The 57,671-nt window shown below is 58.6% G+C and carries 48 protein-coding genes and 1 riboswitch (2 of these 49 only partly in view); of the genes, 30 read left to right on the top strand and 18 right to left on the bottom strand.

Annotation, left to right across the window (positions count from 1 at the left end):
- The 5 genes from QE432_RS11785 to QE432_RS11805 form a co-directional block, all read left to right on the top strand.
- Nucleotides 1-915, top strand: partial view of a phosphoribosylaminoimidazolesuccinocarboxamide synthase gene (locus QE432_RS11785; protein WP_113048317.1) — the 3' portion only. Its footprint begins 36 nt before the window's first position; 915 of the gene's 951 nt are visible here — the last part of the coding sequence; its start codon lies beyond the left edge, outside the window; the stop codon is at nucleotides 913-915.
- Nucleotides 916-917: 2 nt separating this feature from the next.
- Nucleotides 918-1,577, top strand: coding sequence for a TetR family transcriptional regulator (locus tag QE432_RS11790; RefSeq protein ID WP_013636828.1), 660 nt, complete (start codon nucleotides 918-920; stop codon nucleotides 1,575-1,577).
- A gap of 198 nt (nucleotides 1,578-1,775) precedes the next feature.
- Entirely contained in the window at nucleotides 1,776-2,978 is a 1,203-nt protein-coding gene (locus tag QE432_RS11795) for an efflux RND transporter periplasmic adaptor subunit (protein WP_111796508.1), read from the top strand.
- Between the two features lie 53 nt (nucleotides 2,979-3,031).
- A complete protein-coding gene (locus QE432_RS11800) occupies nucleotides 3,032-6,121 on the top strand; it encodes an efflux RND transporter permease subunit (RefSeq protein ID WP_003516853.1) in 3,090 nt (1,029 codons plus the stop codon).
- A gap of 149 nt (nucleotides 6,122-6,270) precedes the next feature.
- On the top strand, nucleotides 6,271-7,713 hold the full coding sequence (locus QE432_RS11805; protein ID WP_306624352.1) for an efflux transporter outer membrane subunit: 1,443 nt from the start codon (nucleotides 6,271-6,273) through the stop codon (nucleotides 7,711-7,713).
- 112 nt (nucleotides 7,714-7,825) lie between these two features.
- On the opposite strand, the gene efp is transcribed toward QE432_RS11805, so the two are convergent.
- Complete coding sequence (gene efp / locus QE432_RS11810) at nucleotides 7,826-8,395, bottom strand: elongation factor P (protein WP_003516849.1); 570 nt, start codon at nucleotides 8,393-8,395, stop codon at nucleotides 7,826-7,828.
- Nucleotides 8,396-8,645: 250 nt separating this feature from the next.
- On the opposite strand from efp, the gene epmA reads away from it, so the two are divergent.
- The 3 genes from epmA (at nucleotide 8,646) to QE432_RS11825 (ending at nucleotide 11,338) form a co-directional block, all read left to right on the top strand.
- The gene (gene epmA, locus QE432_RS11815) at nucleotides 8,646-9,710 is read left to right on the top strand and encodes an EF-P lysine aminoacylase EpmA (RefSeq protein WP_113291877.1); all 1,065 of its coding nucleotides are present in this window, start codon (nucleotides 8,646-8,648) and stop codon (nucleotides 9,708-9,710) included.
- Entirely contained in the window at nucleotides 9,707-10,771 is a 1,065-nt protein-coding gene (locus QE432_RS11820) for a lysine-2,3-aminomutase-like protein (RefSeq protein ID WP_113291876.1), read from the top strand. Before epmA ends, QE432_RS11820 begins: the two co-directional genes overlap by 4 nt.
- Before the next feature lie 378 nt (nucleotides 10,772-11,149).
- Nucleotides 11,150-11,338, top strand: a complete 189-nt coding sequence (locus QE432_RS11825) for a hypothetical protein (protein ID WP_003516843.1) — start codon at nucleotides 11,150-11,152, stop codon at nucleotides 11,336-11,338.
- Nucleotides 11,339-11,647: 309 nt separating this feature from the next.
- On the opposite strand, the gene QE432_RS11830 is transcribed toward QE432_RS11825, so the two are convergent.
- Together QE432_RS11830 and QE432_RS11835 are read right to left on the bottom strand one after the other, a co-directional pair.
- The gene (locus QE432_RS11830; protein WP_003516842.1) at nucleotides 11,648-11,884 is read right to left on the bottom strand and encodes an Lrp/AsnC ligand binding domain-containing protein; all 237 of its coding nucleotides are present in this window, start codon (nucleotides 11,882-11,884) and stop codon (nucleotides 11,648-11,650) included.
- A gap of 116 nt (nucleotides 11,885-12,000) precedes the next feature.
- Nucleotides 12,001-12,912: a LysR family transcriptional regulator gene (locus tag QE432_RS11835; RefSeq protein WP_111782615.1), complete on the bottom strand. Its 912-nt coding sequence runs from the start codon at nucleotides 12,910-12,912 to the stop codon at nucleotides 12,001-12,003.
- A gap of 130 nt (nucleotides 12,913-13,042) precedes the next feature.
- Between QE432_RS11835 and QE432_RS11840 the strand changes: the two genes are divergently transcribed.
- From QE432_RS11840 to modC, 4 genes are all read left to right on the top strand, one after another.
- Nucleotides 13,043-14,326, top strand: coding sequence for an NAD(P)/FAD-dependent oxidoreductase (locus tag QE432_RS11840; protein ID WP_111782614.1), 1,284 nt, complete (start codon nucleotides 13,043-13,045; stop codon nucleotides 14,324-14,326).
- 131 nt (nucleotides 14,327-14,457) lie between these two features.
- Nucleotides 14,458-15,249, top strand: coding sequence for a molybdate ABC transporter substrate-binding protein (gene modA, locus QE432_RS11845; RefSeq protein WP_306624360.1), 792 nt, complete (start codon nucleotides 14,458-14,460; stop codon nucleotides 15,247-15,249).
- A 56-nt stretch (nucleotides 15,250-15,305) separates the two neighbouring features.
- Nucleotides 15,306-16,013, top strand: a complete 708-nt coding sequence (modB, locus tag QE432_RS11850; RefSeq protein WP_306624362.1) for a molybdate ABC transporter permease subunit — start codon at nucleotides 15,306-15,308, stop codon at nucleotides 16,011-16,013.
- Nucleotides 16,010-17,086: a molybdenum ABC transporter ATP-binding protein gene (modC, locus tag QE432_RS11855; protein WP_306624364.1), complete on the top strand. Its 1,077-nt coding sequence runs from the start codon at nucleotides 16,010-16,012 to the stop codon at nucleotides 17,084-17,086. Before modB ends, modC begins: the two co-directional genes overlap by 4 nt.
- Here modC and QE432_RS11860 read toward each other — a convergent pair.
- From QE432_RS11860 to thiC, 6 genes are all read right to left on the bottom strand, one after another.
- Nucleotides 17,055-17,453, bottom strand: a complete 399-nt coding sequence (locus QE432_RS11860) for a winged helix-turn-helix domain-containing protein (RefSeq protein ID WP_306624366.1) — start codon at nucleotides 17,451-17,453, stop codon at nucleotides 17,055-17,057. The two genes, modC and QE432_RS11860, sit on opposite strands and share 32 nt — an antisense overlap.
- A 3-nt stretch (nucleotides 17,454-17,456) precedes the next feature.
- Nucleotides 17,457-18,461 (bottom strand): P1 family peptidase, encoded by a 1,005-nt coding sequence (locus QE432_RS11865; protein ID WP_306624368.1) that lies wholly within the window; start codon nucleotides 18,459-18,461, stop codon nucleotides 17,457-17,459.
- 61 nt (nucleotides 18,462-18,522) lie between these two features.
- Nucleotides 18,523-19,296: a thiazole synthase gene (locus QE432_RS11870; RefSeq protein ID WP_306624370.1), complete on the bottom strand. Its 774-nt coding sequence runs from the start codon at nucleotides 19,294-19,296 to the stop codon at nucleotides 18,523-18,525.
- 4 nt (nucleotides 19,297-19,300) lie between these two features.
- Nucleotides 19,301-19,498, bottom strand: a complete 198-nt coding sequence (gene thiS / locus QE432_RS11875) for a sulfur carrier protein ThiS (RefSeq protein ID WP_097100895.1) — start codon at nucleotides 19,496-19,498, stop codon at nucleotides 19,301-19,303.
- Nucleotides 19,467-20,471, bottom strand: coding sequence for a glycine oxidase ThiO (thiO, locus tag QE432_RS11880; protein WP_111799104.1), 1,005 nt, complete (start codon nucleotides 20,469-20,471; stop codon nucleotides 19,467-19,469). The genes thiS and thiO overlap by 32 nt, the downstream gene beginning before the upstream one ends.
- Before the next feature lies 1 nt (nucleotide 20,472).
- Nucleotides 20,473-22,296, bottom strand: a complete 1,824-nt coding sequence (thiC, locus tag QE432_RS11885; protein ID WP_306624374.1) for a phosphomethylpyrimidine synthase ThiC — start codon at nucleotides 22,294-22,296, stop codon at nucleotides 20,473-20,475.
- Nucleotides 22,297-22,390: 94 nt separating this feature from the next.
- Nucleotides 22,391-22,502, bottom strand: a riboswitch (TPP riboswitch).
- Between the two features lie 180 nt (nucleotides 22,503-22,682).
- On the opposite strand from thiC, the gene QE432_RS11890 reads away from it, so the two are divergent.
- Genes QE432_RS11890 through QE432_RS11910 form a run of 5 tightly spaced genes read left to right on the top strand, consistent with a single transcriptional unit; the run spans nucleotide 22,683 to nucleotide 28,471 of the window.
- On the top strand, nucleotides 22,683-22,934 hold the full coding sequence (locus tag QE432_RS11890) for an acyl carrier protein (RefSeq protein ID WP_003492279.1): 252 nt from the start codon (nucleotides 22,683-22,685) through the stop codon (nucleotides 22,932-22,934).
- The gene (locus QE432_RS11895) at nucleotides 22,934-24,115 is read left to right on the top strand and encodes an acyl-CoA dehydrogenase family protein (RefSeq protein WP_112290047.1); all 1,182 of its coding nucleotides are present in this window, start codon (nucleotides 22,934-22,936) and stop codon (nucleotides 24,113-24,115) included. Before QE432_RS11890 ends, QE432_RS11895 begins: the two co-directional genes overlap by 1 nt.
- A gap of 4 nt (nucleotides 24,116-24,119) precedes the next feature.
- Nucleotides 24,120-25,028 (top strand): amino acid--[acyl-carrier-protein] ligase, encoded by a 909-nt coding sequence (locus QE432_RS11900; protein WP_003516814.1) that lies wholly within the window; start codon nucleotides 24,120-24,122, stop codon nucleotides 25,026-25,028.
- A 6-nt stretch (nucleotides 25,029-25,034) separates the two neighbouring features.
- A complete protein-coding gene (locus tag QE432_RS11905) occupies nucleotides 25,035-26,018 on the top strand; it encodes a DUF1839 family protein (protein WP_065703423.1) in 984 nt (327 codons plus the stop codon).
- Entirely contained in the window at nucleotides 26,015-28,471 is a 2,457-nt protein-coding gene (locus QE432_RS11910; protein WP_306624376.1) for a glycoside hydrolase family 2 protein, read from the top strand. The genes QE432_RS11905 and QE432_RS11910 overlap by 4 nt, the downstream gene beginning before the upstream one ends.
- Here the strand turns inward: QE432_RS11910 and QE432_RS11915 are convergent.
- Nucleotides 28,442-30,259 (bottom strand): serine aminopeptidase domain-containing protein, encoded by a 1,818-nt coding sequence (locus tag QE432_RS11915; RefSeq protein ID WP_113157552.1) that lies wholly within the window; start codon nucleotides 30,257-30,259, stop codon nucleotides 28,442-28,444. The genes QE432_RS11910 and QE432_RS11915 overlap by 30 nt on opposite strands.
- 346 nt (nucleotides 30,260-30,605) lie before the next feature.
- Between QE432_RS11915 and QE432_RS11920 the strand changes: the two genes are divergently transcribed.
- From QE432_RS11920 to QE432_RS11935, 4 genes are all read left to right on the top strand, one after another.
- Nucleotides 30,606-33,323 (top strand): ABC transporter ATP-binding protein, encoded by a 2,718-nt coding sequence (locus tag QE432_RS11920; RefSeq protein ID WP_003516808.1) that lies wholly within the window; start codon nucleotides 30,606-30,608, stop codon nucleotides 33,321-33,323.
- Nucleotides 33,324-33,366: 43 nt separating this feature from the next.
- Nucleotides 33,367-33,822 (top strand): cyclic nucleotide-binding domain-containing protein, encoded by a 456-nt coding sequence (locus tag QE432_RS11925; RefSeq protein WP_003516807.1) that lies wholly within the window; start codon nucleotides 33,367-33,369, stop codon nucleotides 33,820-33,822.
- 188 nt (nucleotides 33,823-34,010) lie between these two features.
- Nucleotides 34,011-34,871, top strand: a complete 861-nt coding sequence (locus QE432_RS11930; RefSeq protein ID WP_019566087.1) for an MBL fold metallo-hydrolase — start codon at nucleotides 34,011-34,013, stop codon at nucleotides 34,869-34,871.
- Between the two features lie 209 nt (nucleotides 34,872-35,080).
- Nucleotides 35,081-36,775, top strand: coding sequence for an adenylate/guanylate cyclase domain-containing protein (locus tag QE432_RS11935; RefSeq protein ID WP_003516805.1), 1,695 nt, complete (start codon nucleotides 35,081-35,083; stop codon nucleotides 36,773-36,775).
- Between the two features lie 37 nt (nucleotides 36,776-36,812).
- Here QE432_RS11935 and QE432_RS11940 read toward each other — a convergent pair whose 3' ends face one another.
- Both QE432_RS11940 and QE432_RS11945 read right to left on the bottom strand, forming a co-directional pair.
- A complete protein-coding gene (locus QE432_RS11940) occupies nucleotides 36,813-37,295 on the bottom strand; it encodes a class I SAM-dependent methyltransferase (protein ID WP_003516804.1) in 483 nt (160 codons plus the stop codon).
- Between the two features lie 79 nt (nucleotides 37,296-37,374).
- Nucleotides 37,375-38,715 carry a nucleotide sugar dehydrogenase gene (locus tag QE432_RS11945; RefSeq protein WP_306624378.1) on the bottom strand — a complete coding sequence of 447 codons (1,341 nt, stop codon included), beginning with the start codon at nucleotides 38,713-38,715 and terminating at the stop codon, nucleotides 37,375-37,377.
- Between the two features lie 127 nt (nucleotides 38,716-38,842).
- Between QE432_RS11945 and QE432_RS11950 the strand changes: the two genes are divergently transcribed.
- Complete coding sequence (locus tag QE432_RS11950) at nucleotides 38,843-39,940, top strand: glycosyltransferase family 4 protein (protein ID WP_306624380.1); 1,098 nt, start codon at nucleotides 38,843-38,845, stop codon at nucleotides 39,938-39,940.
- Nucleotides 39,937-40,680 carry a polysaccharide deacetylase family protein gene (locus tag QE432_RS11955; RefSeq protein WP_306624382.1) on the top strand — a complete coding sequence of 248 codons (744 nt, stop codon included), beginning with the start codon at nucleotides 39,937-39,939 and terminating at the stop codon, nucleotides 40,678-40,680. Before QE432_RS11950 ends, QE432_RS11955 begins: the two co-directional genes overlap by 4 nt.
- Here QE432_RS11955 and QE432_RS11960 read toward each other — a convergent pair.
- Nucleotides 40,672-41,634 carry a glycosyltransferase family 32 protein gene (locus tag QE432_RS11960; protein WP_306624384.1) on the bottom strand — a complete coding sequence of 321 codons (963 nt, stop codon included), beginning with the start codon at nucleotides 41,632-41,634 and terminating at the stop codon, nucleotides 40,672-40,674. The two genes, QE432_RS11955 and QE432_RS11960, sit on opposite strands and share 9 nt — an antisense overlap.
- 213 nt (nucleotides 41,635-41,847) lie before the next feature.
- Between QE432_RS11960 and QE432_RS11965 the strand changes: the two genes are divergently transcribed.
- From QE432_RS11965 to QE432_RS11995, 7 genes are all read left to right on the top strand, one after another.
- Nucleotides 41,848-43,740 carry an ABC transporter ATP-binding protein gene (locus tag QE432_RS11965; protein ID WP_112496313.1) on the top strand — a complete coding sequence of 631 codons (1,893 nt, stop codon included), beginning with the start codon at nucleotides 41,848-41,850 and terminating at the stop codon, nucleotides 43,738-43,740.
- Nucleotides 43,737-45,638: an ABC transporter substrate-binding protein gene (locus QE432_RS11970; RefSeq protein WP_013636857.1), complete on the top strand. Its 1,902-nt coding sequence runs from the start codon at nucleotides 43,737-43,739 to the stop codon at nucleotides 45,636-45,638. The genes QE432_RS11965 and QE432_RS11970 overlap by 4 nt, the downstream gene beginning before the upstream one ends.
- Nucleotide 45,639: 1 nt before the next feature.
- Complete coding sequence (locus QE432_RS11975) at nucleotides 45,640-46,638, top strand: ABC transporter permease (RefSeq protein WP_003516797.1); 999 nt, start codon at nucleotides 45,640-45,642, stop codon at nucleotides 46,636-46,638.
- Nucleotides 46,635-47,810, top strand: coding sequence for an ABC transporter permease (locus QE432_RS11980; protein ID WP_019566080.1), 1,176 nt, complete (start codon nucleotides 46,635-46,637; stop codon nucleotides 47,808-47,810). The genes QE432_RS11975 and QE432_RS11980 overlap by 4 nt, the downstream gene beginning before the upstream one ends.
- A 72-nt stretch (nucleotides 47,811-47,882) precedes the next feature.
- A complete protein-coding gene (locus tag QE432_RS11985) occupies nucleotides 47,883-49,091 on the top strand; it encodes a glycosyltransferase family protein (RefSeq protein WP_003516795.1) in 1,209 nt (402 codons plus the stop codon).
- A 43-nt stretch (nucleotides 49,092-49,134) separates the two neighbouring features.
- Complete coding sequence (locus QE432_RS11990) at nucleotides 49,135-50,382, top strand: glycosyltransferase family 4 protein (RefSeq protein WP_306624389.1); 1,248 nt, start codon at nucleotides 49,135-49,137, stop codon at nucleotides 50,380-50,382.
- Nucleotides 50,379-51,530 (top strand): glycosyltransferase family protein, encoded by a 1,152-nt coding sequence (locus tag QE432_RS11995; RefSeq protein ID WP_111796528.1) that lies wholly within the window; start codon nucleotides 50,379-50,381, stop codon nucleotides 51,528-51,530. Before QE432_RS11990 ends, QE432_RS11995 begins: the two co-directional genes overlap by 4 nt.
- Here QE432_RS11995 and QE432_RS12000 read toward each other — a convergent pair.
- From QE432_RS12000 to QE432_RS12020, 5 genes are all read right to left on the bottom strand, one after another.
- Nucleotides 51,496-52,236, bottom strand: a complete 741-nt coding sequence (locus tag QE432_RS12000) for a copper homeostasis protein CutC (RefSeq protein ID WP_065663008.1) — start codon at nucleotides 52,234-52,236, stop codon at nucleotides 51,496-51,498. The genes QE432_RS11995 and QE432_RS12000 overlap by 35 nt on opposite strands.
- Nucleotides 52,237-52,315: 79 nt before the next feature.
- On the bottom strand, nucleotides 52,316-53,521 hold the full coding sequence (locus QE432_RS12005; protein WP_097100908.1) for an MFS transporter: 1,206 nt from the start codon (nucleotides 53,519-53,521) through the stop codon (nucleotides 52,316-52,318).
- A 63-nt stretch (nucleotides 53,522-53,584) separates the two neighbouring features.
- The gene (locus QE432_RS12010) at nucleotides 53,585-55,018 is read right to left on the bottom strand and encodes a M81 family metallopeptidase (protein ID WP_306624391.1); all 1,434 of its coding nucleotides are present in this window, start codon (nucleotides 55,016-55,018) and stop codon (nucleotides 53,585-53,587) included.
- Between the two features lie 12 nt (nucleotides 55,019-55,030).
- Nucleotides 55,031-56,950, bottom strand: coding sequence for a beta-N-acetylhexosaminidase (locus QE432_RS12015; RefSeq protein WP_306624393.1), 1,920 nt, complete (start codon nucleotides 56,948-56,950; stop codon nucleotides 55,031-55,033).
- Between the two features lie 42 nt (nucleotides 56,951-56,992).
- A protein-coding gene (locus QE432_RS12020) for an SDR family oxidoreductase (RefSeq protein ID WP_003516784.1) crosses the window boundary here: on the bottom strand, nucleotides 56,993-57,671 show its 3' portion. Its footprint extends 104 nt past the window's final position; the window shows 679 of its 783 coding nt (coding positions 105-783); its start codon lies beyond the right edge, outside the window — the gene reads right to left on this strand; the stop codon is at nucleotides 56,993-56,995.

The following is a 57,671-nucleotide window of genomic DNA, read 5'->3' on the forward strand; positions in this document are numbered from 1 at the left end:
CCGAATTACTACCGTGGCAAGGTGCGTGAAAATTACGATCTGCCCGACGGCAACCGCATTATCATATCAACCGATCGCCTCAGCGCATTCGACCGCATCCTCACCTGTGTTCCTTATAAGGGGCAGGTATTGACCCAGACGGCACGCTACTGGTTCGAGCAGACGAAGGATATCTGCCCCAACCACGTGGTCAGCTATCCCGATCCGAATGTCGTCATCGGCAAGAGGCTTGAAATATTGCCGGTCGAAGTGGTGGTTCGCGGTTATCTAGCCGGCACCACCGGCACATCGATCCTGACCCTTTATAAGAAAGGCCAGAGACAGATGTACGGCATGAGCCTGCCGGACGGGATGAAGGACAACCAGATCTTGCCCGAGCCGGTGATCACGCCGACGAGCAAGGCCTTCGATGGTGGTCACGACGAGCCGTTGACGCCGGCCGAGATAGTGGAGAAGAAACTTCTGACGCAGGAGCAATGGGACACGCTTTCCCGTTATGCGCTCGCACTGTTCAAGCGCGGAAAGGAGATTGCCGCAAAGCAGGGCCTCATCCTCGTCGATACGAAATACGAATTCGGCACCGATGAAAACGGCACGATCATTCTGGCCGACGAAATCCACACGCCTGACAGCAGCCGCTACTGGATGGCTGAAACCTATGAAGAGAGCTTCCGCAACGGCGCACGGCCGGCAAGCTTCGACAAGGATTTCGTGAGAGCCTGGGTTGCCGAACGCTGCGATCCCTATAAGGACGACGTTCCGGAAATTCCGCAGGAACTCGTATTGCAGACGTCAAGGGTATATATTGATGCATACGAACGCATCACCGGACAAAGCTTCGTTCCCGACGATAGCGGTGAGACGCCGCTGGCAAGAGTACGCCGGAACCTGGAGCAATTTTTCCCCGGAGTCTGACCTTGAGCAAAACGATCGAACAGGCGAGAAAGGGTGACAGGAAGAACGACGTTCCTGTCAAGCGCCGGCCTCGCCGTTCCGCCGAAGAGACGCGGCGGGACATTCTTGCCAAAGCCGAAGAACTTTTTCGCGAGCGCGGGTTCAATGCAGTGGCGATTGCCGATATCGCCGCAGCACTCGGCATGTCGCCCGCGAACGTCTTCAAGAACTTCAATTCGAAGAATGCGCTCGTCGATGCCATCGGGTTTGAGCAGATCGGTGCCTTCGAGCGGGAAATCCACCCGCTCGATAAAAGTCATGCACCAGTTTCAAGGCTGCGCCATCTCGCCCGCACCCTGATGGAACAACACCATCAGAACCTCAACGACAATCCCTATATATTCGAAATGATCCTGATGACGGCCAAGCAGGACATGAAGTGCGGTGACTATTACAAATCCGTCATCGCAAACCTGGTGGCCGACATTATTCGCGATGGCGTGGATAAGGGAATTTACGCCCCCGCCGACATACCGCCTCTGGCGGAAACCGTTCTCCACGCACTCGCGAGCGTCATCCATCCCGTCCTCATCGCACGGGAAGATATCGGCAATTTAGCAACACGTTGCGATCAACTGGTTGATTTAATCGAGGCAGGATTGCGCAATCCGCTTGCTAAGTGACGATTCTCAACTTACGTCACCTTCTCGCAATTGCTTGCGAAGCGTGAAAGCCTGCGCTTCTATGCGAATGGCGGTCCGAGCAGATTGAACGAAGAAGGTCCCCATAGGGCCTTCACCCATCGTCCCTGCACCCGGACCAGCATCCGCCGAGCGACACTGCGCTTATAGTTGAATGCGACCGATACGCAGGGAAGAACAATGAGCCGACGTATTTTACCCCTATTTGCTTCTCTGTGCATGACCGCAGTTCTCGCGGGATGCAGCGATGGCGGCGAAAGCAGCCAGACCGCCGGCCAGGGCGCCGCGCGTCCCCCGTCTCCGGTCAGCATCATTGTGATGAAGACGAGCGAATATCCCCTGACCACCGTTCTTCCCGGCCGCGCAAGCGCGTTCCAGACGGCGGAAATCCGCCCGCGCGTCACCGGCATCATCCGCGACATTCCCTTCAAGGAAGGCAGCGAGGTCAAGCAGGGTGACATTCTCTACCAGATTGAAGACAACACCTATCTGGCAGAAGTGGCACAGGCCAAGGCAAGCGTGGCGAAAGCCGAAGCAAGCGTTCCGAGCGCCCAGGCGAACCTTGCCCGCTACGAGCGGCTGGTCAACAGCGGCGCAACGCAGATCGAATATGAAAACGCCAAGGTGACGCTGCTTCAGGCCGAAGCCGACGTGGCCCAGGCCAAGGCTGCGCTGGAAACGGCTGAGATCAATCTCGATCTCACCAAGGTCCGCGCGCCTTTCGATGGCATCACCAGCGCTACCGCTTTCAGCATCGGCAACGTGGTGACGGCAAACCAGACGACGGCTTTGACGACGCTGCGCCGCATCGATCCGATCTACATCGATCTGATGGAATCCAGCATCAATCTTCTGCGTCTGAAAAAGGCGATCTCTTCGGGCCAGCTCGGCGGCGATACCAAGGAAACCGGCATTCACCTGACGCTGGAAGACGGCACCGAATACAAGCATGACGGCAAGATCGACATGTCGGACATGGCGGTGAGCGAAACCACGGGCACCTTCTCCATCCGTGCTCTCTTCGATAACCCGGACGATCTTCTGCTTCCCGGCACCTATGTTCGCGCAACGCTGACCATCGGTAAGGAAACGGGTTTCCGCATCCCGCAGCGCGCAGCGAGCCGGAACGCCAATGGCGAACTGACCGCAAAATTTGTCACCGCGGAAAACAAGGTGGAAACGCGCACCTTCCCGTCCAGCCAGCAGTCGGGCAATGCCTGGCTGGTGACGGAAAACGTCAAGGATGGCGACAAGCTCATCGTTGACGGCTTCCAGTGGATTGCCGACAGCGCGACGGTCGCGCCCGTGGAAGTGACCATCGACGATCGCGGTATCGTCGTTCTGCCGCAGCAAGCTCCGCCTGCCGCCGCCCCCTCGAAATAAACATGAGCACGAAACCCTCGGTCGAAGCTCGTAAAAGGTAAGGCAGGACTGCCATGGCCCATTTCTTTATCAGGCGCCCCGTTTTTGCATGGGTTATCGCCATCGTCATCATGCTGGGCGGCGCTCTGGCAATTGTGACGCTCTCCATCTCGCAATATCCCGATATTGCCCCAACGACGGTCCGCGTCAGCGCAACCTATAACGGCGCTAGCGCGGAGACGGTCGAAAAATCGGTGACGACCATCATTGAGGACGGCATGACCGGCCTCGACGACCTCACCTATATGACCTCGTCTTCCTCGACAGGCAGCGCCGAAGTGACGCTGACCTTCGGCAACAGCATCCTGCCTGACATCGCGCAGGTTCAGGTGCAGAACAAGCTGCAGCTCGTGCAGTCGCAATTGCCCGACACCGTGCAGCAGCGCGGTATTCAGGTCAGCCGCTCCACATCGAGCATTCTGATGGTGGGTGCGCTGATATCGACGGACGGCAAGCGCAATTCGGCCGATCTCGGCGACGTGTTCTCCTCGCGCGTTGAAGACCAGATCAAGCGCCTTGAAGGCGTGGGCAGCATCAACGTCTTCGGTTCCGAATATGCGATGCGCATCTGGCTCGACCCGTTCAAGCTCAACAAATACCAGCTGACCACGGCTGACGTCACCGGCGCCATCGAAAGCCAGAACACCCAGGTTTCGGTCGGCTCCCTCGGTGCCGTTCCCGCCGTCCAGGGCCAGCAGCTCAATGTGACGGTGACGGCGCAGAGCCAGCTCACCACCGTCGCCGATTTCGAATCGGTCATATTGAAGGTTGAGAAGGACGGCGCAACCGTTCGCCTGAGCGACGTGGCCCGCATCGAAATCGGCCAGGAAACCTATGGCGGTGATTCCCGCTCGAACGGCCGTCCTTCCGCCGGTTTCGCGGTCAACCTCGCCACGGGCGCCAACGCGCTCGATACTGCAGCACGTGTCAAGTCCGCACTTACCGCCGTTGAGGGCTCGCTGCCTGCAGGCGTCTCGATCGAATATCCCTACGACACGACACCCTTCGTGAAGCTGTCGATCGAGAAAGTGGTGCATACGCTGATCGAGGCGATCATCCTCGTCTTCGTCGTGCTGCTGGTCTTCCTGCAAAACCTGCGCGCCACCTTCATTCCGATGATCGCCGTGCCCGTCGTGCTCCTCGGCACGTTCGGCATCCTCGCAGTCACCGGATATTCTATCAACACGCTGACCATGTTCGCCATGGTTCTGGCGATCGGCCTTCTCGTGGATGACGCCATCGTCGTTGTTGAAAACGTCGAGCGCATCATGTCGGAAGAGGGCCTGTCGCCGGTCGAGGCGACGGAAAAATCGATGGGCGAGATAACAGGCGCCATCATCGGCATCGCGCTCGTCCTGACCGCCGTGTTTATTCCCATGGCCTTCTTTGGCGGATCGACTGGTATCATCTATCGCCAGTTCTCGATCACGATCGTTTCGGCCATGCTGCTTTCGGCGGTGGTCGCCATCGTTCTGACGCCGGCGCTGTGCGCCACAATGCTGAAGCCCATCGACCATACCAAAAAGCAGCGTGGACCGGGTGCCTGGTTCAACCGCGGCTTCGGCAAGACGACGGACGGCTATGTCTCGTCGATCGGCTATCTGCTGAAGCGGCCCCTGCGCGTGACGATTCTTTTCCTGATCGTCGTCGGCGGCTGCGCCTGGTTCTTCACCAAACTGCCAAGCTCCTTCCTCCCACAGGAAGATCAGGGCGTGCTGCTGACGATCATCCAGACACCGACCGGTTCGAACATCGAACGCACCAACGAGGTGGTAAAACAGGTCGAAAGCTACTTCCGTGAAAAAGAAGCAGCCAATGTCGAATCGGTTTTCGGCGTGCTTGGATTCAGCTTCAGCGGTTCGGGTCAGAACAACGCGATCGTCTTCACCAAGCTTAAGGACTTTTCCGAGCGAACCGCACCCGATCAACACGCCGCCGCCATTGTGCAGCGGGCAATGGGTACGTTCTTCGGCTTCCGCGATGCACAGGTATTCCCGCTTTTGCCGCCGGCAATTCAGGGCATGGGCACGTCGAGCGGTTTCTCCATGTATCTCGTGGATAGCGGCCGCAACGGCACCGACGCTCTGACCGCAACCTCCAAGGACCTGATTGCGCTTGCAACAAGCAATCCAAAGATCAGCTCTCTGCGAAGCGACAGTCAGGACAACGAAACGCAGATGAAGATCATTCTCGATCAGGAAAAGATGGGGGCCATGGGCGTCGATCTTTCCTCCGTGAACCTGATGCTGTCGACGATCTTTGCCGGCCGGGATGTCAACGACTTCACCCTGAACGGTGAGCTCAAGCCGGTCTATGTTCAGGGCGATGCACCCTATCGCATGCAGCCGGACGACCTGAAGTTCTGGTATGCCCGCAACACCAGCGGCGAAATGGTACCTTTCTCCTCCTTCAGCGAGGTGAAGTGGATCAACGCGCCGCCGTCACTGGCACGCTACAACGGTACGGGCGCGATTTCGCTTGAAGGCACCGCCGGCGCAGGCGTTGCTTCCGGCGAAGCCATGGACGAGATGGAACGTCTGACGGCAAGCATGCCAGGCGGTTACACCGTGGCATGGCAGGGCATCTCCTATCAGGAACGCCTTTCCGGCTCGCAGGCGCCCATGCTGTACGCGCTGTCGGTTCTCATCGTGTTCCTTTGCCTGGCTGCCCTTTATGAAAGCTGGTCGATCCCGTTCTCGGTTATTCTGGCTGTCCCGGTGGGTGTCCTCGGCGCTTTGACTGCGGCCCATTTCTTCGGCCAGACGAACGACGTCTACTTCAAGGTGGGCCTGCTGACGACCATCGGCCTTGCCGCGAAAAACGCGATCCTGATCGTTGAATTCGCCAAGGAGAGGCAGGAGCACGGGTTAAGTCTGGTGGAAGCGGCACTGGAGGCGGCGAAGCTGCGCCTGCGTCCGATCATCATGACGTCGCTCGCCTTCATCCTCGGCGTCGTGCCTCTCGCGATCGCAACCGGAGCGGGTTCCGCTGCACAAAATGCAATCGGTATCGGGGTGCTGGGTGGTATGCTTTCTGCAACACTGCTCGGAATTTTCTTCGTTCCGTCCTTTTTCGTCATCATTCGTCGCCTTTCAAGGCGTTAACAAAACAAAAATGGGCTGTGCCAACCGTTAATACGCTGCTAGAAATATGGCCGATTTGGCAAACGCACGTTTCTAGGGCATATCGACCGCGCAGCCCATTTGTCAGCAAGCCGCGCTTGGTAAGCCAACCAGAGAATTGGGAAAATTATATGCTGTCTATTCGCGCTACTATTCCCCTGACAATGCTACTGCTTTCGGGCTGCGTTGTCGGACCCGACCACAAGACGCCGGAAATTCAATTGCCGGGAAAGTTCGCGGAAGCCGGAAAAACCAGTAATGGCGACATCAGCAGCGTTGCATGGTGGACGGCCTTTAACGACAACCGCCTGAACGGTTACGTCTCCACCGGCCTTGCGCAGAACCTCACCGTGATGCAGGCAATCGAGCGCATCAATCAGGCGCAGGCCCAGGTGATCGTGGACGGCGCCGGCGGCCTGCCGAGCCTGACAGGCAGTGGCAGCCACACGACCAGCGAGACCAAGGGCAGCTACCGTGACGTTCCCGTCACCAACGTGTCCAACGGCAGCCTTAGCATTTCCTGGTTCCTCGACCTTTTCGGTCGCTATCGCCGGGCAACGGAAAGCGCCGATGCGTCGCTTGACGCCGCGTACTCCACCGTCGACGTTCAGCGCCTGACGCTGATTTCCTCAGTCGCCGCGGCCTATATCGACGTGCGCTATTATCAGGAGCGCCTGGCGATTGCCCGCCAGAACCTGAGTTCACGCCGCGAAACGCTAGATCTGACGAAGCTGCAGCTCGAAGCGGGTGCGGCCTCGCGTCTCGATGTCGTCCAGTCCGAAGGTCTGGTCAATTCAACGCTGTCGCAGATACCCGGCCTCGAAACCAGCTTCCGCAAGTCAGCCCACCGCATCGCGACCCTGCTCGGCATGCCGGCCTCGTCGCTCATCACCGAGCTGCAGAAGGGCGCACGCCAGCCTGTTGCGCGCGCTGTTCCCCGCACCGGCATCCCGGCCGACCTGATCCGCAACCGTCCGGACATCCGCGTCGCTGAACGCAATCTCGCCGCTGCGGTCGCCACGATCGGTGTAACCGAGGCACAGCTTTATCCAAGCATCGAGCTTGGTGGCGCGATCACCCCGAGCTACAATTTCCTGAGTGGCGGCGGCAGGGGAACGGCCAATAGCTGGTCCTTCGGTCCGAGCCTCACTCTCCCGATCCTCGATGGTGGCAGACTGCGCGCCAATGTCGACATCGCGAACTCGCAAGCACGCGAGCAATATCTCGTCTGGAAGGCAACCGTTCTCAACGCGGTTGAAGAAGTCGAAAACGCCCTGGCCGCCATCAATCGCGACCAGCGTACCGTCGACGCGCTGAGAAAGACTGTCTCATCCTACCAGGAAGCGCTGCAGCTCTCGACAGCCAGCTATCGTGACGGTGCGTCGTCTCTGCTCGACGTTCTGGATGCCCAGCGGTCGGTCTCCGATGCGCAGGCAAACCTTGCAACGGCGATCCAGACGACCGCGCAGGATTATGTATCGCTCAACGTGGCTCTCGGCGGCGGTTATGCCGTTGGCCAGCCTGTCCCGAAGAAGTCCGCTGGCCCAACCGTGGTCGCTGCAAAGGGCATGTAAGAAACGCCTCAAGGCAAATGAAAAGCCCGCGTCGAGACGCGGGCTTTTTTTGTATTCCAGACACAAAAAAGCACCGGTCGCCCGGTGCTTTTTGTTTAACCTGCCGTCAGGCTCAGTTCTTGGCGCGCTCGACGTAGGAATTGTCTTCCGTCGCGATGACCACGCGGATACCGGCGTCGATGTGCGGCGGCACCATGGTGCGGATGCCGTTGGAAAGAATTGCCGGCTTGTAGGAAGAAGAAGCCGTCTGGCCCTTCACAACCGGTTCCGTTTCGACGATTTCCAGCGTGACGTGGCGCGGCAGTTCGACAGCCAGCGGATTGCCTTCGTGAATGGAAAGAACGCAGGTCATGCCTTCCTGCAGATAGGCCTTCTGGTCGCCCATCGTCTCGACATCGACAACGACCTGATCGTAGTTTGCCGGGTTCATGAAGTGGAAGCCTTCGCCATCTTCATAAAGGAACTGGAAGTTCAGGTCTTCGACGAAAGCACGCTCAACCTGTTCGGTCGTGCGCCAGCGCTCGGAGACCTTCACGCCGTCAACGATGCGGCGCATGTCAACCTGCGTGACCGGCGTGCCCTTGCCCGGGTGAAAGTTCTGCGCGGTGAGAACAACGTAGAGCTTGCCGTCCACGTCGAGAACATTGCCCTTGCGGACGGATGAGGCGATAACCTTGACCATATGACTTCCTTGTAACTCGATGAAATGCGTCGTAAAGGACTGCGCGATAGCACCGGCCCGGCAGACGTTTTGTCTTTTTTCTGGGGCGCAACTACCTTAAATCCGCGCGAATTGCCAGCCTTCTACAGCAATTCGCGGAAGAGTGCCTAGCGGTTTTCCGCCCGGAATTGCTTTAAATGATGCGATCAGGCGTTTTGCGGGCCGTTTATCCGTAACAAGGCCAGCAGGTAAGACGGAAAAGAAAAAAGAGATGGGCTCAAGCAACGAGACAATGTCGCCCTGGTGGACGCCCGACGTCCATGCCGACCGCCGCGCCTTTCTGCTTGGACGCAACGCGATCCAGTCGGAATTTCGCAGCTATTTCGCGCGCGCGGACTTTCTAGAGGTCGACACCGCCACATTGCAGATTTCTCCTGGCAACGAGGCACATCTGCATGCCTTCGCCACCCAGGGACTGACGCCGGCCGGCGACGCCGCTCCGCTCTATCTCCACACCTCGCCCGAATTCGCCTGCAAGAAATTGCTCGCGGCCGGTGAAGAACGCATTTTCTGTTTCGCCCATGTTTATCGAAACCGGGAAAGAGGCCCCCTGCACCACCCAGAATTCACGATGCTGGAATGGTATAGGGTAGGAGAAACCTACGAGATCCTGATGAAGGACAGCGCCAATCTTCTGGCGCTGGCGGCGGAAACCGCCAAAACAAACAATTTCACCTATCGTGGCCGCAGCGTCGATCCGTTCCTCGAACCGGAACGTCTGAGCGTCGCGGAAGCCTTCGATCGCTATGCGGGAATTGATCTTCTGGCGACGATTGACCGAAACGGCGAGACGGATAGCCAGCACCTTGCCGCGAGCCTCACCAATGCCGGAATTCGTGTGGCTAAGGACGACACCTGGGCGGATATGTTCAGCCGCGTTATCGTGGAGCGGGTGGAACCAGAACTGGGCTTCGGCCGCGCCACCATTCTCGATGAATACCCCACAAGCGAGGCTGCGCTTGCCCGCAAATCGCCTGGGGATGCGCGGGTGGCGGAACGGTTCGAGCTTTATGCGTGTGGCGTGGAACTTGCCAATGCCTTTGGCGAATTGACCGACGCTACTGAGCAGAGACGGCGTTTCGAAATGGAGATGGTTGAGAAGCAGCGGGTTTACGGCGAGACCTATCCTTTGGACGAGGATTTTCTGGCGGCGCTGGCGATCATGCCGCCGGCAAGCGGCATAGCACTCGGTTTCGACCGACTAGTGATGCTGGCAACCGGCGCGCCCCGAATCGATCTGGTCATGTGGGCACCCGTCGCGGAATACGGACGATGACAAGGCTTGAAACCATCAAGACACCCGAAGCACTTGTTGAGGCGGGGTTGATCAAGACCGAGGCGCTCGAGGACGTGCGCGCGGTGACGCAGCGTTACGCGTTAGCCATCACAGCGACAATGGCCGATCTGATGGACAGCGGCGATCCGCAGGACCCCATCGCGCGGCAATTCGTGCCGGACCTAGCCGAACTCGTCCACCTTCCCGAAGAACGGGACGATCCGATCGGCGACGGTGCACATAGTCCCGTCCATGGCATCGTCCACCGTTATCCGGACCGGGTGCTTTTGAAGGCGGTGCATGTCTGCCCCGTCTATTGCCGTTTCTGTTTCCGCCGCGAAATGGTCGGGCCGCAAGGCAACGGCATGATGAGCCCGGAAGAGCTGGACGCCGCATTCGACTATATAAAAGCCAACCCGGCCATCTGGGAGGTCATCCTCACCGGCGGCGATCCGCTGGTGCTCTCGGCGCGGCGATTGTCCGACCTGATGACGCGGCTGAAAGACGTACCGCACGTCAAGATCGTTCGCTTCCACACCCGTGTACCGGTCGTCGATCCCGAACGAATCGACGGGCCGCTGATCGAGGCATTGAAGGCTAGCGGCAAAACCACCTATGTGGCCCTGCACGCCAACCACGCACGCGAACTTGGGCAAGCAGCCAGAAGTGCTTGCGCGCGGCTGATCGATGCCGGCATCGCCATGGTCAGCCAGACCGTGCTTTTGAAGGGCATCAACGATGATTCGGCAATTCTCGCCGAACTGATGCGCGCCTTTGTCGAGAACCGTATCAAGCCTTACTACCTGCACCACCCCGACCTAGCGCCCGGCACCAGCCATTTCCGGCTGACGATAGAAGAAGGTCAGCGAATCGTTTCCGCCTTGCGCGGGCATGTCTCCGGTCTTTGCCAGCCGACCTACGTTCTCGACATTCCGGGCGGTCACGGCAAGGCCACGATCGGCCCGAATGCGGCCGAAAAAACCCGCGATGGCTGCTACTCCGTCTCGGACTTCAACGGAAACGATCATATTTACCCGCCGCCTGCATCCGGCGACGATTAAAAAAAGCATAAAAAGCCCGCCGTGCCGGGCTTTTCAAAGCGGCGTCGAACGAAAACAAAAATTTCACATTTCCGCCCCCCTCCTGTCATCATAAAGAAAAATATTCTACCTATAACAATCAGCATTGATTTTAATGGTGGTCTGGATTATCAGTGTGGAACTGGAGAGCGAGTCTCCTGATTCCGGATCAACACCAATACAGGGAGTGTGTCATGTCAAAATATATTCGCATCAACGCAATCCTTGGTCTTGAGTCCTGGAATGCTGGATTTAAATCCACGTGTTCCCGCTGCTGTCGAATGTGACCTGACGGTCTCAATTTTCTGAAAATCAGTTCGACAACATGCTGTGTTAATGAGCCACAGCGGGAGTATACCTATGCAAAAGCAAGTTATTGAATTCGCTGGCGAACCCGTCGGCATCGTCATACCGGACAACGACCGGCTGAAGTTCATCGCGGTGAAGTTCCACGTCCACGACCTGGACGAACAGAAGTTCGACAGCGCCGACGATGTGCGGATTGCAATTCGCAATCTCGTGCGCAGCCGGAACCTGGCCGCGGCCTGATGCGGGAAACCCATCACCCGCTCACGGACCTTTCAAAACCAAAGCGCGCCCAATATCGGATCCAGAATACCGGGTCGATGGCGCGCTTTTCTATTGCCTGACAATTCGTCCACTGGTCTGTCATAAACCACGACGGGGTGTATCAATACGCCCTGCACTAAGGTGAAATAGCTTTTTCAAATCCGGATTGGAGTGCAAAAGCCACGCGCTCCTAGAGCTCCCACCTCTCCTCGTTTCTGTGCTTGTCAGAGGAACCCAGCCAGCCCAGATCCCAGGGCTGAAAAGACTCTCTCGCCGCCCAGACGCGCGTCAGAACGCGGTAAAGGTCAGTGTCGTCAACGAGCGGACGATGCCTGGAATATTGACGATGTTCTGGTTGATGAACTTGCCGATATCCTCTTCCTGCGGAAGATAGATCTTCAGCATCAGATCATATTCGCCGCTGGTGGAATAAAGCTCGGAAACCAGCTCCGTTTTATAGATGGCATCGGCGACATCATAGGTCTTGCCGGGCTCGCATTGAAGCTGGACAAAAATGGGCTTCACGGACATCTCCCGTATTGGAACTTGTGGTGCGTGGCTCTTTGCCATGCGTCATGGCGCACTATTGGCTTAGCCGCGCCGGTCTTGCAAGACCGCCTGCCGGTTTAGGCAGAAAAGTCTCATCCGCTGCTACCAGCCCCGATCGCGGCCTGAGAAACGATCCAGCTTCGAAAACTTTCAAGCGGAGCGTAACCGGCGCGATCGGGCATGCAGGCGAGATAATAGGCCTCTTCGCTCTCCACCTCGCCGGTAACCGCCGCGACAAGCCGGCCGCTTCGCAACTCCTCCCCGATCATGAAGGACGGAACGAGCGATGCCCCCACCCCGGCGCTCGCCGCCTCGGCAATCGTCGTGAACTGATCGAAAAGCATGCCATGCACATTGTCGAAAACCACATCATGGCTGCGAAACCATTGTTCCCAGGCGTCCGGCCGGGTCGTCATGTGCAGCAGCGGCACATGCAGCAGATCGCCCGGCTGTGAAAGCCCGTAGCGCTCCCTGAAAGCGGGACTGCACACCGGAATGACTGTTTCATGCATCAGAAAAACGAGTTCGGTACCCGGCCAATGCGGCAAACCGAAATGGATCGCCGCATCGACTGTATCGGTACGGAAATCGAACAGCGATGAACGCGTAAGAAGATTGACCGAAACGCCCGGATGTCGGGCAATGAAATCGGGAAGACGCGGCACCAGCCAGCGCGTACCAAAGCTTGGCAAAACACCGAGATTGAGCGTGCCGCCATCCGGATTGGCGCGCAGATTGAGCGACGCGGTCGATATTCGCCGCAGGGCCTCCCGGATTTCCCGCGCATAACCCTCCCCCGCCCGGGTGAGCCGGATTGTCTGCCGCTCGCGCAGAAACAGCGCCACGCCAAGCTGCTCCTCAAGCGCGAGGATCTGCCGGCTGACCGCGCCTTGAGTAAGCCCGAGTTCTCTCGCAGCCGCGGTCACGCTGCCGGTGCGCGAGGCGGCTTCAAAGGCCGCAAGAAGTGAAAGCGACGGTAAGAAGCGCCGAGGCGGCAGAACCATATTCCCTCACGGAATGAACTCTTGACGATATGTCGATATTCAACAGGTGAGGCCGCTTGTAAAGTCTCATAAACAAGGGCTTGTGACTCATACGGAAAACAAATGAACTCGCCCGGAAAATGGTGGAACGATGTATAATGACCCCCGCTCGCACGGCCTCTGGGAAAAGACCGCGCCGCAGCCGCCCGCAACGCCTGCTCTGCAAGGCGAGGCGGTTGCCGATGTGGTGATTGTCGGTGGCGGCTTCACCGGACAATCCGCCGCCCTTCATCTTGCTGAAAAGGGCATGGATGTCGTTCTTCTCGAAGCCAGGGAAATCGGCTTCGGCGGCGCCGGCCGCAATGTCGGTCTCATCAACGGCGGCATGTGGGTCATGCCGAGGGAGTTGCCCGGCGTGCTGGGCGAAACCTATGGGGAACGGCTTCTCAGCCTTCTGGGTGATGCGCCGTTGCTGGTGCGCGAATTGGTGGAAAAACACGCGATTCCCTGCGAGATCGAAAAGAATGGCACATTGCATTGCGCCGTCGGTGAAAAAGGGCTCGCCGAAATTCGCGAGCGCTGCGAACAATGGGCAGCCAGGGGCGCTCCCGTCCGCCTTCTCGATGCCGATGAAACGGCAAGACACACCGGCAGCACCGCCTATTCCGGCGCACTTTTCGATACGCGCGCCGGCACGCTTCAGCCGCTTGCCTATGTTCGTGGTCTGGCTGCCACCGCGCAAAAGGCAGGAGCACGGCTGCACACCGCCAGCCCCGTCGTGTCGACCGAACGCAGCGGCGGAAAATGGGTGGTAAAAACACCGCAGGGATCGGTGACCGCCAACTGGATCGTCGTCGCCACCGAAGCCTACAGCACCGGGCCGTGGCAGATCGTCCGCGACGAACAGACCTACCTGCCCTACTTCAACTTCGCGACCAGACCGCTTAGCGACAATCTGCAAAAGAGTATCCTGCCGAACCGAGAAGGTTGCTGGGATACAAAGGAAATCCTCTCCTCGTTCCGCATGGACAAAGCGGGTCGGCTGGTCTTCGGCAGCGTCGGCGCCTTGCGCAGCACGGGTGCCGCCATTCACCGGGCATGGGCCAAACGATCGCTGAAGCGGCTTTTCCCGCAACTGGGAGAGACGGAATTCGAATGCGAATGGTACGGCCAGATCGGCATGACGGACAATGCCGTGCCGCGTTTCCATAAATTCGCGGAAAATGTCGTCGGTTTTTCCGGTTATAATGGCCGCGGCATCGCGCCCGGTACTGCCTTCGGCAAGGTGATTGCGCAACATATTCTCGGTGATATCGCCGAAAACGACCTGCCTCTTCCCGTGACAGAACCAAAAGCGCAGGCCCTCAGGGCAGTGAAGGAGGCCTATTACGAGGCTGGCGCACAGATCGCTCATTTCGCCGGTGAACGCTTCTGATCAACCAGGCCGAAACCCGCCGGTCGTGGCGGCTTTTTTAAACGGCATCGATATATTCTTGAAAATATAATGATTGCCCTATAGGCCTGTCGATATATTCATCAGGATATCTCGAACCGGGGGAACACACCATGAGACTCTTACGCCGCACCTTCTTCAAAACCATCGCCGCAGCAACATCCTTCTGGGTGGCGGCATCCTTTGCGGTGGTTCCCGCCCATGCCGCCGAAAAAGTCACGGTGTTTGCTGCCGCGAGCATGAAAAACGCACTTGATGCGATCAATGCCGAATGGGCGAAGGAAAGCGGCAATGAAGCGACCGTGTCCTACGCCGCAAGCTCCGCACTCGCCAAACAGATCGAGCAGGGTGCACCGGCGGATATCTTCATTTCCGCCGACCTCGCCTGGATGGATTATGTTGCCGAAAAGAAGCTGATCAACGTCGAAAGCCGCTCCAATCTTCTTGGCAACCGCATCGTTCTCGTCGCCCCGGCCGACAAGGCCAAGCCGGTCGATATCAAAAAGGACTTCGATCTCGCCGGACTGGTGGGCGATGGCCGACTGGCCATGGGCGCGGTCGATTCCGTTCCGGCTGGTAAATACGGCAAGGCTGCGCTAGAAAAGCTCGGCGTCTGGTCATCCGTGGAAAAGAAAGTCGCCGGCGCGGAAAGCGTGCGCGCAGCGCTGCTGCTCGTGTCGCGCAGCGAAGCGCCCTATGGCATCGTCTACCAGACCGATGCGGCCGCCGATCCGGGCGTGAAGATCGTCGGCACCTTCCCGGAAGACAGCCATCCGTCGATCATCTACCCCGTCGCCATTCTCTCGGAAGCAAAATCTCCGACGGCAAAATCCTATCTGGATTTCCTGAAGTCCGCCAAGGCTACGCCCTTCTTCGAAAAGCAAGGCTTTACCGTTTTGAAATAAACTGCGTTTCGCGGTCCCACCCCGTATGGGACCGCGAGAGATGACGATTGTAGGATATGGCTTTGCATTGGTGGACACTAAGCCCTGAAGAATGGACGGCGATCAGGCTCAGCCTGTGGGTGTCCTCCATCGCCATGTTCGCCAGCCTGCCCTTCGGCATTGCGGTTGCCGTCGCGCTGGCGCGCGGGCGCTTTTGGGGCAAGTCGCTGCTCAATGGCATTGTCCACCTGCCGCTCATTCTGCCGCCCGTCGTCACCGGCTTTCTGCTGCTCGTCCTCTTCGGCCGCAGAGGCGCCATCGGCCATTTTCTCGACAGCTGGTTCGGCATCGTCTTTTCCTTTCGCTGGACGGGGGCGGCGCTCGCATGCGCCGTCATGGCGTTTCCGCTGATGGTGCGCTCCATCCGCCTCTCCATCGAAGCGGTGGACAGCAAGCTGGAAGAGGCGGCCGGAACCCTGGGTGCAAGCCCCCTATGGGTGTTCCTCACCGTCACGCTTCCCCTGACCCTGCCCGGCATCATCGCAGGCATGATCCTCGCTTTTGCCAAGGCCATGGGCGAATTCGGCGCGACCATCACCTTCGTTTCCAATATTCCCGGCGAAACCCAGACGCTGTCCGCTGCCATCTACACTTTCACGCAGGTTCCGGGCGGCGATGCAGGCGCATTGCGGCTGACCATCGTTTCCGTCGTGATTTCCATGTCGGCCTTGCTCGTCTCGGAGTTTCTGGCCCGCATCATCGGCAAACGGGTGAGCATGGAATGACGCTTTCCGTCTCCACCCGCCACCGCCTCGGCTCCTTCGAACTCAACGCGTCATTTACCTCTGATGGCGGCGTCACGGCGCTTTTCGGGCGCTCCGGCTCCGGTAAAACGTCGATGATCCGCATCATCGCAGGTCTGCTGCGGCCAGATAGTGGTCAGGTATCGCTCGATGGCGAAGTGCTGGCCGATAGCGGAAAGCGCCTGTTCCTGCCGGCGCACAGGCGCCATTTTGGTTTTGTTTTTCAGGAAGCGCGGCTGTTTCCTCATCTCAGCGTTGCCCAGAACCTGAACTACGGCAAATGGTTCGCTACGGAAAAAGCTGAGCGGGCGAATGAAAACCGCATTATCGACATGCTTGGCATCGGCCATCTTCTCCAGCGTCGTCCGAACAAGCTTTCCGGCGGTGAAAAACAGCGGGTCGCCATCGGCCGCGCACTCCTGTCATCGCCCAGACTACTGTTGATGGACGAACCTCTCGCCTCACTGGACGAGGAACGAAAGGCCGAGATCATCCCTTATCTGGAACGGCTGCGCGACGAGACGAAAATCCCGATCGTCTATGTCAGCCACTCCATCCAGGAAGTCGCCCGCCTTGCCGACCGCATAGTTGTTATGAAGGACGGCAAGGTGGAGGCACAGGGAAAAGCGGCCGACGTGCTGTCACGGTCGGATTTCAGCGCACATCTTGAGCGACGAGAAGCGGGCAGCATCCTTTCGGGACACATCGAAAGCTTCGATGAAAGGCACGGGCTTGCTGCCGTAAGGCTCTGCTCGTCGCTCCTGCAGGTTCCAGCAAAAAGAGGAACACCCCGCACCCCGGCACGCGTGCTGATACCGGCGCGTGACGTCATGCTTGCCACGGCAAAACCCGAAGGCCTGAGCGCACTTAACATCCTCGAAGGCCATATTGCCGGTATCTCCGCCAGCGAAGATGGCATGGTAACCGTTCAGGTTAATTGCGGCGGCGATATTATACAGTCGCGCATCACCGATCTGTCGCGCGAACGTCTCCAGCTGGAACCCGGGAAACCGGTACACGCGATCATAAAGTCGGCGGCTCTCGATCCATATTAGTGATGGCGGCATCCGGATTGCGGTTGGCCTCAAGCCAGTCGATATCCTTGCGCAGGGCCTCATCCATCCGCTTTTCCATGCTGCGATAACGTTCAAGCAATTCGGCACCGAATGCGGTCAGCGCGGCCCCACCACCCTGCTTGCCGCCCCGCTGGGACTCGATCACCGGCTGTTTGAACATATGGTTCAGCGCATCCACAAGCAGCCATGCACGGCGATAGGACATGTCCATCGCTCGCCCGGCGGCCGAGATCGAACCGGTCTCGACAATCAGCTCCATCAACTCGATCTTACCGTGGCCGAGACGATCTCCGGGCGGAAAATCGATGCGGAGAACGGGCTTCAGTGGCTGATGTATATTGCTCATCGGCTAGAAACCCCGGCCATGAAGATCGTGATAGGCTTTCTGCGCACCGTGCTGCGGCAGAGCCGTCGCCTCGTAAACACCGCGCGCCACTGCGCGCGCCATAACGATGGTAGCGAGATGGCAGAGTTCCGCGAAATGAGCGCCGCCCTCAAGCGACTTCTCACCGGTCGCAGCCGAAAACATGGTGTCGCCGTCACTCGGCAGGTGGGCGGGCAGCACGGCGCGCGCCAGCCCGTCATGCGCCATGATGGAAAGGCGGTGCGCCTGCGCTTTGGTAAGGACGGCATCGGTGACCACGGCGCCGATGGTCGTCGCGGTGAGGTTGACGCCCTTGAGACGAAGCGCGGTATGATCCGGTTCGAAACGATCAGGAAAACCGCAGTCGCCGAACTCGCCCTGCTCTTCAAAAGGCGCAGACCAGAAATGGCGGCTGGTGCCAACGGTTGCCGAGCCAAGCGCATTGACGGCGACGATGGCCGCCACCTTGTAACCGCCGGAACTGACAGCGCTTGCCGAACCAAGTCCACCCTTGAAGGTGGCGGTGGTCGCCCCCGTTCCCGCGCCGACTGTTCCAAGCCCGAAGGGCTCCGCACGCGCCGCGCTGAAAGCTGCATAGCCCATCTCGCGATAGGGCGAATGCAGCCCCCACTCCTTGTTGCCACCATTCAACAGATCCATGAGGATCGCCTGCGGCACAATGGGAACACGGGTGGAACCGACTTGCAGGCCACGCCCGATCTCGCGCAGACCGGCCTGAACACCACCCGCCGCATCCAGCCCGAAGGCCGAACCGCCTGAAAGTACGAAGGCATCCACGGTTTCCACCGTCATCGCCGGGTCGAGCAGGCCGGTATCACGACCACCGGGCGCCCCGCCAAGAACCGAACCGGAGGCGATTACGGGTTTTTCGAAAACGATTGCGGTGACGCCGGAGCCGAGTGCAAGATCGGTGATATTGCCGACCAAAATCCCATTGATATCCGTCAGAAGATTATTGCGTGCCGCCATGCCGTTCCCCTTTTCTCCCGGTATCCCGCCGCCACGGGGCACTGTCAACGCAAAAGGTGAATCAGGAAAATACCGCCGTGCCAATCACCGGTGTCGAGGGAATGGCCATATCTCTCGGCTCCAGCGGCCCCGCCACAAAAGCCTGATGCCCTGCCTCAATGGCGCGGGCGAAAGCTTCCGCCATTGAGGCCGGGTCACCCGCCCCCGCGACCGCCGTGTTGAGCAGAACGGCATCGTAACCAAGCTCCATCACCGTCACCGCATGTGACGGCCGGCCGATACCGGCATCGACGATCAGTGGCACATCCGGAAAACGCGCCCGCATGGATTTCAGAGCCATCAGATTAAGCGGCCCCATGGCGCTGCCGATCGGCGCGCACCAGGGCATCAGCACCTTGCAACCCGCATCCAGGAGCTTTTCCGCCACGACAAGATCATCAGTCGTATACGGAAAGACTTCGAAACCATCGTCGCAGAGAATTTTCGCCGCTTCGACGAGCGCAAAGACATCGGGCTGCAAGGTGTCGTGATGGCCGATGACCTCCAGCTTGATCCAGTTGGTGTGAAAAACCTCACGCGCCATCTTCGCCGTCAGCACCGCTTCCTTCACGGTATGGCAGCCAGCCGTATTGGGCAGAATGTAACGATCCAGCTCGCGGATCAGCTCGAAAAACTGGCCACCCTTCTTGCCGCCTGCCGTTTCCCGACGCAGCGAAATCGTCAGAATATCCGTGTTGCTGGCCCGCGCTGCATCGGCAAGCACGGCGGGAGACGGATAACGCGCCGTGCCGAGCAGGAGGCGCGACGAGACCTCACGGCCATAAAGCGTCAGCATGGCCTCAACCTCCCTGCATCGGCGAGAGGATTTCGACACGGTCGAAGGCCTTCAGTTGATAATCGGCGCGCTCTTCCGAATGCACCAGATCGCCATTGACCGCCGTCGCCAGCCACTCGCCTTCATAATCGAGGCTGGTGAGTAACCCGGCCAGCGTCTCGGTGGCGAGATCAAGCTCGTCGCCATTCACCAGAAGTTTCATGATCCTGTTCCTTTCCAGAGATATCTTGGCAGACGATTTCAGCCGCCTGCCGCGCCATCGCCGGCGACAGCAGGAAGCCATGCCGGTGGGCGCCGTTGATGAAGACGGTCCGGCCGTCCTGCGTAACTTTCGGCAGATTGTTGGGATAGGCGGGGCGCACGCCCGTTCCGGTCTCGATGATTTCCGCTTCGCCGAAGGCCGGATGTACGGCATAGGCGGCGTTCAGAAACTCCATCATCGAGCGCGCTGAAATGGCTCCGGCATCCTCTGTCTCGATCATCGTCGCCCCCACCATGAAGCGACCCGGCTCACGCGGCACAATGTAAAGCGGAATGCGCGGATGTAAGAGCCGGACGGCGCGCGACAGGGAAACCTCTGACGTGGCGAGATAGAGCATTTCTCCCCGCACGCCGCGAAGATTGGCAATCTCGCCCACCGCCGCAGCGCCCGTGCAGTCCACCACCCGATCGAACGGCTGCTCATCCACCGGAATACCCATATGAAACCGCACGCCCAAGCCGCAAAGCCGCGTATGCAGCGATTTGAGCGCAAGGCGCGGATCGAGATGCCCCTCGCCCGGGAAATAAAGCCCGGAGCGGAACCGCCCGGCAAGGTCAGGCTCCAGAGCGGCGATGTCACCCTCATCCACCCACTGGTATCCAGTTGTTCTGGATGCGAAACGCGAAAGCTCGGCTTTGTCGCGGGCGGGCGCGACGACCAGCGTGCCGTGTCTGATGACAAGGCCGGGGGTCGCCTCATCCCACCAGTCGAGAGCCGCCTGGCCGAGTGTTAGTACCGCCTCGTCCGCACTTTCACGCTCGCACCAGGGCGCCAGCATTCCGCCCGCATAAAAGGATGCGCCGCGCGAGGCTTCAGCATTGCGCTCCGAAACCTCCACGGTTGCGCCGCGCCGCGCCAGTTCGAAGGCCGCCGTCAGACCGGCGACCCCCGTTCCCTTAACAAGGACACGCATGCTACTGGCCGTCTGCCGGGGTCGCGAGCGGCATGTAAAGCTCGCCACCTTCCTTGAAGCGCGCGGCCATGGCCTCCAGCCCTTCCTTCTGCGCCTCGGCGCGGATGTCGTGGGAAATCCGCATCGAGCAGAATTTCGGCCCGCACATGGAGCAAAAATGTGCGACCTTGTGCGCCTCCTTCGGCAGGGTCTCGTCATGGAAGGAGCGCGCCGTGTCCGGATCCAGCGACAGGTTGAACTGGTCTTCCCAACGGAACTCGAACCTTGCACGCGACAGCGCATCGTCCCGCACCTGTGCTGCCGGATGGCCCTTGGCGAGATCGGCCGCGTGAGCCGCGATCTTGTAGGTGATGACACCGACCTTCACGTCGTTACGATCAGGCAGACCGAGATGTTCCTTCGGCGTGACATAGCAGAGCATCGCCGTGCCAAACCAGCCGATCATCGCTGCCCCGATGCCGGAAGTGATGTGGTCGTAACCGGGGGCGATATCGGTCGTTAGCGGCCCAAGGGTATAAAAGGGCGCCTCACCGCAGGTCTTCAACTGCTTGTCCATGTTCTCCTTGATCTTGTGCATCGGCACATGGCCGGGGCCCTCAATCATGACCTGGCAATCCTTCGCCCATGCGATCTGTGTCAACTCACCGAGCGTCTCCAGCTCGGCAAATTGCGCGGCGTCGTTGGCGTCGGCAATCGAACCGGGCCGCAACCCGTCACCCAGCGAGAAGGAAACATCATAGGCACGGCAGATGTCGCAGATCTCGTCGAAATGCTCATAGAGGAAGCTTTCCTTGTGATGATGCAGACACCACTTGGCCATAATCGACCCGCCGCGCGAGACGATACCGGTGACACGGTTGACGGTAAGCGGAATGTAATGCAGCCGAACACCGGCATGGATGGTGAAATAATCCACGCCTTGCTCCGCCTGTTCGATCAACGTATCGCGGAACACTTCCCAGTTCAGGTCCTCGGCAATGCCGTTGACCTTCTCCAGCGCCTGATAAAGCGGCACCGTGCCGATCGGTACCGGCGAATTGCGGATGATCCATTCGCGGATATTGTGGATGTTGCGCCCGGTCGAAAGGTCCATGACGGTATCGGCACCCCAGCGGATCGCCCAGACCATCTTCTCCACCTCTTCGGCCATGGAGGAGGTGACCGCGGAATTGCCGATATTGGCGTTGATCTTGACCAGAAAATTACGGCCGATGATCATCGGCTCAAGCTCGGGGTGATTGATGTTGGCCGGGATGATGGCGCGACCCGATGCGACTTCCTGACGGACGAACTCCGGCGTCACATAATCGGGTATCTGCGCACCGAAACTCTCGCCATCACGAGCCAGCTGCTCCTTCGCCGCTTCGCGCCCTAGATTTTCGCGGATGGCGATGAACTCCATTTCCGGCGTGATGATGCCTGCCCGCGCATAGGCAAGCTGCGTTACGGCTTTTCCTTCCGTGGCCCTCAGCGGCTGGTGGCGCACGGCAAATTCAGGCGTCAGGCGCTCGCCAGTGGCAAATCCGTTATCCTCCGGTTTGACGTGCCGACCGTCGTAAGCCGCGACATCGCCGCGCGCTACAACCCAGTCGTGACGCAGGCGCGGCAGACCCTTTTCGATCAGAACGTTATGCAATGGATCGGTATAGGGGCCTGAGGAATCATAGACCGTGACCGGCGGTTCTCCCGCCGTCGGGTGGACGGTGATTTCGCGCATCGGCACGCGAATATGCGGATGCAAAATTCCGGTTTTGTGGATTTTCGTGGAGGCGGGATGCGGCCCGGTTGTGACGACAAGCGGGATATTCTTGGCAACGATATTCATCATGAGGCTCCAAAGTTTGACAGTGGAGACCCAGTTCGAGCCGGAATGATGGAAAATACCGACGCGTCGGCAGCGCAAGTTACACGCATTCCGACCTTCGGTCTTTGCACCGTCCCTACGCCAGTATGAACTGGATCAGGTTCAACGGGTCACTGCGCATAAAAGCAGAATCTCAGCCCCTTGACGGGACACCCCTGGTGAATGGACACAAGAGAAAACACCGCCCGACATTTGTCAAGGGTGCTGCTGATGGCTGGCAAAGGTGGACGAACAACAAAAGCGCCGTTAGTGGTAATTAACCTAACGGTTTAGGCGAATATTATCGTTTTCAAATTAACGATAAGCACAAACCATCCTGATGTTAAATTCATGGGAGATAAGTCGGAATGAATGCGACTATTCGTGAAATACTGGCAAAATTCGGCCAGCTTCCTACCCCCGTCGATACGATTGAAAACGAAGCAGATCTTTATGCAGCAGGTCTTTCTTCCTTTGCCTCGGTGCAATTGATGCTGGGTATCGAGGAAGCTTTCGATATCGAATTCCCCGACAACCTCTTGAACCGCAAGTCCTTTGCCAGCATCAAGGCCATTGAAGACACCGTTAAGCTCATTCTGGATGGTAAAGAGGCAGCCTGATGAATGTGACCGTTGCGCCGCAGGATGAAACGCTGTCCGCGCGCGCAAGCCGCGTCGCAGCAATTGCCGCCAAACACGCGGACGAGGTGGACGTCACCGGTCGCTTCCCGGAGGAAGCCGTCAACGCGCTGAGACAAGAGCGCCTTCTCGGCATTCAGGTCCCGTCCTCTCTTGGTGGCGAAGGCGCATCCATACAGCAAATCGCCGATATCTGCGCCCGGCTTGGCCAAGCCTGTTCGGCAACCGCGATGATTTTCGCCATGCACCACATCAAGGCATCGAGCCTTGTGGAACACGGCGAGACAAGCCCATGGCATGCGGGCTTCATGAGCCGCATCGCAAGCGAACAGCTTCTGCTCGCATCGGCCACGACCGAAGGCGGAATCGGCGGCAATCTGCGCAATTCCATCTGCGCGATTGAGGTCGAAGGAGACATCTGCCGGCTGGAGAAGGACGCCACCGTCATTTCCTACGGCAGCAATGCGGATGCCATCCTCATCACCTCGCGCGCCCACAAGGATGCCGCCCCGGCCGATCAGGTGATGACCGTCTTCCTGAAAGATCAGTACAAACTCGAGAAGACCCATGTCTGGGACACACTCGGCATGCGTGGCACCTGTTCGGACGGTTTCCTGTTCCGCGGCGAGGCACCGGCGGTGCAGATATTCCCAAAACCCTTTGCGGAAATCGCCGCGCAATCCATGCTTGCAAGCTCGCATCTTCTGTGGAGCGCCGTTTGGTATGGCATCGCGTCGGATGCGGTGCTGCGCGCGCAATCCTTCGTCAGGACGGCTGCACGCAAGTCGCCCGGTGTCACACCGCCAGGCGCTATCCACATTGCCGAAATTTCCACCAAATTGCAGGTGGTCAAATCCAACGTCATTGCGGGCGTAAAGGCTTACGAAGACACCAAGAGCGACCCGGACAAGCTGATGTCCATGGCGTTCGCGGTTGCCATGAACAATGTGAAGATCTGTTCTTCGGAAACCATTCTGGAGATCATCGACCAAGCGATGCTGGTCTGCGGCATCATGGGTTACAAGAACGGTACGCCCTACAGCCTTGGCCGACACCTTCGCGACGCGCATTCCGCGCGCCTGATGATTTCCAACGACCGTATTCTCGGCAATTCCGCCAATCTCCTGCTGGTTCACAAGCAGGACACCAGCCTCTTGGGATAAGACCATGGATATGCAAACATCGTTTCTCGATCGACTGTTCGAAGAAGGCCTGCTGATTGAAACGGGTGTCGATGGTCTTTACGGACGCAGCGGCCAGTTCGAGGACGTCATTGCCGCATTCGAACGCCTGATCGACCGCACCGGCGGCCCGGACAGTGCAGAGGCGATCCGCTTCCCGCCCGGCATCAACCGCGCCTATTTCGAAAAGAGCGGTTACATGAAAAGCTTCCCGCAGCTTGCGGGCACGGTGCATTCCTTCTGCGGTTGCGAACTTGACCATGTCAGCCTTCTCAAATCCATGGATGAGGGCGGCGACTGGACAAAGGACCAGAAAGCAACCGATATCGTGCTGACGCCGGCCGCTTGCTACCCTCTTTATCCGACCATCGCCAAGCGCGGCGCATTGCCTTCCGGCGGCGGTCTCTACGACATCCAGTCCTATTGTTTCCGCCATGAACCCTCGAAGGACCCGGCACGTCAGCAGCTTTTCCGCATGCGGGAATATGTGCGCATGGGCACGGAGAGCGATGTGACCGAATTCCGCCAGACATGGATGGATCGCGGCGTGGCGATGATGGAAGCCGTGGGCCTTGATGTGACCATCGACGTGGCCAACGATCCCTTCTTCGGCCGCGCCGGCAAAATGCTCGCCAACAACCAGCGCGACCAGAACCTGAAATTCGAACTGTTGATCCCCGTCACATCCGCCACCAACCCGACGGCCTGCATGAGCTTCAATTACCATCAGGACGCCTTTGGCCAGAAATGGGGATTGAACCTCGACAATGGTGATGTGGCTCACACCGCCTGCGTCGGTTTCGGCCTTGAGCGCATTGCGCTGGCACTTTTTGCGCATCACGGACTGGATGTAAAAACTTGGCCCGAAAAGGCCTTGAAAACACTCTGGGGCTAACCATTCATGCGGCAGATTTTCCCCGGTCTCGATCCCAAAAACTATGTGCAGCACCCGCTTCATTCTTCGGAAAGAATGTGGCCGGAGACCAATTGCTACATCGATTTGTGGATCGAGGTGCTGGCCTCGAAAGGGTTGCCGCCTGAGGCCATGTTCGGCTTCACACTGACGCAGGATTTCGAGGGCGACCAGTTCACCTTCTTCAAGGTGCCGCTGGAAGATCTGGAAGCACTTTATGGCGTTCGCGCCACCGAACTTGCGATCTTCGACCGGGTTGAAAACCATATCGAAGCGCAGCTGGAGCGCGGCCGCATCTGCCTGATCGAGATGGACAGCTTCTATATGCCCGATACCCACGGGGTGGGCTACCGGAAGGAACATGGCAAGACCACCATCGCCATCAACCGGATGGACCTCGCAAACCGGGAACTCGATTATTTCCACAATGCCGGCTTTTTCCACCTGTCGGGCGAAGATTTCGACGGCCTGTTCCAGCATCACCTGTCAGAGAGCGAGCCGCCCTTTCTGCCTTATACGGAATTTGCGAAATTCGCAGACAGCAACCCTTCGCCGGCGCATATCCGCAAAACGGCCGAACGGCTGCTGAAGTTTCATTTTTCACGGCGACCATCCGACAATCCGGTCAGGTCTTTTGCAGCCGTGTTTCCGGCTCAGGTCGAGAAGGTGGCAGACCGGCCGTTCGGCTTTTTCCACAAATATGCCTTCAATACGCTGCGCCAGCTCGGCGCCAATTTCGAACTGGCTGCGAGCCACCTCGAATGGCTGGACAAGAGCGAATTTGCTGAAGCGAGAGACCACGCGCTGCGCATATCCGAGGTCGCCAAGACCGTGCAGTTCCAGCTAGCTCGCGCCGTCACGCGCCGTAAATTCGACGCGCTCGCCTCGGTGCTCGATCCGGCTGCGGAAGCATGGGATGGTGTGATGGAAGCCCTTGCGGCAAAATTGTCGAACACCAGCGAGGCCGCGTGAGGACTTATCTTCCGCGCGAAAGCGAAAAATTACTAAGCGAAGGCTGGACGCTGACACTGACGTCCGCCAATGCCTGCGAAACGCCCTCGGAAATTCCCGCAACTCTTGAAAGCCTTCACGTATCCGTTCCCGGAACAGTGGCGCAAGCTCTGGAACTGGCCGGGAAATTCGACCGTTTCAATCCGACACCATTGAACGACAGGGATGCCTGGTACCGTCTGACGATGATTTCCGATGTGCGGGAGCGGGCGATCCTGCGCTTCGATGGCCTGTCGACGATTGCAGAAATCTTCCTCAACGGCGAACTGATCGCCGCCAGCCAGAGCATGTTCGAAAGGCTGGAAGTGCCGGTTGAACTGACAGGCGCGGACGAACTATCGATCTGCTTCCGGGCACTTTCGCCAAGGCTCGAAAAAACCGGTCCCCGCGCCCGCTGGCGTCCGCAGATGATGAACACCCAAGGTCTGCGGCTGATCCGCACCACGGCGCTCGGATATATGCCAGGTTGGTGCCCGGAAATCCATGCCGCCGGACCATGGCGACCCATCAGCCTTAGAAGACAGGCAGGCGTGCTTTGCACAGTCCGGTCCTCGCTCGACGAAACCGGGACGGGAACGGTCAACATCGCCCTGGAGGCGAACCACGACATTCCATCCGCACGGCTCACCTGCGCCGGTTACAGCACCGATCTTTCCAGAGGTGAAAACGGCGAATTCTTGGGCGAACTCCGGATACCCGATGTCGAGACTTGGTGGCCGCATACCCACGGCAGACCGGCGCTTCATGAAGTCGTTCTGGAACTGGATGGTAAGCAACACAGGCTCGGGCGCACCGGCTTCAGGCGCGTTGAGGTGGATTACGGCGAAGACGGCAACGGTTTCGGCATCCAGATAAACGGGCACCCCGTTTTCTGCCGGGGCGCAGTCTGGACGACCGCCGACATCGTGCGCCTGCCGGGAACAAGACCGGACTATGAGCCTTGGCTTCGAAAAGCTGCCGAAGCCGGTATGAACATGATCCGCATCGGCGGCACGATGGCCTATGAAACGCCGGAGTTCTTCACGCTGTGCGATGAACTCGGCATCATGGTTTGGCAGGACGCCATGCTTGCCAATTTTGATTATCCAGCAAAGGATGAGGCGCTCAGCCAGCACATCGTTACGGAAATCTCGCAGTTCCTCGAGACGACCGCCCTTTCCCCTTCGCTGACCGTTTTTTGCGGTGGTAGCGAAATGTACCAGCAGGGCGCGATGCTCGGTCTGCCGGAACAGATATGGAAGGGAACACTCACCGAGACAATTTTGCCCGATGTTCTGGCCGGAAAACGGCCGGACGCGGCCTATGTGGCGAATTCCCCTTCAGGCGGCGCCTTGCCCTTCTTTCCCAATGCCGGAGTTGGTCATTATTACGGTGTGGGCGCCTATTGCCGTCCGCTGGAAGATGCCCGCCGGGCCAATGTCCGCTTTGCTGCAGAGTGCCTGGCCTTCGCCAATATTCCCGAACAGGAAACGCTGGACAGACATCTTCCCGCTCTGGCGGTGCATGATCCGCGCTGGAAGGCGCGCACGCCACGCGATCGCGGCGCTTCCTGGGATTTCGAGGATATTCGCGACCATTATCTGAAACTGCTTTACGACGTTGAGCCGGACGTGCTGCGTCGGGAGGATGGCGGCCTCTATCTCGACATGTCTCGTGCCGTCACTACCGAGGTCATGGAAGCAACCTTCGCCGAATGGCGTCGCGACGCGTCCTCTTGCCGGGGCGCCCTGGTCTGGACCTTGCAGGATCTCGTTCCCGGCGCTGGCTGGGGTATCATCGATGCCACCGGCAGACCCAAATCCGTCTGGCATGCGCTGAAAAGAGCGTTTCGTCCCATCCAGGTCAGCCTTTCCGATGAAGGCACCAACGGGCTGGACATTCATGTCATCAACGAAACCGGCGACAACCTTGACGCCATGCTGGAACTGACCTGCCTGCGCGATGGCACGCAACCCGTCGTCCATGCCAAACGGCCGCTCACGCTCTCGCCGCGACAGAGCCAGACCATCGCCGCAACCGATTTGTTCGGCGCCTTTTTCGATACGACCTATGCCTATCGTTTCGGCCCGCCCTCCCATGATGTGACGGTAGCCCGGCTCCGCGATGTCGCGACCGGATCTGTCATCGCAGACGCATTCCATTTTCCTCTCGGTCGGAAAAAAGCACTGCACGCCGCCAACCTTCAGGTGGGGGTGAGCGAGGCGAACGGCATCTGGTCGCTCGAGATCGGCACGGACCGGCTGGCGCAATCCGTCCATATCACGGCGCAAGATTACCGCGCCTCGGAAAGCTGGTTCCATCTCGCACCCGGTGAAACCAGAAAAATCGACCTTATGCCGGAGACAGCAACATCCGAAACGCCCCCTTCCGGCGATGTCGTCTCGCTAGGCTCCAGCCGGCGTTTTTCCTTTTAGAGCCATTAGCTTCACCGCATCGATGTAGGCTTTTCTGGCCTCCGGCGTTGAAAGATTATGGTCGGCGTCAGGAATAATCGTCAGCGACACATTCCGATAGGCCGACAGGCCCCTGCCATCGGCGTTGAAATAATACCGGAAATGCTCAAGCCCGTCGTCATTGTCGCTGTAAAGCAGGCTGATGGACACATCCCTTGTCTTGAGCTTGTCGAAAGCACCGTAGACGGCACGCCCTTCCTCGCTCCCCCGGCGGGAAAGCCTTGCCGTTTTTATCGAAAGCTTCTTGAGCGTCGCCTTGGCGATATTGCGACCGGCGCTCACCACATCGACATCGCCGCTGACGAGACGCTTGAACGTGGCGCCCTGGCGAAAACGCTGGCTGTATTCCCCAAAGGAACGTGGCGGTTTGTGCAGCGCTTCATCGACCGAGCGGCCTTTCCGCCAGTGGAACACAACCGGATTAACCGCAACCACCCCGCTGATCCGGTCATCGGCAAGCGCGCCATTGAAGGCGAGGTAGGCGCCACTGCAGCGCCCAGCAGCAACGACGGGTCCTTTGCCACGCCGACTGAGAAAATCGAGCGCGGCGGCCACGTCATCATTCTGCGCCGCATCGTAAAGAACCTGATCGGGCGCGTTTTTGACCGGGGGGCTGTCGGCAATATTGGCCGCGTCGAACCGCAGCGAAGCGATACCCTCCCGTGCGAGCAAACGGGCCGTTTGCACGGAAAGCCTGCCCCAACCCGCATGCCGGTCGTAGGCCGCGCCCAGCAGAAGGACCGAGGAGACCGCCGGCCGATCGTCAGGCTCGCAAAAAACACCGAAAAGCCGGCCGGCTTCGCCAAATTGCACCGGCTGTTCCAGAAAACCGCGACCGCGCTGCGGAGCGTTGACGATGAAATTCTCCTGCGGACCCGCCGCATCCGCGGCATGAGTTTGGGACAGGACCCAATCCCGAAGCCGCTTCACCACATCGCCGGGTATTTTCGAGAGTGTGGGACTGGATACGAGATCGTCATATCCCTCAAATTCCGCCTCCCCCACCTCGGCACCAATCGCGGCGAGTTGTTTGGCAAAATCGCTGTCGCTCGCCCGGCCCGGTCTCGACAGCACCAGAATGCTACGCGCAGGAGCGGTATCCAGCTTTGCAAGATTGACCTTCTTGATAGCATCAGCAACACCCACCGGCATGGCCATGCCTGCAATTGCCCCCGCCTCCGCCATGCGCTGCCCGGGACGAAGACCAAGGCCATCGTCAATCATGGACGACCACATCGCCAGTTCGCGAAGATAGCTCCGTCCAGAGACGACGGGCGCCAGAAGCGCCATGGAACCGACGGCCGCCGCATCGGCGAGCGCCTGTATGGCGATCAGACAGCCGAGACCCTGAGCGATGACGACCACACTGGAACAGCCGGAAAGACGTTTTAGATAATCGAGCGCCGCTCGCGTGTCGGAAAGCCAATCCGCCGCACGGTCGACATCCTCCGGATCGAGCGCATCCCCAGCGCCATGATAGTCGAACCGCAGGCTGGCGACGCCGGCCGCCGCCAGCCGTTCAGCCACAACCCGCTGAAACTTGCGAGTGCACAGTTCCTCCATGCCCCAGGGGCTGACGAAAAGAACCGCATGATCCTGTTTGACCTCTTTGCGCGCCGGGTGAAAAACACCCGTGCATCCTTGAAAAGAAACCGGATGTGCGATCGACCCATCGGATGCAATGCCCGAAAGCGACAACATGTCAGGGGACGGTTCACCGCTTGCACGCTCTGAAATATCTATCGCCATCGACCTTGCAATCACTACGCCTTTGTCGGCTCAACCATTTGCGGGATAACTATACCGGAGCGTCCTAACGTCCTGTTCTACAGTAAAACCAATAACATTAGGGAAGTCTAAAAATGTAGTCGTCTCAATATCGAATGTGGAATGCACGTTACAAAAACAAATATCGGGGATCGTGGGCCAGCCTCGGCACGGGCGCTATTTTGCTCGAAACCGCTTGAATATGCTGATAAATAGCGAGTCACATACCTATTTGCAGGAGGGAATCCCGCCACCCGGCAGCCTGACCGTCTTGACACCGCGCAAACCAACACGCCGGGCCCTGCCCGACAGGTCATAGAAGTTTTATATGGAACAAAGCCTTACGCGTTATATCTGGTCGCATACGAAGCGGCAGCAGCTTTTCATTCTGCTGATCGTCGCCCTGTCCATGATCCCCTATTTCCTCGCCTTCGATCTGCCCAAACAGATCGTCAACGGGCCTATTCAGGGAGACGGCTTCGAAGGGGCAAACGCGACCCAGCTTTTCATGCATCTCACGGTCGATATTCCCTATTGGGGCACCGTGACGCTCTTCCCCGGGCTCGAACTCAACCGCATGTCGATGCTGATGGCGCTCAGCCTCACCTTCCTTGCGCTTGTCGTCATCAACGGGCTTTTCAAATATTATATCAACACCTTCAAGGGCCGCCTCGGCGAGCGGCTTCTCAGGCGTATCCGTTTCGAACTTATCGATCGGATCCTGCGGTTCCCGCCCACGCATTTCAAGCGGGTCAAGGGTGCTGAAATCTCCAGCATGGTGAAGGACGAGGTCGAGCCGCTGGGCGGATTTACCGGCGACGCCTTTGTGCAGCCGGCGCTTCTGGGCGGTCAGGCGCTCTCGGCACTCTTCTTCATTCTCGTGCAGAATTTCTGGCTGGGTCTGATTGCGGCTTTCATGGCCGCCATCCAGGTCGGCATCATCCCCAAAATGCGCCGTCGCCTCATCGAACTCGGGCGCCAGCGGCAGCTGAGCGCACGCCAGCTTGCCGGGCGCATCGGCGAAATGGTCGACGGCATCGGCACCATCCACGCCTATGACACCTCCAATTTCGAGCGTGCCGATGCCTCGCACCGGCTCGGCGACATCTTCAGGATCCGCTACGATCTCTACCAGTGGAAGTTTCTGGTCAAATTCATCAATAACTTCCTCGCGCAGCTCACCCCTTTCTTCTTTTATGCACTCGGCGGCTATCTCACGCTCAAGGGCAGCCTCGATGTCGGGCAGCTGGTTGCCGTCATCAACGCTTATAAGGAACTGCCAGGACCGCTGAAGGAGCTGATCGACTGGGATCAGGCGCGTCAGGATGTCCAGGTAAAATACGAGCAGGTCTTCGAGCAGTTCGATGCGTCGAACATGATCGATGACAAGGTGCAAAAACTGTCACCGGGAGCAGTCGCGGCAATTGCCGCACCGATCGTCGTCAGCAATCTGACGCTGGAAGACGATAGCGGCAGCCGGCTTCTGGAACAGGCATCGTTGAAGATCGAGGCAGGCGAGGTGATCGCCATCGTCGGTGGATCGGGAGCAGAGGCGCTCGCGGATGCTATCGGCCGCACGCTCTGGCCGACCTCCGGCAAGGTGAGCATCAACGACGTCGACATATTGGAATTGCCTGAATCGCTGACGGGCCGTCGCATCTCCTATGTGTCCTCGGACAGCTATTTTTTCCACGCCAGCCTGAAGGACAATCTGCTTTACGGTCTCAAGCACGCACCGCTTGTCGAAAAGCAATACGAAGGTGCAGCGCTGGAACACCGCAAATGGGAGATCCGCGAAGCCAAGCTTGCGGGCAATCCGACGATCGACATCAACAGCGAATGGATCGACTACGCTTCAAGCCCGGCCGGTGACGGCAAGCCGGAAAACCTCATCCAGGCCGTTCTGGCTGTGCTCGACAGCGTGGAACTTTCACAGGATATTCTGGAATTCGCGTTGCGCTCGACGATCGACCCTTTGACCGACCTGCATCTTGCGGCCCGCATTGTGGAACTGCGACATGTCCTGCGCGCCGAACTGGAAAAGGAGAACCTGAGCGGCCTCATCGCTCCGTTTGAGCTGGAGAGCTACAACAGCGAGGCTACCGTGGGCGAGAACCTGTTGTTCGGTACCATGCGCGACTCATCACAGTCGATCAGGACCGTCATCGAAAGCGAATATTTCCGTTCGCTGATGCGCGAAACCGGCCTCGTCAAAACCCTGTTCGAAATGGGGTATACGATTGCCGAAAACATCGTGGAAATCTTCGCCGACCTGCCGGGTGACCACCCCTTCTTCCAGCAGCTGACATTCATGACGCCCGACGATGTTCCGGTCTATCAGCAAATGCTGCAGCGTCTTCAGAGCCGGAGTTTCGACGAGGCCAATGAAAGCGAAAGACGCGCGATGCTGCGGCTGAGCTTCTTCTACATTGAGCCCCGGCAGCGTTTCGGCCTTCTGTCACCGGAAATCATGAACCGGATCGTTGAAGTCCGGCACATGTTCCATGAAAACCTGCCGGACAGCCTGAAGAACGTGATCGAAATCTACGATCCGACGAAATACATGAGTGCCACCAGCCTTCTGGACAATATTCTCTTCGGCAAGGTCAGCCATCGTTATACCGACGCATCACGGCGCATCACCCACATCGTGGCCGAGGTCATGCGCAAGCAGGGCGTCTATGAGCGTGTGCTTGCGGTGGGTCTGGATTTCAACCTCGGCGCCGGCGGCAAGCGGCTCGGGCCACTCCAGCGGCAGAAGCTCAATCTCGCAAGGGCGCTGATCCGCAAGTCCGACTATTACGTCTTCAATCGCCCCCTTCCCGGCCTCGATCCGCGGCAACAGGAGGAAATTGTCGAACGGGTCATCACATTCCTGAAACAGAACAATAATAACCCGGCGATCGTGTGGGTTCTGTCGAATGCGACGCTCTCGCGCATGTTCGACCGGGTCATCGTCGTCCATCAGGGCCTTATCAGCGCTGATGGAAGTTACGAGACTCTTGCGCAGGAAAACGGTACATTCAAGGATATGGTCGCAACATAAATCCAAGAAAGTGACCGAGGTGGAACAAGAACAGGGTAAGGCAATGCTTTTCAAAGACGAAATTCAAATGCTGAAACGCGTCCCGTTTTTTTCGGAAATGGAACCGTCGAAGCTCAAACTTCTCGCATTCGCATCCGACCGCGTGTCCTATCACACCGGCGACATGCTGTTCCGGCAGGGAGATGTCGGCGATGCGGCTTACGTCCTTTTGACCGGCAAAGTGGATGTTCTGGTCGATTCTCCGTCGGGCACGTTAAAAGTGGCCGAAATGACCGGCAATGCGATCGTCGGTGAAATCGCCATTCTCTGCGACAGCGTCAGAACCGCAACCGTGCGCGCCTCTACCAACGTGGAAGCCCTGCGTATCGGCAAGGAACAGTTCTTCAAGCTCATGTCCGATTTCCCTGACATTACCATCAAGGTCATGCGCGTTCTTGCCGAACGTCTCACCCAGACGACGACGGAGCTTAGCAAAGCGCGTGCAAACGCGAGAACATGAGCCGCAATTTCTTGCTACCGTGGATGGCGATGTTGGAAAAATAAATGTCGCACCATTGCAATATAAATGAAATGCTGACTGAATAAGGGTAAGGGCGTCCGCCAAAAGAGAGCGGATATAATAATCTGTAGAGACAACGGGCTTCATGGGAGGAAGCGTGCAAGATTCCGTTGTAATCGGGGTGTGTCATGGCGTTCGATTCCGACATAGTAAGTCGGGAAGGTAATAAAGATTTTCGGGTAAAGATCTGGGGTGCGCGGGGAACGCTTCCTGTTTCAGGTGAAAACTTCCGAAAATATGGCGGGAATACCATCTGCATCGAGGTACGATGCGGAGATCATGTTCTTTTGTTCGACGCGGGCTCGGGGTTACACCCTGCTGGTCTGGCGTTGCGGGCGGAAGGTATTACCGACGTCAACCTGTTCTTCTCTCACTGCCATTACGACCACATCGTCGGCTTTCCCTATTTCAAGCCGTTCTACAATAGCTCCAACGATGTCGCCATCTGGTCGGGTCATCTTGCCGGCACCATGACGACGCGGGAAATGCTCAAGGACTTCATGAGCCCGCCATGGTTCCCCGTACCGCTGGAAGTCTGCTGCGCAAAAATGGCAACCCGTGACTTTATGCCGGGCGACGTCCTGGATGTTCATCCGGGCCTCTCGATTCGAACTGGAATGCTCAATCATCCGGGCAACGCCATCGGGTATCGCCTGGACTGGGCGGGAAAGTCATTCGCCATCATCACCGATACCGAACATGAACCGGGCAATATCGACAAGAACGTGCTTGATCTGATCAAGGACGTCGATCTCTTCCTCTACGACGCCATGTTTACCGATGAGGAGATGGGCCTTTATCGCGGTTATGGCCATTCGTCCTGGCAGGAGGCGATCCGCCTTGCCAAACTGGCAGGCGCAAAAAATGTCGGCTTCATCCACCACGCCCCAAGCCGCAGCGACGATGAGCTGGACGATATCGAAAAACAGGCAAAAGCCCAGTTCAGCGGTGCATTCGCGACAATGGACGGCCAGATCATCGACCTCTGATCGCGGTCACCAATCTCGTGTTGCTGGCCTGCGTTTGACGCTTTTTCGAAGCCTGATTTGTATCATGCGGCGAACCGACGTTCGAACACGCACAATTGACCATCGCCGGCCCATTGCTCCACGATATTGCCACGAGATACCCTGCATTAAAGACACCAGAGCACACTTAATGATGATTCTGCGCCAAATGACCGCATGATGGGATTTGCATGATCCGTTTCTTTTCGGAAACCAATTTGAGACGCGCCCGGATCTTGTCCGGCCTCATCATTTTTGCCTTTGTATTTTCCCATCTTTTCAACCATTCGCTCGCTCTCATCTCCATCGATACCGCCGAGCGGGCGCGAAAATGGTTCAGCCTGATCTGGCTCAATCCCGTCAGCAGCCTGCTGTTTTATGGGTCGGTTGTGGTGCACGTCTGTCTTGTCCTGCGCTCGCTTTATCAGCGCCGGACATTGCGCATGCCGCTTCGCGAAGCGCTGCAAGCCATACTTGGCCTGTCGATCCCGTTTTTGATCATCAGCCACGCCGTCAATATTCGCGTGTCGCACATGATCTACAACATCGACGTGGGATATTACTCGGTCGTTCGCCGGCTCTGGATCAACAACCCGATGGCCGGCGCGTGGCAAAGCCTCGCATTAATCGTGATCTGGACCCACGGGTGTATCGGCCTGTTTTTCTGGTTACGGTACCGGGACTGGTATCCCAAAATTGCCGGGATATTCATGACTGTGGCGGTGATGCTGCCTTTGTTGGCGCTTCTGGGCTTCAGCGATGCCGGCCGCTGGCTGGAGGAGGTGGACAGAAAATACTCACTTCCTCCCGGGCTTGCAGATACCACCGTTCAAAGAGACGACATACCGTTACAACGGGAGATGGAGACGCGTATCCGTTTCGTTACCGACGCAACGGAAGCGATTTTTGTCGGCGCGGTCATGCTGGTGTTCGTCTTGCGCGGGGTACGCAGCTGGCGACAGAGATCGACGGCTATCGAAATCCGATATGAGCATGGCGCGCAAGCGCGCGTCCCTGCCGGGCTCAGCATTCTGGAGGCCAGCAGACTGGCGGGCGTACCGCATTATTCCGTATGCGGCGGCAAAGGACGCTGTTCGACCTGCCGGGTCAGGATTGTCGAAAGCAAAGGCCCGCTTCCGCCTCCCGGAGATATCGAACAAACCACTTTGAGGCGCATCCATGCCGATTCAGATGTGCGGCTCGGCTGCCAGTTGCGGCCCACCCAGGATATTGGAATAGCGCTTCTGGTATCGCCGCCCCAACAGAGCGACCTGCCAGCGGATGCGCAACCGGCACGGCCGGGCAAGGAAGAGGAGATCGCCATCCTCTTTTGTGATATCCGCAATTTCACCGCGCTTTCCGAGGCGAAACTGCCATATGACGTCGTGTTTCTTCTAAACCGCTACTTCACCATCGTCGGGCAGGCCGTAGAACAGGCCGGAGGACATCTCGACAAATTCATCGGTGATGGCGCCATGGCTCTTTTCGGACTTGGTGACGATGCAGAAAATGCCTGCCGCAACGCCATGAAGGCCGCCGCTATCATATTGCGGGAGCTTTCAATCCTGAATGAGGGACTGGAAAAACAATTTGCCGTCCGGCTGGAAGTGGTAGTAGGCATCCACGCCGGCCCGACGATCGTCGGCGTCATGGGCTATGGCGCAGCGAAAACCCTGACCGCCATCGGCGACACCGTGAATGTGGCGAGCAGGCTGGAATCCAAGGCCAAGGAATTCGGCGCCGCCATTGTCGTTTCCGAACCCGCCATCATTCAGGCGGGACAGGAGATTGCCGATTTGCGAAGCGAAAAAATCGCCATTCGCGGGAGAAACTCGCAAATGAAAGTTTTCCTGCTCTCGAAAGAAGAGAGCGAGCGCTACCTATAAGGCAACCCCGGCGCTCTCTCTGACGGGCCATCCGGCCTCAAATCTTGCGATAGAGAAAATAACGGTCGGTCGGCACGCTTTCCGGCACCGGCAGAGGCTTCAGCATGGGATGATCCAGAGGCAGACCGCTGACCGCAACGCCGCCTTTTGCCAGCATGCCCGCGGCAAGGTCCGGCAGCCATGTCAGGGTAATGGCATCCTTTTCGGGGTAGCCCGTGCCGATATCGGCATGCACCATGGCCGCCTCCACACCGATGAAGGCCGGAGCGGTTTCCGATATTTCACCGATGACGAGATCTTCCTGCGCCGGAACGGAAGAGGCGTGTGCACCCATGGCCCTGTCGAAGGCAACGATACGGCGTTGCGGAAACAGTTCGCGCAAATGATTGAACGTGCGCCCGTTTCCAAGGCCTATTTCCATGATCGCGCCTTCGTCAGGCAGATCAAGATCGGCCTTGACGTGGTTGAGGATATCGCGCTGCGCGGTCAGCCGGCGAATGAAACTGTCCAATCTGCTCATAGTCCGTCCGTTCATGAATGCCGGGCATTTTCAGTAAAAGCGTATGGCGATTTTGCTGGAAATGCCCGGGAGAAGGCGATCAGGCCTTGATGATGTGTTTTGCGGCGATATCCCGACGTGCGAAGACGTTTCGCGTATCGATAATCAGCGGCGACCATTCGCAAAGAGCGGCATAGTCCACACTGTCGTGATCGGTCGCGACCAGAACAGCGTCAAAGGCGCTGACGGTCTGCTTGTCCCAAGCCACGGATTTCATGCCCATCAGGTGGCTATATTCCCGGGTTTTCGGGATTTCTGCCACGTGCGGATCATAATAGGCCGCTTCGCCGCCGCGCTCCTGAATAAGTTCTATGAGTTTCAGCGAAGGACTTTCACGAATATCGGGCACATTCTTCTTGTAGGCGAGACCGACCACCAGCACCTTGGAGCGGCTGAGCGCCTTGCCGGAACGGACGTCGAGGGCTTCCGCAACCCGTCCGATGACATGACGCGGCATGCCGGTGTTGATCTCGCCGGCGAGCTCGATGAACCTCGTCGGCAACTCGTACTCCCGCGATTTCCAGGTGAGATAGAAAGGATCGATCGGTATGCAGTGGCCACCAAGACCCGGGCCGGGATAAAACGGCATGAAGCCGAACGGCTTGGTTTTCGCCGCGTCGATCACTTCCCAGATATCGATGCCCATGGCCTCATAGACGACCTTGAGTTCATTGACGAGCGCGATATTGACAGCGCGGAAGACGTTTTCGGTGATTTTCACCGCCTCGGCCGTGGCGTTTGTCGAGACCGGAACGATTTTCTTGACCACTGAGCCGTAGAATGCCGCCATCAGTTTTCCGGCAGTCTCGCCATCGCCTGCAACGACCTTCGGAATCGTCGAGGTCTCGAAATCGCGATTGCCAGGATCTTCCCGCTCGGGCGAAAAACCGATGAAGAAGTCGACGCCGGAGACAAGTCCCGTACCTTCCAGAATGGTCTTCACAACTCCGTCGGTCGTGCCGGGATAGGTGGTCGATTCCAGCACCACAAGCTGCCCCCTGCGCAGATGCGCGGCAATGTCCCGGCAGGTCTTTTCGACATAGGAGAGGTCCGGCTCGCGATATTTCGTCAGGGGCGTCGGCACGCAAATGGCAATCACATCGCATTCAGCCAGTCTGGAAAAATCAGACGTTGCGATGAAGCCATCATCGCGCCTGACGCTTGCCAGCACCTCGTCCGAAACCGCCTCGATATAGCTGCGGCCGGCATCGATCGCGACCATTTTACCGGGATCGATATCGAAACCGACGACCTTGAAACCGGCCTTGGCGATCGTGATGGCTAGAGGCAGGCCGACATAGCCAAGGCCGATCACCGCCGCTTTGGCGCTTTTGTTTTCGATGCTGGAAAGCAGGTTCTGGGAAACGACTGGGGAAGTCAAAGCGTGTCACGCTCCGCGCATGTGCAAAAGATGCCTTTCAGTTGGGCAAGAATGGTCAGGCTGTCAAGGCTCGGCCCTCTCAAATTCCGGTTGACGCCAGAGCCATGGGCGACGCACAACCATCCGGATGAGGATCGCTTTTTATTCACCGCTCAAATCGCCCAACCATCCCGTTCCCTCCGGAGACCGGCTGATGGCCCGCCTGCTGATGAAGGCGATGGCGATGGGCGGCCACGATGTTTCCGTCGCTTCCGAGCTGCGCAGCTTTCTCAAACAGGCTGACGATCCGGCGCGGTCCTTGCTTGCCGATGCGGCGACGCGCGAAATCGAGACCATCACGGAGCGCTGGCAGCGGGAAGGCGCGCCGGATCTGTGGTTTTGTTATCACCCCTATTACAAGGCCCCGGACTTGCTCGGGCCGGAAATAAGCAGACGTTTCGGTATTGCCTACGTCACCGCCGAGGCCTCCTATTCCCCCAAGCGCAATGGCATGGGCTGGCAGGCGGTTCAGGACGAGTTACTGGCCGCATTGAACGCTGCCGCCATCAATATCTGCTTCACCGCGCGTGATCGCGACGGGCTTGTCCGCGCCTCTCCCGCACTCCGCTCGGCGATGTTGGCGCCCTTTATCGATGCCAGTAATTTTCTTGAAATTGCTCCGCGCCCCACACCGGGAAAACTCATCACCGTCGCCATGATGCGGGCGGGCGACAAGTTTGACAGCTATCGCGCGCTTCGCGAAGCGCTTGCGCTGTTGCCGCAGGACTTGAACTGGACATTGGATATCATCGGCGACGGGCCGGAACGCGCTGCCGTGCAAGCCATGTTCAGCTCTTTCCCCGATCGCCGTCTTGTCTGGCACGGAGAAAAAAACGCAAACGAAATCGCAGAACTTCTTTCAAAAGCATCGGTTTACGTCTGGCCGGGGCATGGCGAAGCCTACGGTCTCGCCTATCTCGAGGCACAGGCTGCGGGCCTGCCGGTTATCGCCGAAGCGGTGGCCGGCGTCCCCGAAGTGGTAAAATCCGGAACCACCGGATTACTGACACCGGAAAATGATACAGCCGCCTATGCTGGAGCAATCGAAACTCTGCTCGGCGATGACAAGCGGCGTGAGGACTTGGCAAGGGCAGCCCGCCAGTTCGTAAAAAATGAACGATCTCTGGAAAACGCCGCAAGAGAACTGAACGATATCCTGTTGCGAGCAAAGGCACGAACATCATGAGTCTGGAAAAACTCGTAGCGGCACTGGATGAATGTGGACGACGCGGCATAACGGCCGATCTCTGGCTCAGGGACGACGATGCGGTGGAACCGACACCGGCGCTCGACACGCTGCTCGATCTTTGCAGCAACTTTTCCGCGCCGGTCACGCTTGCGGTTATCCCCGAGATGACGACGGACAAGCTCGCGCAGCACCTGGATACGACTGACATTGCCCATGTCGCCGTGCATGGCTGGTCCCATACGAACTATGCCACCGAGAAAGAAAAGAAACAGGAACTCGGATCACACCGTGACCTGTCCATTGTTCTCGACGAGTTGCAATCCGGGCTGGAAAAACTGCACGATCTGCATGGCAGGCGTTTCGTGCCTGTGCTCGTTCCGCCGTGGAACCGCATAAATGCCAATGTGGTGCAGGGACTGGCGGACCTCGGATATCGAGCGCTTTCGGTTTTCGGCCCGGAGAAAGACGCCGTGCCACCTTGCCTGAACACCCATGTCGACGTGATTGAGTGGCACGGCAGCCGCGGTGGGCGCGAACACGAGATCCTTTTCGCCGAGACCGCCGCCCGCATCCTGCAGACTGCGGAGCACGGCGGCACGACCGGCATCCTCACCCATCATCTCGTGCATGATGACAACGTCTGGCGTTTTCTGAAACGGCTGTTCGAAATTACCGGCAAACATCCTGCCGCGCGCTGGCGCTCCTCGGCGGAACTCATCAACCAGATATCACCATGACTTCCAGGCAATAAGCAAACCACCCGTCTTGGTGGCAATTTCGCGCCTGACAGCTTCGACCTCCTGCAACGCGGCGCGATCGGCAAGAGAAGCGGCAACAAACCCCGCCGGCGCAAGGCTGATGCTCCCAGCCCGAGCGATGACGGTAAAGATCAGCGGACCCGTCGACCACCAGGCTGGCGCACGCGGCATTTCCTCGAGAATTCTCGGAAACGCCTCCAGCATCCTGCGGAAGACCGGATGGCCGGCAGGTGTCGCAATGAAAGAGTTGGCAAGAAGCATGCTGCCCTGCCCGGTATCGCGCGGCGTTTCTTCATCGAACGCCGTCAGCCCTACCAGTGGCAGGAAAGCATCGAAACTCGCATCATCCCGCGCCGGATACCAGTCGCAATCAAGATAGATGCCACCAAAACGCTCCAGCACGACATAGCGGGCCACATCGACAGCGCCGGGATAATCGCCGTCTTCCAGCATCGTCCTGAAGACGTCATTCGAAAACACGCCTTCCCGCTCAAGATCGGCCTCCCGCCAGAGGTGATATTCGTAACCATGCGAGGCGGCATGGGCGGCCCAAGCCTTGACCGATACGGGCGGGGCCTTGTCTCCGATCCAAATCTGGTGGATGCGCCTCGGCACGTCCTCCCTGCTTTTCAGATTGATAGCGCGGTGCTCCTCCGGGGAAAAATGCGCATATTTTGCAAGCACCTGCGGCGGCGGAACCAGCGTGTATTGATAGCCGATCCTCGCGACCACATCGCCTTCAGCCTTGGCAAGACGCAGCCGTGCCGCATGCAGCCTGCGCGGCAGACCGAGCACTGTCCGCTCACCCATCAGGTGCCCGTCTTTTACTGCAACCAGCGATAAGAGAAGCGCATGCGCTTCCGCATATTGTCCTTGGTTTTGCAACTGCCGGGCTCTATCCAGCTGGGCATCGTAATATTTCTTGTCGGACATGGATCCTCACCCGGGAACGTTCGTTAACATATCGCCAAACACAAGCCATCAGGCAAGCCATTGCAATTTGGAAGCCGGCTTTGAATTTGCTAAACAATTCGATGTTTCAGAGGCATAGACAGACAACAAACCCTACGATAACGTGCCTTTAAGCCCTTCTGAGCAAATTGTCACAAGACAACGATAAAGAGAGACGGCAAGGAACCCTTTAGCATGAGCGCAGGCGCAGATTTGCTCCGTATTGAAAATCTGCGGGTCTCGTTTTCTCTTATGGGTGGCACGATTGACGCCGTGAGGGGTGCCAGCCTTCGCATTCTTCCGGGAAAAGTGACGGCGCTTGTCGGAGAATCCGGCTCCGGAAAATCCGTCATCGGCCAGACGATCATGGGCATCCACCCCAAGACGGCGCGCGTGAACGGCCGCGTGCTGTTTACCGATCCCGCAAATGCCGCAGCCGGCCCCGTCGATCTGCTGCAACTGCCGAAGGACGGCCGGGAAATCCGCGCTATACGCGGAAATCGCATCGGGCTGATTTTTCAGGAACCCATGACGTCTTTTTCGCCGCTGCACACGATCGGCAACCAGATTGACGAAGCGCTGAGAATCCACAGCATCCTGTCGCCGGCCGAGCGCGCGGAAAAAATGTATGAGACGCTCGACCTTGTAGGGTTTTCCAACCCGAAGAAGGTCGTGAACATGTATCCCTTCGAATTGTCGGGCGGCATGCGCCAGCGCGCCATGATTGCCATGGCACTGATCTGTCGCCCCGCCCTTCTGATCGCCGACGAACCGACGACGGCTCTTGATGTAACCATACAGGCGCAAATCCTCAAACTCCTGCGCGATCTCCAGAGCCGGCTGAACATGAGCATGCTGCTCATCACACACGATCTCGGCGTGGTGGCAAACATCGCCGACGAGGTTGCCGTGATCTATCAGGGCGAGATCATGGAAGCCGGAACGGTCGACGATATTTTCAAGGCACCGAGCCACCCCTATCTCAAGGGCCTGATGGCCGCCGTGCCGCATTTCGACATGAAGCCGGGTGAGAGGCTGAAGGCGCTTCGTGAGATCACCGTCGACCACGAAAGCCTTGTCGGCAAGAAGACCGCCGCAGTGAACAAGACCCCCGGCCCGCTCTTGACCGTGGAGAATATCAGCAAGACCTTCACGACCCGGAAGTCCAGCTGGTTTAGCCGCCGCGATGCCAATGCCACCAAGGCGGTGAACAGCGTCAGTTTTGAAATCCGCCGAGGAGAATGCCTTGGCCTCGTCGGCGAAAGCGGCAGCGGCAAGACAACCGTCAGCAAAATCCTCATGCGCGCCGTTCGCCCGGATGAAGGCTCCGTGACCTTTCACCGGTCGCAGGGCGATATCGACGTCCTCAATGCTAGGGACGGCGATCTAAAGGAATTGCGGTCGAAGATACAGATGGTCTTCCAGGACCCGATCTCATCGCTTTCACCGCGCATGACCGTGCGCAATATTTTGAGCGAGCCGCTTGAAATCCATGGACGGGGCGATGCGAAATACCGCGCGGAAAAAGTCCGTAATCTCGTCAAGGCCATCGGCCTTGGAGAAAGCGCGCTGAACCGTTATCCGCACAGTTTCTCAGGCGGCCAGAGGCAGCGTATCGGCATTGCCAGAGCCCTGGCGTTGGGTCCCGAACTGCTGATCTGCGACGAACCCGTTTCTGCCCTAGATGTCTCGGTGCAGGCGCAAATCCTCAACCTGCTCAAGGATTTGCAGAAGGACCTCGGACTTACCTACCTCTTCATCTCGCACAATCTGGCAGTGGTGGATTACATGGCGGACCGCGTGGCGGTGATGTGCGAGGGCCGCATCGTCGAGTTGGCGCCGCGGGAAATCATGATGCGCTCTCCGGTTCACCCCTATACAAAATCGTTGCTGGCGGCCGTACCTTTTCCCGATCTCGACCGTCCGCTCGATTTCCGCACCATCGGCAAGATCAGCGCGACGGGCAAGTTCGACTGGGGCAAGCAATTTCGCGACGAGGGTGACGGCGAAATGATCTCTGCCGATCTTGGCGATGGCCATTTCGTTCTCGCAAATGGCAATGCCGACATCAGGGAGCTTCGCTCGTGATTACGCGCCGCACCACCCTTGCCTTGATGGCCTCCGTCTTTTTGCCGACCTATGCGCGCGCTGCCTATACCGACCCCGCCTACTTCAAGGAAAAGCGGGAAAAAGGTGAGCTGCCTGATATTGCCGAGCGCTTGCCGAAAAACCCGCGCGTCATCGATATGAAGGCGCTTGGCCGGGAGCCCGGAAAACACGGTGGTTCCGTGCGCATGCTGATAGGCGGCCAGCGCGATATCCGGCTTATGCCCATCAGCAACTATGCCCGCCTGGTTGGTTACGACGAAAAATTCGAGCTTCATCCCGACATTCTGGAAAGCTACGACGTTCAGGACGAACGCATCTTCACCTTCAAGCTGCGAGAAGGCCACAAATGGTCCGACGGCAGCGATTTAACCTCCGAGGATTTCCGGTATTTCTGGGAGGATGTTGCTCTCAACAAGGAAATTCACAAGGGCGGCCCGCCAATCGAACTGCTGGTCAACAACAATCCTCCCCAGATCGAAGTCATCGACCGGCTGACGGTGCGCTATACCTGGGAAGGCCCTAACCCCGATTTTCTGGCGAAGCTCGCAGCAGCATCGCCTGCTCGGCTTTTCCTGCCCGCCGCCTACATGAAGCAGTTCCACGTCAAATATCAGACCGCGGAAAACCTCGCCAAGCTCATCAAGAAGAACAAGGCGGATGACTGGAGCGGGCTGCATATCAAGATGTCGCGGCAGGTCCGTCCGGAAAATCCCGCTCTGCCGACGCTGGACGCCTGGCGCAATACGACTTCGCCACCGGCCGAACAGTTCGTTTTCGAACGCAATCCCTATTATCACCGTGTCGACGAAAACGGCCTTCAACTGCCCTATCTCGACCGGTTCCTGCTGAACGTCACCTCCTCCGACATCATCTCGGCCAAGACGGCGTCGGGTGACAGCGATCTGCAATATTTCGGCCTCGATTTCGCCGACTACACCTTCCTGAAGGATGCCGAAAAACGCTTTCCTCTAAAGGTGAACCTCTACAAACGCTCTCAAGGTTCGCGCATTGCGCTTCTGCCCAATCTGAACTGCGCCGATCCTGTATGGCGGAGCTGTTTCCAGGACGTGCGCGTGCGCCGCGCAATGTCGCTCGCTATAAACCGGCACGAAATCAACATGGTCTGCTTTTACGGGTTGGCCAAGGAAAGCGCCGACACCGTCTTGCCGGAAAGCCCGCTTTACCGACCGGAATTTGCCGAGGCCTGGAGTGCCTTCGACCGGGCGATGGCCAACAGGCTGCTTGACGAAGCAGGTCTCGATAAGCGCGACAGCGCCGGCAACCGGCTTTTGCCGGACGGCCGTCCAGCCTATATCATCGTCGAGACCACAGGCGAAAGCACGCTCGAAACGGACGTGATGGAACTGGTGACGGACCACTGGCGGCATATCGGCATTGCGGTTTCGGTCCGCCCGACCCAGCGCGATGTCTTCCGCAAGCGCGCCATGGGCGGCGAGGTGCTGATGTCGGTGTGGATGGGCATGGACAATGGCGTGCCGACCCCCGACATGTTGCCTTCGGGCCTTGCGCCCACCGGCGACGACCAGTTGCAATGGCCGGTCTGGGGCATCCATTATCTGTCCGGCGGGCGCGAGGGCAAGGAGCCTGACCTGCCGGAAGCAGCGCATCTGCTCGATCTCCTGAAAAAATGGCGCAGAAGCGTCACCGAGGAAGAACGCGAGGCCATCTGGCTGGAAATGCTTGGTATCTACACGCAGCAGGTATTTTCCATCGGCATCGTCAACGGCGCGCTGCAACCCGTCGTCCATGTCAAACGCATGCGAAACGTGCCGGAAAAGGCGCTTTTCGGCTTTGAACCCACATCGTATCTCGGCATCTACATGCCGGATGCCTTCTGGTATGACGGAGACGCCTGATATGCTGCGGTATATTCTCAAGCGCATCCTCGTCATGATCCCCACGCTGATCCTGATCTCGATGCTGGTCTTCACCATCATCGAATTGCCGCCGGGCGATTATTTCGAAAGCTACGTCGCCGAACTGCGCGCCATGGGCGAGACCGCAAACCTTGCCGAAATCGAGGAGTTGCGCGTCCGCTATGGCTTCGACCAGCCGGCGCCGATCCGTTACTTCCGCTGGGCAACCGGCATGCTGGTTGGCGATTTCGGTTATTCTTTCGAATATCAGCTCCCGGTAAACGAGGTTGTGGGAGACCGTCTGTGGTTGACGGTTCTGGTGTCCTTCGTCACCATCATCGTCACTTGGATTCTTGCCTTCCCGATCGGCATCTACTCCGCCACGCACAAATATAGCTGGGGCGACTACGGCCTGACCTTCCTAGGTCTGCTTGGCATCGCCATCCCCAACTTCATGCTGGCGCTGATCCTGATGTATTTCGCCAATATCTGGTTCGGCATCTCCATCGGCCATCTGATGGACCGGGAATATCTGAACCAGGCGATGAGCTGGCCAAAGTTCAAATCGATTCTCGAACATATCTGGATACCCGTCCTCATCATCGGAACGGCCGGAACCGCCGGCATGATCCGCCGCCTGCGCGCCAACCTCTTGGACGAGTTGCAGAAACAATATGTCGTAACCGCCCGCGCCAAGGGGCTTCACCCTTTCAAGGTGCTGATCAAATACCCGCTGCGCATGGCGCTGAATTTCTTCATCTCGGACATCGGCTCGATCCTGCCGGCTATCATATCAGGCGCGGAAATCACCGCCGTCGTGCTGTCGCTCGAAACAACCGGTCCGATGCTCATCCGGGCGCTGCAAAGCCAGGACATGTACCTGGCCGGCTCCTTCCTGATGTTCCTTGCTTTCCTCACGGTGATCGGCGTTCTTGTGTCGGATATCGCCCTTGCCATACTTGACCCGAGAATCCGCTTCGGAGGTGGTAACGTCAAATGACTTCATCCATCCCGACATCCGGCGAAGCACTGCCCCACTACGTTTCGACGGCGCCGTTCGACCCGTCGCTCATCGAACCCAATACGTCCGGAATGGCGGCCTTCAGCAAGGCGTCGCAGCTGCGGCTCATGTGGTGGCAGTTCCGCCAGCACAAGATCGCCGTCTGGTCCGGCGCCTTTCTGGTGGTGCTTTATCTTTCGATCCTGATCAGCGAGTTCCTCGCGCCTTACAATCTTCACACCCGCAATATCGAGCATATCTACGCCCCACCCCAGGCCATTCACCTTTTCAATGACGGAAAATTTGTCGGGCCTTTCGTCTATGGTCGGGAAATGACGCTCGACATGGACAATCTGCGGCGTGTCTACCGGGATGTGCCGACGGATATCCAGCCGCTGCGTTTCTTCTGCAAGGGCGATGCCTATCATTTCTGGGGCATGATCGAGGCTAGAACCCACCTCGTATGTCCGGCCGAAGGTGGTGAAATGTTCCTGCTCGGCACCGACCGGCTTGGACGAGACGTGCTGTCGCGAATCATCTACGGCGCGCGCATCTCGCTGACGATCGGCCTTCTCGGTGTCGCCATGAGCTTCGTTCTCGGCATTGTGATCGGCGGTCTTGCAGGTTATCGCGGCGGCACTTTCGATCTCATCGTCCAGCGTATCATCGAAGTCCTGCAATCCATTCCGAGCATTCCGCTGTGGCTCGCACTCGCAGCAATCATGCCGGTGACCTGGAGTCCGATCCTCGTCTATCTTGGCATCACCATCATTCTCGGCATGCTGGACTGGACGGGACTGGCGCGCGCCGTGCGCTCCAAATTGCTGGCATTGCGCGAGGAAGACTATGTTTTGGCTGCACAACTGATGGGCGCCGGCACGCCGCGCATCATCGGCAGGCACCTTATCCCCGGCTTCATGTCACATCTGATCGCCTCGGCGACGCTGACGATACCGGGCATGATTCTCGGCGAAACCGCGCTGAGCTTCCTTGGTCTCGGCCTCAGGCCGCCGATCACAAGTTGGGGAATTCTGCTCACGGAGGCGCGCAGCGTCAGCGTCATTGCGCTATATCCGTGGCTTCTCATCCCGACGATTCCGGTTGTTCTCGTCATTCTGGCCTTTAATTTCTTCGGTGACGGACTACGTGATGCTGCGGATCCCTTCAGATAAAATGGAACACGCCTTGATAAACTGCTCTTCCGCCATCGCCTTTTTTGGGAAAGGCAAAAAGAGGTGTGGCCGATGACCTCCCGTCTGAACGACGCACGCATCCTCATGTACAGCCACGATTCTTTCGGCCTCGGACATCTGCGGCGCTGTCGCACGATCGCTCACGCGCTGGTGGAGGATTATCGCGGCCTCAACGTGCTTATCATTTCGGGTGCGACTATCGCCGGCGCCTTCGATTATCGCGCTCGTGTCGATTTCGTGAAAATCCCGAGCGTCATCAAGCTGCGCAACGGCGAATACACCTCCATGGACCGGCATATCGATCTTCAGGAAACACTGAAGATGCGCCGCTCCATCATCTATCACACCGCCGAAAGCTTCCAGCCGGATATCTTCATCGTCGACAAGGAGCCCATGGGTCTTCGTGGCGAGGTGGAGGAAACGCTTGCGTATCTCAAGGGACAGGGGACCAAGCTTGTCATCGGCCTCCGTGACGTCATGGATGCACCGCAGCTGCTTGAAGCGGAGTGGAAGCGCAATGACGTGATGACCAAGATCGGCAAGTTCTATGACCACGTCTGGATTTATGGCCCGCCGGACTTCCACGACCCCTTGACGGGGCTCGACGTTCCCCAGACCGTTCGCGACAAGATGGATTTCGTCGGCTTCCTGCAACGCTCCAAAACGCAGGCGGAAACCGTGGCGCACCGGCCGGAGGGCGACTATCTTCTCATCACCACTGGCGGCGGCGGTGACGGCAGCGAATTGATCGATGACGTCATCAACGCCTACCGTCATGATAGCGAACTGACGCACAAGGCGCTCGTGGTGCTCGGCCCCTACATGCCGGCAGACCAGCGCCAGCGATTCATGAGCAGTGTTGCCGATATTCCGTACATCGAGATCATCGAATTCGACAACCGCATGGAAGACCTCGTTGCCGGCGCTCAGGCCGTCGTGTCGATGGGCGGCTACAACACCGTCTGCGAGATATTGTCGTTCGACAAGCCTGCCCTCGTCGTGCCGCGCACGGTGCCGAGGGAGGAGCAGCTTATCCGCGCAAGCCGCGCGTCGGAGCTCGGCCTTTTCGACATGCTTTTACCTGAGGATGCCGAGAATCCGGCGAAAATGGCGGCAGCTCTTAAAGCGCTGCCGAATCGCGCGCCGCCTTCCGTCAATTCGCAGGACCTGAAGCTCGATGGTCTGGAAAACATTTCGAAACGGATAGCCGAATGGCTGCCGCCCGAGGGCGACAAGGTGCCAATAACGCTGACGGCGTGACCGGCTCCCCGACAACCACCACTTCAAAAGAGACACGCGCAACGTGACCGACACAAAAAAAATCGTGGTGCTCCTCAAGGGCTATCCGCGCCTGTCCGAGACTTTCATTGCCCAGGAACTTCTGGGGCTTGAAAAGGCTGGCCTTACGCTGGAACTCATGTCCATGCGCCGCCCGACGGATAAAAAACGCCACCCCGTTCACGATGAAATCCGCGCACCCGTGACTTACCTGCCGGAATATCTGCATGACGAGCCCATCCGCGTGCTGAAGGCCCTGTGGGCATGCCGCAAAAAGCCAGGCTTCACCAAGGCGCTGCGTCGGTTTTTCAGCGATCTGCCGCACGATCTCAGCCGCAACCGCTTCCGCCGTTTCGGGCAGGCGGCCGTGCTGGCGCACGAATGGCCTGTAGATGCCGGTTGGCTGCATGTCCACTTCATTCACACACCTGCCTCGGTCGCCGCCTATACCCATCTTATCACCGGCACGCCTTGGACGATTTCGGCTCACGCCAAGGATATCTGGACCTCCAGCGACCGGGACCTTGCCGCAAAGCTGGAAAGCGCGCGGTGGGCCGTGACCTGCACCGCAAGCGGCTTTCAGCATCTTCGCACCCTTTCCGGCGTGAAACAGAATGTGCATTTGAGCTATCACGGTCTCGATCTCACCCGCTTCCCGCATTTCGACACGCCGCGTCCGCAAAGAGATGGATCGGACGCTCATGATCCGGTCAGGATTTTGACTGTTGGACGGGCCGTCAAGAAAAAGGGCATCGATATTCTGTTGCAGGCTTTGGCCTCGCTTCCACAGGACATCCATTGGCGTTTCACCCATATCGGTGGCGGCGACGAACTTGCCGGGTTGAAAAAACTCGCCGACGAGCTTGGCATCGCCGACAGGATCGTCTGGACCGGCGCCATGGACCAGAAACAGGTGCTGGAGAATTACCGCGAGGCCGACCTCTTCGCCCTTGCCTGCCGCATCACCAGCGATGGTGACCGAGACGGTCTTCCCAATGTGCTGGTCGAGGCCGCCAGCCAGGCGCTGACCTGCATTTCCACCAATATATCAGGCATTCCGGAATTCTTCGTGGACGGTGAAAACGGCCTGCTGACGGAGCCCGAAAATCCGGTTGCCTTCGCCGAGGCTCTGCGCACGGCGATTACCGATCCGCAATTGCGTGAGCGTCTGGGTAGTGCGGCGGAAAACCGTGTGCGAACCGCCTTCGACAACCGCACCAGCATTGCCGAGTTGAAGACGCTGTTCGAAACCGAGTGGGAAAAAACGCCATGACCGATACGGAAAAGCGCCCTTCCGTTTTCTTCTACGTCCAGCACCTTCTGGGCATCGGCCATATCGCCCGCGCCAGCCGAGTGGCCAATGCCCTTCAGGCAGATGGTTTCGATGTCGTTCTGGTGACAGGCGGCACCCCGGTTCCCGGCTTTCCGGGCGAAGGCATCCGCCATGTCGAATTGCCGCCGATCGCCGTTAGCGACGGCAGCTTTTCCGGCCTTGTCGATAGTTCCGGCAAACCGGTCGATGACGACTTCAAGAAGCTTCGAACGGATATGCTGATCGGCGCCTATCACGGTGCAAAGCCAGATATCGTCATCATAGAGGCCTTCCCCTTCGGCCGCAGGCAGGTGCGTTTCGAATTGCTGCCGCTTCTGCACGAGATCGAGGACAGTGAACCACGCCCGCTCGTCATGACGTCGCTGCGCGATATTCTGCAGGAAAAAACCAAACCCGGCCGGGACGAAGAAACCGTGTCGCTGGTGAAGAAACATTTCGACGCGGTGCTGGTCCACGGAGATCCGGATTTCGTCCGGCTGGAGGAGACCTTTCCCCTTGCCGGCGAAATCAGCCAGCGCGTTGTCTATACCGGCCTCGTCGCGCCGCTGCCATCGCCGGAACCGGCGGAAAAGTTCGATATCGTCGTTTCCGCTGGCGGAGGTGCCGTTGGTGCAGCCCTTATACGGGCCGCACTTGAGGCATCGCCTCTGCTGGAAGAGATCAAAAGCTGGTGTCTCATAACCGGCCCCAACATGCCGCAGGCAGATTTCGATGCGATCTCGGCGCAGGCGCCCGAAAATGTGTCCATCTTCCGCTTCCGCAAGGATTTCGCAAGCCTGCTTGCCGGCGCGCGGCTTTCGGTTTCGCAGGCCGGTTACAACACCGTCTGCGATATTCTACAGGCAAAATGCCGCTCGCTTCTGATCCCGTTTGCGGCCGATGGCGAAACGGAACAGAGCGCCCGCGCCGAACGGCTGGCGCGGCTGGGACTGGCACAGGTTCTGGAAGAGAAGGATATCTCTGCGCAATCCATGGCCGATGCCATCAGGGCGGCATTGGCCCTGCCGGGACCGGACGTGATCCACCTCGATCTCGATGGCGCCGCAGGAGCGGCTAGAGCTTTGCGCCGCCTTTTTGATGAGCGGTGAGGATCGCCTTTAACTCTCGAACGGCCTCTTCATCGGTGCCCTTGCGCCCCGCGCCGGTGAAACCGAGTTTCGCCACCCGGCTTTCCGGATCGTAAAACGGAATGGCGGAACAGGATGCGTGGATCTCCGTAATGGGAAAGCGGTCCAGCAATGTCTGCACGACTGGTGGACGCACCCCGGCCCCCGGCATGATGACAATTCGCCCGGCGGCAAGCTCGGATAATCGGGCCAAGGTCTCGATGCCCTCAAGCGCCGAACGCGCGCCCCCGGAGGTCAGAATTCTCGGGAAGCCCAGCGCGATAGCGGCCTCCAAGGCTTCATCCATGTCGGGAACAACGTCGATCGCCCGGTGCAGCGTCATATCGAGACCGTCGGCGTGGCGGCACAGCTCTTCGAGCAGGGGAATATCGAGCGAGCCATCGCCAAGCGAGGCACCGAGCACCACGCCGGAAAGCCCCGCCGCGCGCGCCGCATCGATATCGCGTTTCATCACATCGGCTTCGTCGCGCGTGAACACAAAATCCCCGGCGCGCGGCCTGATCATCACGCTCACCGGCAGGGCGTAGGCCGCCGCCCGGTGCATGAAACCCGCAGATGGCGTCACACCGCCACCGGACAATGCCGCGCAAAGTTCTATTCGGTCGGCCCCACCCCTGACCGCCGCTTCCAGACCGGCCACGTCGTCCACGCAAATCTCGAGAATCATCGTAACCTCTTTCTTTTGAATGTGCCGTGTTTTCGCGCCGGCTTATCCGAAAACCGCCCACACTTTTCGGTCCGACGCTCTACCTGCGGCGGCCCTTCCCATCAAGCGCGTAGAGCATGTAAACGCCGCCGAGACCCACAACCGCTCCCAGGATTGAAGTGCCTGAATAGCTCGTGACGAGCGTGCCGACGGCAAAAATCAGCGCACCCAAACCCGCGCCGAGGAAGATGTTGACGGCAATCAGCGAGCTTCCAAGCCCCGGCCGATCCGCAATCAGTTCCTGCAGATAGGTGATCGGGATACTAATGATGGCGGCTGCGCCGAGCGCGCTGATCAAGGTCTGCGCGTAGATATGCCAAGGTGCCGTCGCGAGCCCCTGCAGGATGAGGTAGATGGCATAAAGCCCCGCTCCCGCCGCAAGGGTCAGCGTTTGCGGCACCTTTTTTTCGATCCAGCCCCACAGCAGGATGAAGACGATTTCCAGCGCGGCAACGATGCCAGCGACGATACCGATATCCGCGACCGTTCCCTTTGCCTGACCCGTTATGATGAGCGAGCGGATGGAATCATTGAGATGCAGCATCGAGCAGATGAGCGCAATGGCGATGATCCGCAGCAGCACCCGTCGCTCCCCGATTTCCGCAAGTGAAGCGCGGACACCGAAGCGTGCCTGCGTGTTCACCGATGCCGGCGTCGCCGTGCGCGGCAGGCAGAAAGCGACAAGCAGAAAGCAGATAAGCGCGCAAATGCCTGAGAACAGGAAAGCCATCAGCATATTGCCGGAGTTTACCAGAAAAATACCGACGATGCCCGGCACCAGCACCCATGAAAGCGAAATCGTGGCCCGCATGATCGAATTCACGGCGATCATGTCGCCCGTCGAAAGATTGCGGGCATCGGCGCGCACATGCGCGAAAATCAGAGAGTTCATTGCCCCGAAAATCGGCAGGAGCAGCAGCTTCGCGGTCACGAAGGCGGTGGCATTACCAACGAGATAAACCAGCAGATAGCCGCTGACGCCGAAAAGCGCGATCAGCAACATGGGTTTGCGATATTCGCCGAGCCGGTCTGCAACGATGCCCATCAGCACGCTGGCGCTGACATTGATGATGGCGGCAAACAGCATCAGCAGGGAATAGACGGTGTTGCTGAGCCCGATTTCGCGAATGCCGATCACCGCCTGATAGGGGGCGGTGGCGGCATTCGAAAATCCGAAGAACAGGATGGCGAGCGCCCCGATGCGGATCGACGGATTGTTGAAAACGATGGAAAGAGCCGACGGCATGAAGGTTCGCCTGAGATGATCCGGCACCGCCGGATCGCTGAATGAAATGCTATCGAACCGCTGTCATCGCCAGCGGGCCGAAAGGATGGGTTTCGGGATATAGTTGAAATGCGGTTTCCATGGGTAAAAATCGCCATCCCGGCGGCGATTGGGGAGGTTTTCGATATCCTGATTGATAACCCCCTCCGTCAACGCCATGAGATTGGGATTGGCGATGGGCGCAAGCTCCGGCGAAAGATAACCTGACTTGACGACCAGCAGCCTTACCGCCTTCGGATCGAAGCCCAGACGGGTGAAATCCGCGATCATGTGATAGGGCCTGCGCCTTGCAGCCAGAATGACGGTAATGCCATCGATGACGACGACCGCCTGCCGCTGATCGGAAGCACCTGGATCGTCCAGTTTCAGGACCTTGGCTTCGACGGTGATGGAAGGGCTTTCGGGATCGAGACTGCCGCCGATCTTCAGGGAAAGCGCCGCGCCCTCGCCCGCCGCAAAACAGGCCTCGACCGCCGGCCTGTCGGTGATGCCGCCGATCAACGCGCCCTGCCAATTGCGCGAAATCAACGCCGCCAGAACATCGGCGCGATCGCCCACCCCGCCGCCGGTCGGATTGTCGCCGGAATCCGCCAGAATGATCGGCCCGGTTGTTGTTTTTTCCGCAATATCCATGATGACCTCGAGCGGTTCGGTCACGGGACCGAAACGGAAATCCTGTCGGGCATTCCAGTAGGATTGCGCAATCTCCGAGGCGACCGCCTGCGCGGCCTCCCTGTCCGTCCCGGTCACGACAGCGCAGGCCGTCGCCCTTGGTTCATCGGCCCAGACGTAGCCGATCATGAAATTCGCATCCCAAATGCCGGGCCGCGCGTCGTAGTCCGGCAAGACGGCATAGAGGCTTTTGGCCGGTTCATCTTCCGTGGAGGTTTTTTCACCCGGCAGTAGAACGGGGATTTTCGCCCATGCCACACCGGGCTTCTCGCCCGTTTTCAGAGCCTTGATGAGCATAGTCCACGCCCGCACCATCGTCTCGCGCACATCGATATGCGGAGCAGTTCGGTAGCCGGCGAAAATATCCAATTGGTCGATGATCGACTGGCTGACATTGCCGTGCAGGTCGTAGCTGGCGGAAATGATCACATCCGGTCCGACTACGGCGCGGGCGCTGGAAATCCAGTCCCCTTCCGCATCGTCCATTCCCTCGACATTCATCGCGCCATGCATAGCGAGATAAAGCCCGTCGAGCGGCAGGCAAGCCTTGAGACGCTCCAAGAATTCCTGCTTGAACACATCATAGGCCGCGCGCGACACGGGACCACCCGGCACCGCCCGCGCATGCAGAAGCGGCAACACCTCCGCCCCGCCTTCGCCGAGGAAATTGAAATATTCGGCTTCCAGCAACTCCGTCCCGCGAAAGACGCGAAAATCTTCCTGACGCATCAGCACCGGCGAATAGGTGCTGCATTCGGTATGAATTCCACCAACGGCAATACGCATCTCGCCTTCCTCTCAATAGACCGGGCTCAAGCGGACGATGGCGGAGAAACGCAGCCAGTCCTTCTGCGCTTTCGGCGTCCACGCCGCCTCGGCAATGGCGGGCAGTCTCGGGAAAACCAGATGGTTGAAATAGGCGCGATTGAGGAAATGCTCGGACCAGATGCAGGCCTGAACGCCTTTCATCCGCTCCTTCAATTCCTCGGGGAACTCACCGACTGCCTCGTAAGCATATGTATGCGACGGCGGAACGGTGCCGGCCCAGCTTGCGCCCGGCTCCTGCCAGGCTTCATCCTGCACCATGTCGAGATAATAGGCCTGTCCCGGCGTCATCACGACGTCGTAGCCCTGCTTTGCAAGCTCCAGGCCAACTTCCGGCTTCTGCCAGGCCATCAGCAATGTTCCCGAGGGATCGACGCCGCCGCCGTGCGAAACTTCGTCCCAGCCGGCAAGCTGGCGGCCGCGCTCATGCAGCATCCCCTGAATACGTTTCATGAAATAGGACTGGATACCGAAGGTGCCGTCGAGGCCTTCCTTTTCCATCAACGACTTGGCAAGCGGCGAGGCAAGCCAGGAGCCATCTGCTACCTCGTCGCCGCCGATATGGATCAGCCGCGAGGGGAAAAGCTCCACCATCTCGTCGAATATCTTGCCAAGGAATTCATAGGTCGGCTCGATGGCGGGATTGAGCGCATTGTTGGGATAGCCCTGTACGGAGCGATAGCTGTCCGGCGCTTCCTGCCCATCCGTCAGCTCCGGATAGGCAACGAGAGCCGCCGTGCTGTGGCCGGGAATATCGACCTCCGGCACGATTTCGATGTTCAGTGCCGCCGCATGCGCGACGACCATGCGAACATCATCCTGCGTGTAATAACCGGAAACCGGCTCAGCCCCATTGCCGAGCTGCGGCAGAAGCGGCGCATCCGGTCCGCGCGTCGCGCCGACTGTCGTCAGCAGCGGGTAAGCCTTGATTTCGAGACGCCAAGCCTCGTCATCCGTCAGGTGCCAATGGAACCGGTTCATGCGCAGCCATGCAAGAATGTCGATCAGCCGCACGACATCACCGGTCGGATAGAATTGTCGCGAGACATCCAGATGGCAACCGCGCCAGCTGTAACGCGGCGCATCGGCGATGGTGCCGGAAACCGGGAAACGGAATTTGGTATCGGTGCGCGCGCCGTGCAGCAATTGCGCAAGCACAGTCAGGCCGTATTGCAGACCTGCAGCGGCCGAATATTCCACGACGACGGCGTCATCAGAGAAAGACAGGCGATAACCTTCCGCTTCCAGACCGCTATGTTGCTTGAAACGAAGCTGTTTGCCCTCATGAACAGGCGCGAGGCTGAAAGGCACGTGACCAACGGCAAAAAGCCTGCGGAACAGCGACGAAACAGTTTCCACCGCAAGCACCTCTTCCTTGCCTGCCTCTTCCGTCGGGAAGAGTGCGACGGGAAAGTCTTCGCCCGGCGCGGCATCGATTTCCGCAGGCCAGGGCTGGATGGCGAAGGGCAGATCGAGCTTTCCTTCGGGAAGCAGGGCTGGCGCCGGCTCGCTATGGCGCCCGTCAAGCATCAGGTCAGCGACATCAACCGCGCGATGTGTGCCGTCGGCAAGGCTGATATAGGCGGATTTCGCACCGTCTGTGCGATGGCGGGCAGGCCTGAGCAGGCCGTCAACGGTGAAACGCCACGATTTCCCGGCTTCCAGCACGAAACCCCGTGGCGGCGCAAATTCATGGAAATTGGCATTGCGGCGCAGATAGACGGCATTGCCGCAGACGGGCTTGTCGATGGTCCGCGTCAGCGACGTATAGACGATCCGGAAATCCTTCACCGGCTCGCTGGAAAGATTGAACAGGGTGAAGGTGAAGCCACCCGATGCGGAATCTTCGAGCGGATGCCATGAGTTTTCGAGACGAAATTGTGCGAGCGCCATGATGCTCCCCTTTATTGTGCTTCAAGCCCGAGAGGACTTCGGTCAGTAGTGTTCGGATTGTGAGAAAGTGCGGGCGAGCGGCGCCTGCCCTGCCGTCAGGCCGCAATCCACCGGCAGGCACACGCCGCTGATGGCCGCTGCCTGTGGCCCGGCTAGAAAAGCGACGGCGTTGGCGACATCCTCAGGCCTCACGATGCGCTGCAACGGATACCAGTGCTTCGCTTCCTCGAAGACCTGAGGATTGACTGCCGCCCGCGCTTCCCAAGCCTGCGTGCGCACGGTTCCTGGAGCAACAGCATTGGAACGAATGCCGAATTTTCCGTATTCGACAGCGATCAGCTTCGTCAGATGGATCAAGCCTGCCTTTGCCGCGCTATAGGCGGGATGGCCGAACACAGCCATGCCGTTGACGGAGGTGATATTGATGACAGACCCTTGCGTGCGCTTAAGCGCGTCCTCGAAAGCCCTGAAGCAGAGAAACGGTGCTTCCAAGTTAAGGGCATTGTCCTTGCGCCATATCTCTGCGGTCGTGTCGTGCAGGCTGACGGCCCTTGCAGCACCGGCATTGTTGACGAGGGTCGCGACATCACCCAGCTCCGCAACCTCCAAGGCCAGCCTTGCAAGATCCTGCGGATCGGTGACGTCGCAGGTTTTCGAAACGAAGGCGGAACCGGAAAGCAGGGAAAGCGCATTGGAAAGGGCGTCGGGATCGATATCGACC

Origin of the sequence: Agrobacterium sp. SORGH_AS_0745, from assembly GCF_030818995.1 — a bacterium.
GTDB classification, from domain to species: Bacteria; Pseudomonadota; Alphaproteobacteria; order Rhizobiales; family Rhizobiaceae; genus Agrobacterium; species Agrobacterium tumefaciens.

Excerpts from the sequence above, each read along its gene's own strand:
- QE432_RS11820 (WP_113291876.1), top strand. The coding sequence starts at position 9,707 with ATGACAAGGCTTGAAACCATCAAGACACCCGAAGCACTTGTTGAGGCG.
- QE432_RS11895 (WP_112290047.1), top strand. The coding sequence starts at position 22,934 with ATGAATGTGACCGTTGCGCCGCAGGATGAAACGCTGTCCGCGCGCGCA.
- QE432_RS11890 (WP_003492279.1), top strand. The coding sequence starts at position 22,683 with ATGAATGCGACTATTCGTGAAATACTGGCAAAATTCGGCCAGCTTCCT.
- modC (WP_306624364.1), top strand. The coding sequence starts at position 16,010 with ATGACGCTTTCCGTCTCCACCCGCCACCGCCTCGGCTCCTTCGAACTC.
- thiO (WP_111799104.1), bottom strand. The coding sequence starts at position 20,471 with ATGCGTGTCCTTGTTAAGGGAACGGGGGTCGCCGGTCTGACGGCGGCC.
- QE432_RS11965 (WP_112496313.1), top strand. The coding sequence starts at position 41,848 with ATGAGCGCAGGCGCAGATTTGCTCCGTATTGAAAATCTGCGGGTCTCG.
- QE432_RS11805 (WP_306624352.1), top strand. The coding sequence starts at position 6,271 with ATGCTGTCTATTCGCGCTACTATTCCCCTGACAATGCTACTGCTTTCG.
- QE432_RS11935 (WP_003516805.1), top strand. The coding sequence starts at position 35,081 with ATGATCCGTTTCTTTTCGGAAACCAATTTGAGACGCGCCCGGATCTTG.
- QE432_RS11800 (WP_003516853.1), top strand. The coding sequence starts at position 3,032 with ATGGCCCATTTCTTTATCAGGCGCCCCGTTTTTGCATGGGTTATCGCC.
- QE432_RS11920 (WP_003516808.1), top strand. The coding sequence starts at position 30,606 with ATGGAACAAAGCCTTACGCGTTATATCTGGTCGCATACGAAGCGGCAG.
- QE432_RS12005 (WP_097100908.1), bottom strand. The coding sequence starts at position 53,521 with ATGCCGTCGGCTCTTTCCATCGTTTTCAACAATCCGTCGATCCGCATC.
- QE432_RS11905 (WP_065703423.1), top strand. The coding sequence starts at position 25,035 with ATGCGGCAGATTTTCCCCGGTCTCGATCCCAAAAACTATGTGCAGCAC.
- QE432_RS11995 (WP_111796528.1), top strand. The coding sequence starts at position 50,379 with ATGACCGATACGGAAAAGCGCCCTTCCGTTTTCTTCTACGTCCAGCAC.
- QE432_RS11925 (WP_003516807.1), top strand. The coding sequence starts at position 33,367 with ATGCTTTTCAAAGACGAAATTCAAATGCTGAAACGCGTCCCGTTTTTT.
- QE432_RS11915 (WP_113157552.1), bottom strand. The coding sequence starts at position 30,259 with ATGGCGATAGATATTTCAGAGCGTGCAAGCGGTGAACCGTCCCCTGAC.
- QE432_RS12010 (WP_306624391.1), bottom strand. The coding sequence starts at position 55,018 with ATGCGTATTGCCGTTGGTGGAATTCATACCGAATGCAGCACCTATTCG.
- QE432_RS11955 (WP_306624382.1), top strand. The coding sequence starts at position 39,937 with ATGAGTCTGGAAAAACTCGTAGCGGCACTGGATGAATGTGGACGACGC.
- QE432_RS12015 (WP_306624393.1), bottom strand. The coding sequence starts at position 56,950 with ATGGCGCTCGCACAATTTCGTCTCGAAAACTCATGGCATCCGCTCGAA.
- QE432_RS11930 (WP_019566087.1), top strand. The coding sequence starts at position 34,011 with ATGGCGTTCGATTCCGACATAGTAAGTCGGGAAGGTAATAAAGATTTT.
- QE432_RS11870 (WP_306624370.1), bottom strand. The coding sequence starts at position 19,296 with ATGCTGACGCTTTATGGCCGTGAGGTCTCGTCGCGCCTCCTGCTCGGC.
- QE432_RS11975 (WP_003516797.1), top strand. The coding sequence starts at position 45,640 with ATGCTGCGGTATATTCTCAAGCGCATCCTCGTCATGATCCCCACGCTG.
- QE432_RS11795 (WP_111796508.1), top strand. The coding sequence starts at position 1,776 with ATGAGCCGACGTATTTTACCCCTATTTGCTTCTCTGTGCATGACCGCA.
- thiC (WP_306624374.1), bottom strand. The coding sequence starts at position 22,296 with ATGAATATCGTTGCCAAGAATATCCCGCTTGTCGTCACAACCGGGCCG.
- QE432_RS12000 (WP_065663008.1), bottom strand. The coding sequence starts at position 52,236 with ATGATTCTCGAGATTTGCGTGGACGACGTGGCCGGTCTGGAAGCGGCG.
- modA (WP_306624360.1), top strand. The coding sequence starts at position 14,458 with ATGAGACTCTTACGCCGCACCTTCTTCAAAACCATCGCCGCAGCAACA.
- efp (WP_003516849.1), bottom strand. The coding sequence starts at position 8,395 with ATGGTCAAGGTTATCGCCTCATCCGTCCGCAAGGGCAATGTTCTCGAC.
- modB (WP_306624362.1), top strand. The coding sequence starts at position 15,306 with ATGGCTTTGCATTGGTGGACACTAAGCCCTGAAGAATGGACGGCGATC.
- QE432_RS11950 (WP_306624380.1), top strand. The coding sequence starts at position 38,843 with ATGAGGATCGCTTTTTATTCACCGCTCAAATCGCCCAACCATCCCGTT.
- QE432_RS11835 (WP_111782615.1), bottom strand. The coding sequence starts at position 12,912 with ATGGTTCTGCCGCCTCGGCGCTTCTTACCGTCGCTTTCACTTCTTGCG.
- QE432_RS11840 (WP_111782614.1), top strand. The coding sequence starts at position 13,043 with ATGTATAATGACCCCCGCTCGCACGGCCTCTGGGAAAAGACCGCGCCG.
- QE432_RS11980 (WP_019566080.1), top strand. The coding sequence starts at position 46,635 with ATGACTTCATCCATCCCGACATCCGGCGAAGCACTGCCCCACTACGTT.
- thiS (WP_097100895.1), bottom strand. The coding sequence starts at position 19,498 with ATGAAACTTCTGGTGAATGGCGACGAGCTTGATCTCGCCACCGAGACG.
- QE432_RS11860 (WP_306624366.1), bottom strand. The coding sequence starts at position 17,453 with ATGAGCAATATACATCAGCCACTGAAGCCCGTTCTCCGCATCGATTTT.
- QE432_RS11825 (WP_003516843.1), top strand. The coding sequence starts at position 11,150 with ATGCAAAAGCAAGTTATTGAATTCGCTGGCGAACCCGTCGGCATCGTC.
- QE432_RS11940 (WP_003516804.1), bottom strand. The coding sequence starts at position 37,295 with ATGAGCAGATTGGACAGTTTCATTCGCCGGCTGACCGCGCAGCGCGAT.
- epmA (WP_113291877.1), top strand. The coding sequence starts at position 8,646 with ATGGGCTCAAGCAACGAGACAATGTCGCCCTGGTGGACGCCCGACGTC.
- QE432_RS11960 (WP_306624384.1), bottom strand. The coding sequence starts at position 41,634 with ATGTCCGACAAGAAATATTACGATGCCCAGCTGGATAGAGCCCGGCAG.
- QE432_RS11985 (WP_003516795.1), top strand. The coding sequence starts at position 47,883 with ATGACCTCCCGTCTGAACGACGCACGCATCCTCATGTACAGCCACGAT.
- QE432_RS11865 (WP_306624368.1), bottom strand. The coding sequence starts at position 18,461 with ATGGCGGCACGCAATAATCTTCTGACGGATATCAATGGGATTTTGGTC.
- QE432_RS11900 (WP_003516814.1), top strand. The coding sequence starts at position 24,120 with ATGGATATGCAAACATCGTTTCTCGATCGACTGTTCGAAGAAGGCCTG.